The following is a 57,671-nucleotide window of genomic DNA, read 5'->3' on the forward strand; positions in this document are numbered from 1 at the left end:
CGCGCGGTGAGTGCCGAGGTGGACGGGCTCGGAAGCCCGACCGGATTGTGGCTGGGTCCGCCGGCCGGCCGCCTGGATCCCGACGCGCTCGCCGCTCTGATCGTGGAAACCGCGCAGGCCGCGGCCAAGGTGGCGGCGGAGCGCTACAACTTCCTGCTGAGAGAGTTCATGACCCGCATGCAGGAGCTGCAGCAAGCGCCGTTGACCCGCTCGGACGGCACCGTTATCGAACCGAGATAGACAACTTTCGTCCTTATTACACATATGTAGAGCATGGCGTTCTGCGTTATTGCACACATGTGAACTGCGGTCTTTCGGAAAGTCTGCTTAAATTTCGTGCAATTTATTGGTGGAGACGGCGCTTAAGGTTGAGAGACCAGCGCTAGCGGCAGCTCAGCGGGAATCCTGGGGGAAAGAAGCCGACGATGACATTTGAATTGCAGCCCGAGTTCATGGAGGCGCTGACCGACGCTCAGGAGGCCGCCGGCACCGCGATCACCACCGCGTTCAGCGCCGTCACGCCTGCGCAGCTGAGCTCGTTCTCGATGGCGCTCGGCCCGATCGCCGCGGCGAACATGATCCCGGCGATGTTCGAATCCACGGCGAACAATGTCGCCAGCGGGATGATGACGGCCGCCAAGCACGGCATGCTCGGTGTCGCTACCCACATCGTGGGCGCGACCCACACCGCCGTCGACGCCACCGACGTCTAAGCACCCCGTCGTGGTCAACACCGACGCGGCGCCGCAGCCGATTCCCGACTTCGATCACACGCCGGTCGTCAACCAGATGGAAAACGACCTGCAAGCGTGGCTAAACCGGCCTGTTCAGGACATCCTCAACCAGTTCAATATGGGGCAGCTGCCCGCCGGTGGCCCGGAGTTTCCGGGCTTACCCGGCGAAGACATTCCGGCCGAACTCACCGGCGCTGCGGCGCCTGGGGGGATGGGTAACAGCTTTGCCAGCGGGCTGCTCAAACCCGTCACCGACATGCTCGGCACGCTGGGACCGGGCCTGTTCCAGGGTCTGAATCCCACGCAGATGTTCAGCGGGATCAGTCAGGCGTTCCAGCAGGCAGCCGGCGGTGTGCAGCAGGCCATGAGCCAGATGATGGGCGGCATGGGCGGCCAGGGCTGGTCCGGCGCCGGCGCCGGCGCGGCCGCCGCCAAAACCGGCGAGACGCTGGCGAACGGCGCCGCCGTCGCCGCACAAGGCACCGCGCTGGGTGGCGAATACAGCGCGGCCGCGGCCAACGTGGCGCAGGGCCAGGCACGACTGCTGGAGATCCTGCAGCAGTGCCAGCACGAGCTCGAGGGCCTCGCCGCCGGGCTGCCGTGGACCGCGGCCAACATGGTCGAGTCCGCGTCGCGAGCCAGCGCGCTGGCCACAGAGTGCATCACCGAGCTGGAAAGCACCCTGACCAGCCAGGCTGCCACCACCACGGCCACCGGCGCTCCGGTTGCAGTCGCACAGGGCCCCCAGATGGCCATGGGCATGCTCGGCCCGATGATGTCGGTGGGGATGAGCATGATCGGCCCCGCGATGCAGATGGGCATGATGCCGCTGACGATGGGGGTGCAGGCAGGCACCCAGGCGCTCCAAGCGGGGATGCAAGCGGGCACCGGCCTGATTTCGAGTTTGGGCCAGGCCGGACAGGGCGCCGCGGCGCCCGCATCCGCTCTGGGCCACACCGGCCGGATGGTCAGCGCAACCCATCCGAGCGGTGGCGGTCACGGTGGTGGCGGCGGTGGGATCGGGGCGACGACACCGGCCCGCAACCCGGCCTCCTCGCCGATGCTGCAGAACGAGAACAGCGGAGCCGCCGCGGCACGATCGATCGGCGCCGCACGTGCCTCGGTCGGTTCTGGCGGCACCGGAATGGGCATGGGCGGCGCGGGCATGATGGGCGGCGCGGCCGGCGCGCACGGCGGGAAGGCGGGTGCCGGCGGCAATCACACCGCCGCCTCGTTCCTGCACACGACGGATCAGGGCGGCGAGATCGTAGGCGACCTCGGCCATGCCAGCCCCGCCGTAATCGGCGACACCACAATCGATCCCGACGACAGCCCCGACATCAAACTGCGAATCTAGGAGCCCTCACATGACCGACTACAACCACCTCTCGATCCGGCCCGACGAGGTCACCGAGGTCACCCGGCAGCTCGACGAACTGGCAAACCGGATGCAGCATGTGCTGGACACCGAGCGGCCCAACCTGACCACCATCGCCTCCGGTCAGGACGAGGTGTCGCAGCGCGTCGCACACACCCTCAACGAGGTGCACGGCTCGTTCACCAAGTCATCCGAGCAGGGCGCCAACGAGATTCGCGAGGTCTCGGCGACGATGCGCTCACACGCGGGACGCATCTCCGAGACCGATCTCGCTGACTGATCCGGCTGACTGACCTATCACGACTGACACCGAAAGGGGGGTACGGCAATGGGATTCACCAACGTGGTGTGGGAATCGCGCAGCACCGAGCAGCTGGCGCGCGACCTGACCGAGGGCCCGGGCCCCTCCTCGGTCGGTGAAGCGGGTGCGGCATGGATCCGGGTGGCCAACGAGTTCGCCAAGATCTCGGCCGACTACGACCGGCTGGTCGAAAGTGTCCGGGGCTCATGGGACAGCAACGCCTCCGAAGCGGTCGTCCGCAAACTGGAGACGTTCGGGAAGTGGCTGCAAGCGGCCAGCCTGAGTGCGGCCGCCAACGGCCGGCGGGCCGAGGAGGCTGCCGTCGCCAATACCGTCGCCATCCTCTCCATGCCCAGCGTGTCCGAAGCTGTTGAAGCCAAAGCGGCACAGGACATGATGGCGTCCTTGTCGGCGTACAACGGCGCGATCGTGCAGGGCAGCTTCGCCGAGTTCGAGGAGGCCGCGTCCGCGCAGCAGGCGGATGCCGCCGCGGTGATGCACCGCTACGAGGACGCCGTCGCCGAACTCGCCGAGCCGTGGGAACAGCCGGTTCCGCCGCAGGTCACCAATTCCGCTGCGCTGAAAGGCGAGAAGGAGGGCAAGTCGGGCGGTGGATCGCGGGGCGGTGGCGGCGGTGGCGGTGCGGCGCGGCAGCTTTCGCCGATGCTGGCCACACCGGTAGCCGCCAGCGCCGAGGCCAAGGAACTGAAGAAGACCAACTTCACCTCCGATGGTTCCGGGGGGGCTAACGGGATGGGCCGCGGCGGTGCCGGTTACGCCCCGATGGGCGGGCACCGGCGCGACGGCAGCGGCCAGTCCTACGAGTCATTCCGCGAGGCCGGGACTCTGGAAGGAGCCGGTGAGGCCGGCGCCAGCCTGTCCGACGGTGGCCAGAACTGGTTGCCCGCCGCGCAGCAGAGCGACGCACCCTTTGAGGTCTCGCACGTCAGCTGGGGCCCCAACACCGCGATCTTCGACGATCTGGCCGCGCCCGATCCGCAGCAACCGGAGGGCTTCGCCGAGGAACCCGAGCGCACGCTGCAACAGGTGTCGGACCGGTGGGTCTCCCCGCCGGTGATCGGCGCCGAGCAGGAGGTGAGCCTGTGACCACCGCCCTGCGTTCCGGTTTCACGCTGACCGACGACGAACTACAGGTCGCCGGCAAGCGGGTCGGCGTACAGGAGTTCCCTACCGTGCTGGGTGTGCGGCCCCGGTACGAGCACGTCGACGCCCTCGAGGCGGCCTTCGACACCGCAACCCGGAGCCTCATCGCGCGTGGCCTGATTGCCGACGGTGAGATCGACGCGGAACTGGTGCCGCTGTTGCGGGCGCTGCGCCGGCCGGAGCGTGAGTTCGCGATGCGCCTGGTCACTCCCGACGGCATTGCCCGGGTGAGCGTAATTCGTTGCGGTGCATCAGGTGTGGTGGCACGACGGGTGGGCAACAACATCAGCCTGCAGGCGGCAGACGATGCCGCGAGTCTCCCCCGGGCCACGCACGCGCTGATCGGTGCGCTGCCGCGGGCGGAGGCCGCGCAGATCACGCCGGTGGGAGCGCCGACGGATATCGTCGCCCGCAACCTCATCGGCACTCACGACGCACGGTTACTGGCCGATCGGGTGCGCGCGCTGGGAGCCGAACCTCGTGCGGCATTGACTCTCGGGTCTGCGTTGGCGTCACGAATGGCGTTCGCCGAGATCGTGTTCTACGCGCTGTGCCACGAGCAGGACCGCATCACCCGCCGCCCCGCGGCGGTCGGGGTGTTCTACACCAAGAAGGGCCGCATCGTCGCCGCGCCGAGTGCCTCGCCGAGCGGCCAACTGTGGACCACGTTGAAGCCGGGCTCTGATCACACGATCGGCCAGGCGATCAATCAGCTTGTCGAGTTATCGACGGACCAGTGGGAGGCGTCATTGGTTTAGCACGGTATCTCGATGAGACCAGACCCGTCGTGTCCGACGATCCAGGGCACCCGACAAAGGAGTAATCATGGCAGTTCCCGGGCAATTTGAAGTCACCGAAGACGCACCGCCACAGGTCAAGCAAATTCACGAACACCTGGTCGAGACCGACCGCCTGCTGCGCAAGATGGAAGACGAAGTCAACCTCATGGTCGGTGCGAACTGGGCGGGCAACCAAGCCCAACTGTTCCACGGACGCATGGCCGAGCACCTCGACCACCTGACGCAAATCCAGCTGCGCACAAAGAATCTCGCGGAAAGCTCGATGCAATACATCCAGGCCCACCAGAACCTCGACGGCTAGGAATTCAGGAGAAGATCATGACGCACAGCATCAAGTACAACTTCGCGGCGAACTACGAATCGCTGGATCTGATCGGCAGCATCACCTCCGACGCCGAGCAGATGCGAAACGAAGTCGACCAACTGTTCAACGCACTCACCTCGGGGGCCTACACCGGCCATGCCCCGGAAGAGATCCATGCGCTGCGCACGCAGTTCTCCAACGAGATGGACGAGATCATCAACGATCTGCACACCACTCGGGCGCGTGCCGTCGACCAGAACCAGCAGGTTCAGGACCTCGACAACAGCCAGGCTGCCAACATCAGCTGCTGATCGTTCCGGCGATCTGACCTTGGCCCGGGCTCACTGGATGCGGTGAGTCCGGGCCGACGGGTCTCTCGATATGCGCCCGTGAATCGGGTGGCATCAGCGAATTCGTGAAGGAGGAGATGAGTGGCGCCACTGTTGGAGGTAAATTTCGACAATGTGCTGGCGGGAGCCAACGCGATCGGCGCAGCAAAGAGCACTGTTGCCGCCATCCAGTCGCCGGACGCCGGTGCCGCGGCCGGCGGGCTGGCCGGATTCGAAACCGCCGGGGCGTTGGCGGGGGTGCAGGAAGCGGTGGCTGATTCGTTGCGGGTCGTCGGTGGCCGCTACGAGAAAATGTCGGAGATGATCCGCGGCGCCGCAACCATTTTCCAGTTGGCTGACCAGGTGCTGCCACCACAAACGCGACAGCAGGCGTTGACGACGGCGGTCGGTAAATCGATGACGGCGCTGGGCGACATGAACCCGGCAACCTAGAGCCACAGCTACCCGTTAATCGACGACCAGAACTGATGTAGTGACACGTCCGCACAAGACGATGGTGTACAACGCGAACGCCAACGCGTTGGCTGATCTGGCTGCCCCGACCCGCGAGGTGGGCCGCAAAATGCTGGAAGCCGCCGAATCCGTCCGCCAAACCGTTCATGGACTCGATTGGAAAGGCGACACCGAGAACGCGTGCGACGGAAGGGCCGATCGGGAGCTGGCCCAAGACCGAAAAGTCGCCGCGGGCTATGACGCGCTGGCCGGCGCCTACGAGACCGGCGCGAAGGCAATGCAGCCGATGATCGACAGTCTGCGTTCGCAGGGCAAAGGTTTCGAAGGCGACGACTTCGACGTGTCCGAAGACTGGCAGGTCACCGACAGATACAACTACAAAATGGGCAAGATGGCGTTGATTCTGCTGGGCTCGGATGAGCAGGCCGCTCAGGACCAGATGGATAGCCTCAAGGCCCAGCGTGCGAACGAAGCGGCGACCGGAACCGCGACGTTGCAGCGGCTGGCCGACGAACTGGGCGTAGCGGACGCCAATACCAAGAATGCGATTGAGGCGGCCAAGGCCGAGCTCGGTGCGGCCGCTCCCATTGCGAGCGGGCTGGTGGGGGGCCAGCAGGCCCGTGATGACGCCGGCGCCATCCTGGGTGGCAATGCCACCCCCCAGCAGGTGGCTCGGGTGCGCGCGTCGTTGACACGCTGGACGCCAGAGGAGTTGGCGGCCTTGGCCAATGGCAAACCTGCGGACATGCCGCAGGGGCAGTACGACTACTTGACGTCGCTAATGCACGCGATGGACGGCAAATCGGTGGCGGACATTGACGCGGCGATGGGCAAGTACGGTCTGCAAGGGGCGATGGGCGACGGCATGCGGATGATGGGCAACCCCAACATCCACACCGCACTGGGGGCCCATGGTGGACTGCAAACGTTGCCCGCCAAGGTCAATGAGTTGCTGACGAAGGATCCGGCGGCTTTGATGGGCGACGCCTATTTTGGCTCTCGGTCCATTCCGGTAACACAGTTCAATGCGCTCAACGACATGCTGAGCAAGGGCAATAAGGGCCTGGCGCTGGGTTCCGACGTCGACCGGGCGCTGCTCAACCAGGCATCGCGGATTGCCGACACCGAACGGTCGCGGATCGCCGTCATCGCCGATCCCGATCAGCCGAAGGGCGACATTCAGCGTGAGTACATCTCGTTGAGCAAGGTGAACGAGACGGTCAGCGCGATCATGTCGAACGCTTCCGTCGACCATCAGGCTGTCGCCGATTTCCTGCACGCGGGCCCGGCGATGGACCGAGTCGCCGGCGGTCATTTCGACAACGGTCACGCATTCGAGGCACTGGCGACCGTGCACTTCGGCCCGAATGACCATGGCTGGAAAGACATGCTGGACTGGATCGGCCCCAACGCCCACACGCCCGGGTTTGAGGGCCATCAGGCAGCGGTAGCCGCCGACTCGCTGGCGCATCTGGCTTCGACTCACCACGAGCTGCTGGGCGGAAAGATTCCGATCCTCAATGACGCCGGGGATCCGTCCGGTCAGTTCGAAAGTCTGGGACAACGCGATCCGGAACTGGTCAAAGCGATGACCCGCAACCTCACTCCGTATTTCGGGAACCTCGGGGGCATCGAGGTGCCGGGTATCGATTCCGCCGGAATCCCGGGCTACGGGAACTCTGAAGAAATGCAGAACCTGTTCAAAGTGCTGTCTTCCGATCCGTCCTCAGCCGAAGGGCTCCAAGCGGCAGTGGCGTCGTGGGAGAACTACTATGCCCATCAGTATGGAGAGACCGGACTAGTTAAGTATGCGCACGCGGGCGGCCAACTCGATACCGCACTGCACGGGGGCTACAACGCGGAACTTGACGCAATAAAGGCGAACCACGACACCGCGCGCATCCTGGAATATAACCAGCGTTCGGCGGACTGGGATAGCAAGAAAGGCATGATCAGTGACGTCTTTGGGGCGCTGCCGCTCAGCAAGTTACCTGGCGGCGATGCGTTATCATTACTGGGTAAAATGGTAATCGACGGATACAATCCCTACCTCAAACTCGATGAACTTCATCCGCCGACACCGTCAAACGACATAGACCAGCTGGCAACGACTGCACTGAATAACCTTGATAAGAATTTCAAGATCCTCAACGACAGCATCTACCATGACTACAGCATAGTTTCAGGGTATGAAATTCGGGATCCGTCGATTGTCGGCGCATTCCAGAATGTGCCGACTGCGGACGGACCTAAAGATTTCTTTGTTCCCGATGGCAACAACGGATGGAAGCTCGACTGGAACACAGTCTCGAAATACGGTCAACGATTTCTTCAGGCTTACCGCGACCTGGAAGGCAGCGGTCGATTACACGTGGGAATGTGGGACGAAGATTACGCGGAAGGCTTACGGGACACTCAAATCAAGTACGAACGATTGCCAGACCCTGGAAACGTTTCTCAACCGCCGACCGGGCGGAGATAGGCATGAGCAACCGATGAACCGCGGCGCCGGCGCAATTGTGGCTTGGTGTGTGGTCAGCTGCGTCGTGGCGGTCATTAGCGGATGCTCGACGTCGAAACCTCCTGCGACACCGCCGGTTTCGGCCACCACGACGCGGGCTCCGGCGGGCTATCAGGTGCCGCGCAATGTGAAGTTCTCCGAGCACTGGGTGTCGACCCCGGCAGTGGACTTGATGAGCCCTGAAGGCACCTACCTACGCGCCTACACCGAAGCCGACCACATCGCTGACTTCAATGTCGACGGCGCCGACGGCTCCTACCCCGGCTTCGCCAAAGCCGCCCGCGATAGCGGCTATCACTGGTTACACACCGGGCTTCCAGCCACGGGCTTTCAGACAAATTGGGTGCACGACCTCACGCTGTCTCCCGACGGCTCGGCGACCGCTGTCGTCTGCTACGCAGGTGAAGTATCGCTGGACGGTTCGTTCCCGGACAATTACACCATCTTCAAGCGCACGATCACGTTCCAACGGGTCGGGGTGGCACCACCAGCCAACCAGAAAGGACCGGGGCGGGCACCTTTGGTCTCGGTGTTCGGCGATTGGTACACAAGCAAATTCGATACGTTATACCCCGTGATGGATCCTGATTGTGCGACCAACCCGCCGCCGATTGACAAGGGCCCGGTGTCCACACCGGGGTGGCCCAATACGCCGGGGGTTTAGCGGTGGCCGATACATCTCATCTGCCACCGGAGGTCCTCTACGCACTGCGGACCGGAAAACTTCCTCCGCACCTGCACGATTCCAATCCTGAGGTCGCTGCCGAACCCGATGAATCTTCCGAGCAGGACGCCGAGCGGTTTCGTCGTCGATATCACGCCATGGTCGACGAACGCATCGCGGACTGGCTCGATGAGAACCCCGGCTACGGCAAAAGCATCCCCGAGCAGGAACGCGCGCGGATCGAGGAATATTGCGAGCGCCAAATCCAACACCAGTGGCGCATGTTCGTCCGGGAACGCGATGGGCTTGACGACGACGGTGATTAGCGACATTCGTGTAGCTTGACGTTCGTCTGAGATTTCCGATTGGCGACTAAGTGGCCTTCTGCACCAGGCCGACTAGTGTCGTGAGTCGTTAATTCGCGTTCAGAAGTTAGAATGGGGTGTGCCGAACTGTCCGAACACTCCCTGAGTGCCGGCCGGATCGACGCACGAAAAGGTTTTGCGCCAACGTATCTCGCCGGTGGCAAGCGCCGTTCGGGCGTCCGCCTGCCGGCGGCCAAAGGTAGTGATCAAGCTTAAGACCGCGGCTGCTGCGGCGGCGATCATTGCAGCCGCAGCAATGACGTTGGCGCCAGATGAGTCAGCCACCAGGGGAAGCACAGCACGGGATGTGAAACATCCCCTGACTTCCCAGAGGCCCCATGCACCCGCGCCCACGGCGGCTAGACCAAAGAAGTTGGCGAGCGCGCCCCTGCCCGAACGACGTGTCGCCGCAGCTAGCAACAGCGACGACGCATATAGCGACGAATCCCGCAACACCGGCTGCGGAAGATTGGGGTGAAATGTTGTCGCCCAACAGAACGAACAATGGTGAGACGACAGCAATGCTGACCGCCGCCCACACAGCACCCACGCCAACGCTCGTCAGAAACCCTTGCAGGCCTCGGAGCCGCGACGTCACTGGCGGTCATTCCGAAGAGAGCGCCGTGGCCGGACAAGCCGGGCCATGTGCTCGGCGAAAGTGACCGAGACTGTCACGAAATATCCCGCTAGACAACCCACCCGTTCACGGCCCACGTCATGCCTGTTCGCGCGGCGCCCGCAACCGCCCGAAGTTCTCCGCCACCGCGCCCGCCAATTCGAGATAGGCCTGCCTCGTCGCAGGGTTCAACCGGCCGAAATCGACGTCGGCGCCCTCGGCCAGATGCGGATCGAATGGGATGAGATGGATTGAGCGGCAACGTGATTGGAAGTGCTCGTACACCTTGTCCAGCTTGAGTGCCGCCGAGCCCGGACGCGAGGCACTCAGCACCACGTGCGCCTCCCGCACCAGACCCGAATGCCCATGCTGCATCAGCCAATCCAGCGTGGCCGACGCGCTGCGCGCCGCGTCGATCGCGGGCGAGCTGACCAGCACAATGGTGTGAGCCAGGTCCAAAACGGCTGACATCGCCGAATGCATGATGCCGGTACCGCAGTCGGTCAGGATGATGTTGTAGTAGTGCCGCAAGATATCGACCGTGCGGCGGTAATCGTCCGCGCCGAAGACCTCGGACACCGCCGGGTCCTGTTCGCTGGCAAGCACTTCCAGTCGGCTGGTCGCCATCAGGGTGTGATTGCGAACGTCGGCATAGCGGTTGATGTTGGGATCCGATAACAGGTCACGCACGGTCGATCGGGTCGACAGGTCGCCGACCCGCTCCCCCAGCGTGCCGCGGTCGGGATTCGCGTCGACTGCGATCACCCGGTCATGTCGCACCGTCGCCAGTGCCGAGCCCAACCCGAACGTGGTGGTGGTTTTTCCGACCCCACCCTTGATCGAAAGCACCGCGATACGGAAGTCACCGACGATAGGCTGCCGGATCTCGGCCAGCAGATGATCCTGCTGGCGTTCCTTCCGGGACGCTCCCGGATTGACATGGCCGCCGGTGGCTTTGTGCACCGCACGGCGCCAACCCGACGGCGGAGCAAAGCGATCCGGGTTGGCGATCTCCGCCTCGTCGATCGACGGCGGCATCCGGAAAGGCTGGTATCCCGGCGGCGGACCGCCGACAGGCGGCTGGGGCCGGCCCGGCGGCGGAGTCGGCTGGGGTGCCCGCGGCGGCTTCGGCTGCGCGGCCCGCGGCGGTTGGGCTGATGCCGCCGGCCTGGGTGCGGGCGAAACACGCTGCCCCGGCGGCGGTCCCGGCCACCAGGGCGGCGGGGGGAACGGTCCCGGCGGTGGCGGTGGCGGCCAGGGAGGCCGGGAGCCCGCGCGGGGCCGTCTTCTGGTCTGCGCCGGTGGCAGCGGCGGTTGCGGGCCGGGAATCAACGGCCCCTGTTGCGTTGGAGGCTCAGGCGACTCGGGCGCCGGCTCAGGTTGCGCCACAGCAGCGTCCATCACCACTTCTTCGATCTCCGCTGCCATGGCGGAGCTCGGCGTCTGCCATGGCGGTGGTGCCGGCCGGCGAAGCGCTTTCGTTCGCTCCTCGGCGGCGGGAGCGGCCTCCTGGACGTCCTGCATCGCAGGCGCAGACTCGAAAGATTCGGTGGGCGCGACGACCGCGTCCTCAAGTGATTCTTTGCCAGGTTCCGGCTCGGCGTCGGGCTCCGGCTCGGGCACAGGCTGCTGGACGTCACTCACCAGATCGGCCGGCAGCCATTGCGTCGGCACCGCCTCGTCGGCGTCTTCCTCTTCTGCCGGCGCCTGGAATTCTTCCGTGGGCTCGGCAGGCAACTGGTCGGGTTCTTCCATGTCCGGTGTGTCGTCAGCGATGAGGTCAACCTCCGGTTCCTGCGGGGTGGCCGCGGCTTGAGCCCTCTTGGCAGCCATCCGTTCAAGCAAAGCCGCTGCTCTCAACTCGATCTCGTCGAGCTCCCCGGATTCGGACTCCTGCGTCGATTCCTCGACAGGCTCGGGTTCCGTCGGCGCAATCTCGACCTCAGACTCAGGCGTCCATTCCTGCTCCGTCGAAACCTCAACTACCGACTCGGGTTCCATCAGCGGCGGTGGCTCCCACTGCGGTTCCGACGCGACCGACAGGGGCTCAGATTCCACCACCGGTTCGGTCACCGTCAGCTCGGGCTCCTCCCGGAGTTCAAAGTCCGGCTCGGTATCGAGATCATCCTCCGGAACAAGTACTGGCGCAACGGGTTCGACCGCATACTCGACGTCCGGTTCCGCCATCTGTTCCACCGAAACCATCGCCTCGGGTTCCGTCAGCGTCGCGGGTAATTCGGGCTCGTCCCGAAGTTTAAAGTCCGGCTCAGCCTCAAAAGCATCCGCGGAAACGGAATCCGGTGGTGCAGCGAGTTCGACTCGATACTCGATGTCCGATTCGTGTTCCGCCGAATGCTCCGCCTCCTCCGAAAGCTCCGTCGAAGGTTCGGTTTGAGACAGCACCTCGGCCTTCGCGGGCTCGAGATCCACATCAGCGGCCCCGGCGAATTCACTCGGCGCTTCGATTACGGGCTGGTGATCTGGTTCCGCCGAAAAATCTTCAGCCTCCTCGAATTCGGAGTCGCCCGCCGGCTCGGACGGCGGCTCCGGTTTTACCAACGACTCGGCAAGCAGCGAGTCATATTGCCATTCCAAACGCGCCAGCGCCTCGGACACCCACTCCACCGATTCCGGCGACGCCTCGGATGGCGGCGCGGGCTCCGGCGGGGGCGCCACCTCGTCCGGCGCCAGCGGCGGCTCCGGTTCCTCGACATGCGGTACGTCGGCGCTGGCGGCCGGCTTTTCCGGAATCGGGGCGGAAACCTCTATGGACGCCGGCGGCTCTGGCTCCGGCGGTGACGGCGGCTCGCGGGGCGGCGGTTCTGGCTTCGGCGGCAGTTCCGCGGTGGGCGGGGGCGGCTCGGGGTGCACCTGCTGAAGACGCCGGACTCGGTCGAATGGCACGGCGACCCGCTTGGGCCGAGCCTCCGGGAGATCGTCCCCCGGCGCCGCCTGGGACTCAGGATCGGCGTCCGGTGTGCGCCGCGACACCGCGACGCGGTCCCGCTTGGGCGGCACATCCTCGAACTCGGCACGCTGCGGCCCGGCTTGATCGGTCTTCTCCTCCGGCTTGGCCGGCCGATCGCGACGCTCGTCGGCCTCGTCGTGCCGTTTTCCCCGGCCGAGGTGGACCCGTCGGCGCTTCTTCTCACCGGGCAGCCAGGGAGGACGCGCCAATGCTCCGCGCTCGTCTTCGTCCGGCGTTTGCTTCGACTCGGGCGATTGCTTCGACTCGGGCGATTGCTTCGACTCGGGCGTTTGTTTCGACAATGTCGTCCCCCCTTTCGCAATTCCTCGTTATTCGCCGTATTCAATTCTACGTAGCGCAAAACGCATAATTATTAGCTCGCCGGGTCCGAATCCCGTCGTCGCCGGGCCACCGCGAACGCCCACGCCACTCCCGCCAGAGCCACGGCACCCGCGGTGACCGACAGCACGATGATGCGGGCCCGTTGACTGCTGGGGTCGCGGTGGGGCCGGCCGGCGATCGGCTTCGCGGCCTCCGGGTTAGGCATCTGGTTCGCGGCCGGCAGGCGGTACGTGAGCGCGGCGATCGGGTCGACGACGCCGTAGCCGGTGGCCTCGTTGGGGCCGGCACCTGGCGTGTGGGCGGTGCGCTTGACCAAGTCGATGACCTGACCGGCGTTCAATTCCGGGAATCGGGATCGGATCAAGGCCACCACGCCGGACACGAACGGAGCCGCGAAACTGGTGCCGTTGATCGGCGCCAATCCCTGCTGGCTCATCACGGCATTGATCAGTCCGGGACCGCCGGAGTCCAGCGAGATGATCCGTTCGCCCGGAGCCGCCACGCCCACCCAGGGCCCGTGCAGACTGAAATCGGCGGGTTCACCCGACGTCGTCAGCGCACCGACGGTCAACACGTAGTCGCTGAACCACGCCGGGCTGGCGATGGTGCGCACCGAATCCCATCCACTCTTGAGCGGCATGTTCGGATCGGGCATCGCATTCTGGACCTTGCACAGGCCCTGATTGTTGAAGTTGCCCGCCGCGGCCACCACCACCACGTTGCGTTCGTAGGCGTAGCGCACCGCGCGCCCGAGTTGGGCGTCGTCCAGACCGCCGCCGACCGGGCTGCAGGCCACCTCGGACAGGTTGATGACGGTGGCGCCCAGGCTGACCGCGCGGGTGATGGCATACGCCAGCGTCACGGTGTTCCCATAACCGGGCGACGTGGCGTTCGGGTCATTGGCCTGGCCGGACCCGCCTTCTTTGACGCCGTACACGGTGCTGTTCTGCCGGATCGAGAGGATCGTCGCCTCGGGTGCCACCCCGGCGAAGCCGTCGGCCGGGCTGGGTGCAGCGGCGATCAGCCCCGCCACCAAGGTTCCGTGGGCGTCACAGTCCTGCAGACCGTCGGTGTTGGACACATAGTCGCCGCCGCCCTCCAGCAGCGGCAGCCGCGGGTGCCGATTGACGCCGGTGTCGATCACCGCCACCTTCTGCCCCGCGCCGCGGGAGAAGCGCCAGGCAGCGGTGTAGTTGAGCATGGCTTCGGCGCTGGTCTGCAGACTGAAGTCGGTTTGCGGCAGTACCCCGGTCGGGACTCCACAGATCGCTTTGAGGTCGGTCGGCTCGGGGGGACCCAGCGGCCCGTTGGGCGGCGGTCCGGGTTCGACGACCGGTGGTTGGATCGCCGACGCCGGCGCGGGATCCAGCAGCGCCGTCAGCATGACCGCGGCCAGCACTGCGCCGACCCGCCTCATCAGAGGCCTAGGCGCTGGTAGACACCCACCACCCAGAGCGCCAACGGGATCAGCGAACCGACCGCCAGGTACTCCGCATAGGACAGCAGCGTGGCCACTCGGTGCGGCACGCCTCCACTCGGCATCATCAGGCCGGCGCACGCGGCACCCACCGCCACGGCGAGCAGCACGCCCAGCGACACCAACGGCATGGGCATGGGCCCGTTCTGCGCCGCGACACAGGTGACCACCAGAATCACCACGGCAGGCGTCGCCACCGACGCACGTTCGAACCAGCTGTCGAATGTCCGGCTCCGCAACGCCAGCACCGCGGCAACCGACAGCGCCAGGGTAAACACCGACCAGTCCGCGACACTGCCGCTACGGAGCAGCAGAGTCACGTGAACCACTGCGGCGGCAGCCAACCCGGTCAGCAGCCCGGCGCGAATGACGGCGGCCGATTTCGCACGGTTCCATACGGTTTCCGCGGTCGGCATCGCCGCACCCGAGTCGTCGTCGCGCTTGGCCGTCAAGGCCGACTGATCGAATGGGTTCTCGAAATCCCAGTCCTCGCGGTTGGTTTCGACAGTGACCGTAGGGGTCTTGAATCGCCCCAGCCGCGACGTCAACCGCCGCACCACCAGACATCCGAGTGTCGCCGCCACTGCGGCGGTCACCGACACGATGTCGGCTCGTGCGTGCAGGGCCCGAGCCACCAGCGCGATGCCCACCATCCCGAACGTCAGCGCGCTGGCCAGATACGCCCAGTGCCCGGTTCCGATCACCCGGTCGTACAGCACGCACAACGCCAGCACCGACCCGCAGGCGCCGGCCAGCCCGACGTAGCCCCCGAAACTGCCGTAGTGGCCCAGCAACGCGAAGGCAATTCCGGCCGTGATCGGGATCGCCGCCCACCCCAGCGCCGCGGCGACACTGTCCAGGCCGTAGAAACGGTGCGCCATCGTCGCCCCGCCGACCAACGCCAAGACGGCCGCTGCGGCCAGGGCGACGATCACGTAATGATTCGGCGCGCCGACCCCACCGATCAGGCAGTACACGATCGCCAACGCGGCGAGATGCACCCCGGCAAACGCCATCCAGCGCGCCGACACCGAATCCCAAGCGGCATAGGCGGATTTGTTCAAGCGGCCGACCGCGTCCACCACATCGTCGTAGAGGCTGGGCGGCGTCAGCGCCCGTCGCGGCGTAAGCCGCAGCAGCTCCCCGCTGACCACCCCGGCATCACGCAGCGTCTGCTCGGGTCGCAGCTCGGCAGCGCTGTGGAAACGGCTGAGCACCCAGAACGTCCGGCACTCATCCTTCGAGTCCTCTTCTGCGTCGCGGGAACTGATCAGGCGCGCCACTTCGGGGACGAAACCGGACACCGGAACATCAAGTGGCAGTGCGATATCCAGCTGCGTCCGACCTCCGAAAACCGACACGCGGATGTGATCGGGTGCGGCCGAGACCACCCGGATTCGCCTCAGTTCGCTGACGCCGGTCACAGGTCGACCATTCTGGAGAGCTGGATCACTCCGCTCTTGGCGGTGCGAGAGATCAACATTCCGCGACCGGGCGGCATTTCGCTGGCTTTGTAGCCGAACAGCGCCCCTTCGTCCTTGGTTCCGCTCATCACCAGAGCGTTACAGGACAGATCCTTGAGCCGGCCGACGAAGGGGTCCATCATCGCGCGTCCGGCTCCGCCGATCCGCCTGGCGACGACGATGCGCAGACCGATGTCACGCGCCTGCGGCAGGAATTCGACCAGCGGGCTCAACGGGCTGCTGATGGATCCCGTCGCCACGAGGTCGTAGTCGTCGACCATCACGAAGATGTCCGGACCCGACCACCACGATCGCTCCTTGAGTTGCTGCTGGGTGATGTCGCTGGGCGGGATCCGCTCCCGCAACGTCTCGGCCAGGGCGCCCATCAGTTCCGTGCAGGACTGGGACGCGGTGGCGTAGCCGCCCAGATAGTCGTTCGCGACGACGCCGAGCATCGAGCGGCGGTAGTCGACGAGCACGATCTTGCACTGCTCCGGGCTCGCGTTCTCCATCACGCCGGTGGCGATGTTGCGCAGCAGTCCGGTCTTGCCGCATTCCGCTTCCCCGAACACGACCAGATGCGGTTGCGCGTCGAAGTCGAGTACGACGGGCATCAATTCGGCCTCGTTGATGCCGATGGCGAAGCGGGCCTTGCCGAGCATTCGGGCCGATCCTGCCACCCGGACCACCGCCGCACGGTCCACCTTGTGCGGCAGCATCCGCACGCGCGGCGCCTGCCGTTTGCCGTAGTGCGCCCGCATCGCCTTGACCGCGGCCGACACTCCGTCGGGCAGATCCTCGACCCCCGAACTGGAGTCCAGGCGTGGCAGTGCGATCAGGATGTGCAGCCGTTCGTGACTCATCCCCCGGCCCGGCCGGCCGACCGGGATCAGCTCGTTGAACCTGCGGCCCACGTCGCTGTCGAGTGCATCACCCAGCTTCAGCTCGATGCGGGTGCCGAGCATGTCCTTGACGGCAGCACGCATCTCCATCCAGCGCGTCGCCGAGATCACCAGGTGGATGCCGTACGAAAGACCCTGGACAGCAAGCGAGTTGAGCGTCGGCTCCAGCATCTCGAAGTCGCTGCGGATCGATGCCCAGCCGTCGATCACCAGGAAGAGGTCACCGAACTTGTCCTGGCTCAACGGATCCCGTGCCGCCACCTCGGGCGGCAGCGTCGCCAGGTGCGCTTTGCGCTGGCGGAAGTCGCGCATCGACTCGATGCCCAAATCGCGGAACCGCACCTCGCGGGCACGCAACACCCCAGCCACTTCGGCCACGGTCCGCCGGATCCCGTCGGCGTCCATCCGGCCGGCGACCCCGCCCACGTGCGGCAAGTTGACCAGGCTCGTCAGCGTGCCGCCACCGAAATCCAGGCAGAAGAACTGCACCTGCTCGGGCGTGTGGGTGGCCGCGGCCGACATGATCAAGGTGCGCAACGCCGTCGACTTACCCGACTGCGGCCCACCGACCACCGCCACGTTGCCTTGGGCGCCGGACAGGTCGACCATCAACACGTCGCGACGCTGATCGTAGGGCCGGTCCACGACCCCCATCGGTAGCCACAGCCGTCCGTCGAGGTTCTCCGGGGCGGACCAGTTCGCATCGGGCAGGAGCTGATTCACCGCGGGGCTTTCGTCCAGCGGCGGCAGCCACACCTCGTGGGCCGGGCGGCCGTGGCCTCGCAGCCGCGATACCACGACGTCGAGCAGAGTCGTCCGCACCGGGGACGACGAGATGCTGGGTGCATCAGGCTCGACCACCGGGGCCGCCGGCACCGCATCCTTCTTGACCGGCGTCGCGGTGAACAGCTTGGGTGCCAGCGCGCCCAATTGCCTGCCGCGGCCGGACTGCGCCCGGCGTGGCCGGACGTACTCACCGGAGACGTAGCAGGTGTTGAACCGAACCGGTTCGGAGGCATCGCATTTCAGGAACGCCGACCCGGGGACGCTGGGCAGGTGGTAGGCGTCCGGCACGCCGAGGACGCTGCGCGACTCCCCGGCCGAGAAGGTCTTGAGCCCGATCCGGTAGGACAGGTGGGAATCCAGCCCGCGCAGCTTGCCTTCCTCGAGGCGCTGCGATGCGAGCAGCAGGTGGACGTGCAGGGACCGGCCCAGTCGGCCGATCATCACGAAAAGCTCGGCGAAATCCGGTTTCTGCGAGAGCAGTTCGGAGAACTCGTCGACGATTACGAACAGCGCCGGCAGCGGATCGAGCTCGGCGCCGTTGGCCCGGGCGCGCTCGTATTCGTTGACGTTGGGAAAGTTGCCGGCCGCCCGCAACAGCTCCTGGCGGCGGTTCAACTCACCGGCCAGTGCGTCGCGCATGCGGTCGACCAGGATCAGCTCGTCCTCCAGGTTGGTAATGATCGCCGCGATATGCGGCACCCCCTCCAATCCGAGAAACGTTGCGCCACCCTTGAAGTCGACCAGCACCATGTTCAGCACCTCAGGCGAATGCGAGGTGACCATGGACAGGACCAGCGTGCGCAGAAATTCCGACTTCCCCGAACCGGTGGCGCCGATGCACAGGCCGTGCGGGCCCATGCCGGATTCCGCGGACTCCTTGATATCCAGTTCCAGCGGCTGGCCGTTGGGCGTGTAGCCGATCGGCACGCGTAACCGCTCACGGGGAGACCGCTTGCGCCAGACTTGCTCGGGAACGATCTCGGCGGCATCGGGGATCTTCAGCAGGGCCATCAGCCCCGGGTCGGTGGCCCGTGCGTCGGCCTCCAGGTTCACGATGTGCGCGGCACTGGCCAGCCGGTAGCGGCCGATGCGGCGGGCCGTCGCCTCGGCTTCGGCGACAGTGATCGTGTCGGGCGTGGCGAACCGTTCGACTCCGACCGCGGTGCGCGCACCGACGTCATCTCCTTCGACCACGAGTTGCAACCCGCGCCGGTTGGCGGGGGCGTCGGCGCCATTGAGGTCCAGCAGCGTGACACTGTCCAGGCCGGCGTCGGTGACCAGCCGCTCCGTTCCGGTGATGTAGCCGTCGTCGATCACCACCACGAGGTGCTTGAGGCCCTTGGTTGGCTCGGCGTTGCGGCTGAAGCGCCCCCGCTCCCCCAAATCCGTTGCCAGCGAGCGCTCCAGCAGCTCCAGACCGGGGAAAAGCAATCGCATCGAACCCATGCCGTCACGGGCGGTGGCGTGCTGGGCATGCGGCAACCACTTGACCCAGCTCCAGTTCTCGCCGTCCGGGTTCGCCGTCACCACCGCGACCTGCACGTGGTCGGGCCCGTGAAATGCGCACAGCTCCAAGATCATCGACCGCACCAACTGGCGCGCCAGCTTGCGGTCGCCCTCGAAGGTGATGGCCGGAAACGCGCGCAGGGACACCGCGGTCGGCAGCGCGTGCACCACTGAGTGCGTCTTGACGAAGCGGCGCAACGCGACCGTGGACACCGGCTCGAGATCCTCGGGCGGACCCGTCTCCGGCGCCAGCAGCCGGGTGGCCAGCCGGTGGGTGCCGATGCCTACCCGGACATGGCAGAAGTCGTTGTCGGTGGTGCGGCGTTCCCACATCCGGCGGGTGCCCACCACGTCGGACAGTGCGCGCGGATCGGGGTGGCTCCACTCCAGCGCCGCCCGCTGACCCGCGCCGGTCATATCGGCGTCGTCACGCAGATTGGCCAGGTAGCTGAAGTAGTCCTTGCGCTCCTCGTTGAGTTCGGCGGCGGCCTTCCCCGAGCGGCCACCACCACCGATGAACATGCCGGCCATCGACATGACCATCATCATCGGGAAGATCAGGAACATCGGGTTCTTCATCAGGTCCCGGCCCCCGACGGTCACCATCAGCGCGATCATCCCGATGACGGCGACGATCATCACGAAGGGCAACAGCCTCATCAAGAGGTTCCCGGGAATGACCCGCGGCACCTCCGGGGGCGGTTGCAGGTTCACCTCGCCGCCCGGCATCCGCGGCGGCGAAACCCGCAGGCGGCGCACGAAACCCTGCGTACTCAACGCCGCCTCACCCTGAAATCACCCCAAATTCCCCGAAACTCCAAAATTGGCTCAGATTTGGCCCTCGGCGCCTAGGTAATGTCACCAGCAAATGACACAACCCGCGGGAGGCCGACAGCGATGACTCTACCGCCGTCGCTGTCGGAATTAGACGCAGAATCCGAGGCCGAGCCCACGCTCAGTCGCGCCACCCTCGTGGTCGGCGATTTGCGGCTTGACGTCGGCTTACCGTCCAACACCAGCATCGCGGGCTTCATCGACGACGTCATCGACATCGCCAACGAGCAACTGGCTGCGCACCCCCGCGGTGAGGACCTCATGTTCGACACCACCGAGGGCAAATGGACGCTGGCCCGTCTCGGTGACGACCCGATCGACCCCGGCCGCTCATTGAGCGAGGCCAACGTCTACGACGGCGAGCTGCTGGTCATCCGGGAGCTGGATCAGCCGGCCCGCCCGATGCTGTTCGACGATGTCGAAGACGAGGCCGGCCCGCCGCAGAATCCCACCCTGAGCTGGCTGAACCGCGACGCTCGCCTGATCACCTGCTTCGGTGTCGGACTGGCAGCAACTCTCACCGCGGCTTTCCTGCTGCCACGCCACGCCGCCCGGTTCTACGTGCCGGCGACCGCGCTCGGTGTCGGCGTCCTGGCGGTGATCGTGGCGTGCGTGATCGCCCACCGTTCGGCAGGCGCCCGGCGCTCGGAGTGGACGGCCGCGGTGGCCACACCGCTGTTGTTCGGCGGCGCGCTGTACGTGGTTCCTGACGGCTTCGGCACCAAGTCACTACCCATGGCGTTCGGCCTGACGGGGCTCGCGTCGCTGCTGGTGTTGCTGATCACGGGCCGCGGACGCGCGCTGCACACCGCGGTGATCTCACTGGCCGTCATCGGCGGCGCAGCGGGTGTGGCCGACCTGCTGTGGGACCCGTCGCCGCGGGCCGTCGGCGCGGTGCTGGCGACGGTGTCGGTGATCGTCGTCTACCTGTCGCCCCGGGTGACCATCCTGCTGGCCAAGCTTCCGGTACCGCGGGTGCCGACGGCCGGTGAGCCGCTGGACGACATCGAGACGCAGGGCGGCACCACCGTCGAAGGCGTCAACGCCGTCGGCAAGCAGGTGATCCCGACTGAGGAAGGCATGATCGTGCGGGTCCGGCGGGCCAGCCAGTACCTGACCGGCATCCTGGCCGCGGCCGCGGTCACAGCGACCGCAGGCTGCTACCTGGCTCTCGACCTGAGCGACGGATTCTATTGGCAAGGAACGGTATTCGCGACCGCAGTGGCAACGGTGCTGTGCCTGCGCGGACGCAGCCACCACGATCTGGTGCAGTCCGCGACGCTGATCGCCGCCGGGATGACCATTGCGCTGCTGTGCATCCTCAAGACGGCGGCGGTCCTCGACGGCTGGGAGTTCTACGCCACCCTCGCGCTGGTGGCGCTGATGGTGTTGATGGTCGGCTGCGGTGTCATCGCGCCGCGGCTGGAGTTCTCACCGGTGATGCGCCGCCAGGTGGAGATCCTGGAATACCTCGCGATCGTGCTGGTATTCCCGCTGTGTTTCTGGATCGTGCGGCTCTACGCGGTGTTCCGCGAGCTGCGGTTGTAGAGCCCCTCAGGACTTCGGCGGTTCCACCTTCGAGCCGCGCGGGTCGGCGCCCATCCCGTCGTGGGCGACCAACGCCGCCTCCTGGGACAGATCGGGACCGGCCGGCAACAGGGACACCACCGGCCAGGGCGCCAACTGGGGAACGTCGGCGTCGACCCGGGGGTCGTGGACCCCGGTGACACCGAGCGCGGCCGCCGTCGGCAGGTCCTTGATGTGATAGCGCACCCCGGCGTCGGAGACGTAGAACAGTTGCCCCAGGGCGCGGCTGTCCGCCTCGGCACCGGTCGCCTGTACGTATTCGCCGGTGCCGGGCTTGACATATGCCGCGTCGACGCCGGGTCCGTTGCCGTCACCGGTGGCCAATCCGACGGGCTGGGCGTCGTCCGGAATGGGCAACCGATGACCGACCAGCAAGCCGACGGTCGCTCGCGCGGCGGAGTTCGCCCGCTCCCATGCCATGCACACCACCCGGTCGGGCTCGACGTTGACGATCTGCGGCGACACGCTCGGGTAGTGGTCGATTGCCAACGAATGCACGACGGGGACACGACTGAGCAGAGAAGGCGGAACTTCGCGCGCGCCCTGCGAGGCGGCCTCGCTGGGGTTGCTGTACCGGATGATGTCGGCGGCGGCCGATGACACCGGCTGCAGTCCGTCGGACAGCACGACGTAGAGCTGCTCACCGCGGGAATCCACTGTCTTGACGATCGAGCCCACCGGATATCCGGCGGGCAGCCCGGGAATCGCACTGCCGGCGCCCGGAATCGTCACCGGCCGGATGGGCGGCACCAGCGCGAAGGCGTTGAGCAGTGCGCCGGAGATGGGGCGGATCTGGGCGTTCTGCAGGTGCAAGGCGTTCACCACGACCGGGTCATTGGTGTCAATCATCGCCCGCACACCGTCGAAGATCAGATAAGCGGTGTCCCCGGAGCGGACCAGCAGCATCTGTGCCGGTGACGCCCTGCGGATGTCCTCGCCCAGCGTGAGATCCCCGGCGATCACCGTCGTCTGCACGCTGGCGACGCCGACGCTCTTGGCGACGTCCGGAGTCTGCACCGAGTCACACGCCGTCCACGCCGACGTGCCCATGTCCGCGCCACCGTGAATGCTGTTGGGAGCGCCGATGATTCCCACCATGGGCCCGCGCGCCAGCTGGTTGAGCCATTTGTCGCTGACCGACTTCGGGGCGTCGGGCTTCCCGGTGATCAGGCGCGCGGACGCGAGGTTGAGTACCGGATGCAAACGGTCACCGATGCGGACATAGAGGCCGCCGTTGGACGTACTGAGCAGGATCTGCGCGTTGCCGATGTTGGGCGAGGGCTTGAAGAAGGCCAGCACCCCGGCCGCGCCCGTGATCAGGACGGCGATCACCAGGCCGACCAACAGCGACCGGATCTGGCCGCGCATCGGGTCGTGGATCATCCGGGAATCCGCGCGAATCAGCGCATGTTCCAGCCGGCGGATCAAGAACCGATAGCCGTTGACCTGCGCGCGCGTAGTCACTTGCGCGGGCATACACACACCCCCATCAGCGTCGGGCAAGCACCGAGCCTCGGTAGCGTATAACAGCGTCAACCGGCAAATGCGCGCGAATTTTCCCCTGCCGCTCTGGATAAGATCCGACTGTGCCGCGTCGTCCCGCTCCCGGAGCGGCGTCGCCCCCGAGTCGGGGCGCGCCCCCGGAACACAACGAACTGCGGTCGACGACCGACATTGGCGCCGCGCGGCTGCTGCCCCTGCCTGACCTGCTGGTCCTGCAGCTGATCGTCGCCGCCGGGACGGTGACGGCACCGCTGCTCGGCTTCCCCGGTTGGCAGGGCAGCCTCGCCGGATTCGTACTGGCCCTGATCCTGGTGGTCCGGTTGCGGGGCACGACGCTGCCGCGCCTGATCGCGCTGCGAACCGGGTTCTGGTGGCAGCGCCGCAAGCGGTCCACGAAGACGGCGCCGGCCGAGCCCTTCGACGTGCCGATGGCCGATGGTGCCCTGATCGGGTTCCGTTGGGACGGAAGCACATTGATGTCGCTGCTGCAGATCGAAGAGAATCCGCAGGCGATGACGATCATGGAGCCGGGCATGACGGTATCCGGGGAGACGGTGCCGGTGCAGGCTCTGGTGGACTGCCTCCGGCAGTTCGACATCACCCTGGATTCGATCGACGTGATCAGCCAGGGCGCGCGGTCGCAGGGGCACAGCCAGGTGGCCGCGGTGTACGACGCGGTCCTGGGTCCGCTGCCGGCCATCGCGCAGCGCAACGTGTGGATCGCCGTCCGGCTCGACCCCTCCCGGTGCGCGGCCGCGGTGCGGCGGCGCGGCGGCGGCGGCCGCGACGGCATCATCCGTGCCGCCACCACCGCCACCCGCCGGGTCGCCAACAGGCTCACCGAGGGCGGCCTGCGGACCCGCGTGCTGACCGCCGGCGAAATCGGTCAGGCCACCAACCAACTGACCGACGGCGTGGATCTGACCACCGTCGAGGAGACCTGGCGCACCTGCCGCGAAGGCCGGTTCCGGTTACGCAGCTTCGCGATCAAGCCGCGCATGCTCACCACGGCCGGCCTCGGCCTGCTGTGGACCATCCCCAGCTACTCGACCACCATGTCGCTGTCACTGCGCCGCGATGATCCGCGCGGGCCGATCCAGGTCCGGGGCCTGGCCCGGTTTGACACGCACGGCCGCGCCCGCATTCACCTGCGCGGCCTGACCCACCTACGCGGCCAGCAGTACTCCGCCCTGGCCGCCAGCCTGCCGGTCCCTCCGCCGCCCCGGCCGGTCGAAAAGTGGTCGTATTCCAGCCTTTCGGCGACCAGCGCGGGTGCCCCGGACCGCGACTTCGCGCACCTGCACGTACCGGCCTCAGGCTGCGGGCAGGTAATCGGCGCTGACGATCACGGCCGCGCGGTGGCGCTGTCACTGTTCGGGCCGCAGATCCGGCGGGTGGAGATCGCCGGCACCCTGCACCTGGCGCAACAGGTGGTGCTACGGTCGCTCGCGCTGGGCGCACACGTGCTGGTGCACAGTCGGCGTCCGACGAAGTGGCGCACCATGGTTGACGAGGTGGACGACCACGATCTGTTGTGGGTGTCGGACTTCAACCGCGGGTCCATGCAGGCCGGCGCCGATCGCAACTACTCGGTGGAGATGTTCGACGGAGTCGCAGAGCAATCCGTGCGGGTGGGGGTGACCGCGATCGTGGTGGTCCCACCCCACACCCCGGTGACCGCCAACGCCGACGTCGCTCTGGAATCGCTCAGCACCGACACCGATACCGTCAAAGTGAGCACCCGTACCGGATCATCAGTGGTCACCATGGTCGCCACCGACGAAGAGATGCGCTACCTCAAAGCGTCGTTCGCCGCGGAAGACTGACCCTCTTTGAAGGAGTAAGCATGGCCTACCCCGGCAGCCAGGGTTATTACCCGGCCGAGCAGACCCACGATCACCACGGCTACCCCACGTGGTCGCCCGAGCCGCAGACCGGCGGCAAGGTCTCGCACCGCCAATTGTGCTGGGCCGTCGTGGTGTTGGCGTTGTGTTCCTACCTGGTGAGTTTCGGGCCGATGCTCAACGGCTTCGGAATCGACTGGGACGTGCGGTTCGCCGTGCTGGCCGGGCTGCTCGCCGGGTTCGGTCTTCTGCCCCGCCAGACACCCACCGGCAAGGTCGTCGCCGTGCTGGCGGCCGCCGGATTCCTCGACGCACTGTCGCGTGTCGCGGTGCTCCCGGAGGGGGTTCAACCCGGGTGGGCCATGTGGGTGGTGTTGGTGCTCAACGGTTTACAGGCCGGTGCCGCCGTCGGAGCCCTGCTGACGCAGCCGAACGCAGCCGACGAACAGCAGGCCTGGTACGCGGCGTACGCCGAGCAATATGCGCAAGCCGCGGCGCAGTACTACGGCGAGTATGCGGACGGCGACGAGCCCGACGTCGCATACGAAAGCGGCACGGCACAGGCTCAGCAAGTGCACCAGGTATCGGCCCCGGAACCCAGGCGGGCCAGCGCGCCCCAGGGTGCGAGTTACGACGAATTCGTCGCGCATTCCCAGCCGACGCAGGAGTCCGCCCCGCAGGCGGTCCCCCCGACGCCGAGCCTGCCCAACGTCGGGCACTCAGCGGCACCCGCCCAGCAGATTGCCGGCGAGCAGCCGGAGTACCGAACGTCTAACTGACCGAAAGCTGCCCGATCAGCGTCGTGATCGCGGCGGCGACGTCGCCGGGAATGGGGCGCTCGGCCTCGGCGTCGGCCAGAACATCAGTCGGCAGACCCGCCGCGGCGGCGGCCTCGTCGACGCTGAGTTCGGCACGGTGGCGAGCCTCGTACAACCGCTGCCCCAGGGTTGCGTTCGGCGACTGCGCCGCCTTGGCCATCACGTCGTTGTAGGTGCGGCGCACGGTGCTCAACGCCAGCACCACCGAGGGAGTGCCTTTCGCGTTGCGGGCCGCACTGGCCGCCACATTCTCAAGTTTGCGCAGGTCAGCGAGGATCTTGGTGACCTTCGGGGTGAACGCCGGGTCTGCCGGCTCGGGCAGCTCCGAGGTGGCCGTGCTGATGGTGTGCATCGCCAGTTCGACGGCCTCGGCCATCAGCGGCGCCCGAACGGTGTCGGTAAGCGCCTCGGTCGCCTCCTCGGTGGCGCCTGGCATTTCGGCCGGTGCCGTGGCGGGTCCCGGCAGGGGGATGACGGCAGATCCGCTGCGGATGCGGGCGATGGTGCCCGGGGACCACTGCAGCGCTTTCTCGAGCTTGGCCAGCGTGCCGCGCCGCGGCCAACTGCGTCCCTTTTCGAAGGCGATCAGCGTGCCGGCATTGATGATCTTGTCCTTGGCCAGGCCGCGCTGGGTGATCTCGAGCTCGTTTCGGCGCGCGGCCACGGCCTGTCCGGCACGCGCCACGCCGGGGTCGAGGTCGGCATCCCACCACTCGTCCTCGTCCGGCTCGGGCAGATCGATCACGCCGGTGACGTCGTCGGCCTCCGGGGTCAACGTGACCGGGAAGCCCTCCGGATTGGCCAGGTGCAGGGTCGTCGCGCCGGAGACCAGCACCGAACTGCGCCGCACGCCGTCCACGAACATGCCGTTGGTGCTGGTGTCGATCGCCTGCCAACCCTCGCGGTGCGGTTCCAGACGCACGTGCCAGCGGGATATCCGGTCGTCGGAAAGCCGGACGGTGGCGGAGTTGTCCCGGCCGATGATGGCGATACCCGACCGCGGGTCCAGCGTATGGACCTCGTCGCCGAGCCGCACCACCAGCGCGGGTGGCCACTTGTACACCGCCTGGTCAGATGTCACTGCACTTCTCCCCCGGCTCGGACCCCGACGTCTCGGGCACGTCTCGTACAGCCTTCCTCCGGCACTACGTTTGTAGATGCTACATCTTTCCCGCTACGGGCTTACAGCCGACACGACCCGCTCGAAAATCCGTTGACCGGCTTCTATGTCGTTTTCGTCCGCGAAGCGTGCCCGCCAGGTCATAATCCGGACAAGACAAGTGCCACAGCTCTGTTGTAGTACATATGTCTAATTGAGGCAAGATTGACCTTAAGTCGTAGCTGCTACGTTTTAGATGTTGCGCTAATGCTAGATTTGTGGTTATGTCGTGGCATCGACGGCGCTCGCGCGCCCGAACTGGGAGGAAAGCGATGACTGCTGCGGCAATTCCGTTGTCCACACCGCTCAACGAGTACGTCCCGGCGTGCACCAGTGAGCCCGAGCGGTGGACGACCACTGAACCCGACGAGGATGCCAAGGCGCTCTGCCTGGCGTGCCCGCGACGGTGGCTGTGCGCCAGCGAGGCGTATCAAGTCACCGGCGTCGAGGGTTTGTGGGCGGGAGTCGTGATCCCCGAATCGGGGCGGGCGCGCGACTTTGCGCTGCGCCGGTTGCGGGCCCTGGCGGAACGCGGCGGCTATCACGTCCGCCCGCGCCGGCGCGGGCGCCCCCGCGGTTCGCGCAATTGACACCGGCAGAATTCGTGCGCTTTTGTCCGGCGGCGGCACCGTAAACTAACCGCACAGCCCACGCTGATTGTTATGGGGGAATTCGTGAGCGGTCTCGACGACCTGTTTCGGGGGGTCAAGCCCGACGGACTCGACGTCGAAAGCCTGCTGTCCAATCTGCAACAGTTCACCGGCGCGGCCGCACAATCCGCCCAGCGGATGGCGATCGAAACCGCCGACGGCTGGTCGAAGGACGACCTGGCGCACGTCTGGGTGAATGCGCAGGGTGTCGTCGTTCAGGTCGAGTTCGACGAGCGACTGTTCGGCGGGGCAACCAGCGCCGAGGCAGGTGCCGCCGTCGTGCAGGCCACGCAAGCGGCTGCGGCCGCGATGCGGGCCAGAACCGACGAATACCAGGCTGCACTCTGGCAGCAGGTGGCTCAGTTCGGGGTCCAGCCGATCAATCAGATCGACGAGTTCAAGGCGCTGCAACCGCAGGTGCCGCTGTCGGCGCCGGGCTCGCGGGAACGACGCGCGGTCGCCGACGAACTCCGTCGCCCACCCGGCGAGCGCGAGCCCGAAGCGCAGGACCGGTGGCCGGCCATTCGCGACACGGACTGATTCGGCAGAGCCGGGCGCCGAGCGGGTGAGGAGAGGCCAGGAGAGGCGAGAACGATGGCAGAACAATTCGAATACGACGAGGGCACAGCGCGAGCGGGAATCAAGAAGTTCGACGCACTGGCGAACGAAGTCGGCTCCCTGGTGGACGGTTTGCGCGCAGAACTCGCCGGGGACTCGCCCTGGTCGCAAGACAAAATCGGTTCGAGTTTCGCTGCAAAGTTCGACCCGGATCGGTCGACGGTGATCGGGCACGCCGACGATCTCAAGAAGGCGGTCGGAAGCGTCGCACCCGTACTCACCGAGACCGCCAATGCCATCCTCGCGCAGGACGGCGGCGTCGCCGGCTAGCCGCGCCGCGATTCGCCGGGACGTATTGCCGTGACACGCTGGCAGCCGCCGCCTCGAGTAAGGCTGACGCGACTGCAGGTGGACGCGTGATTCGTGGGTATTGAACTTCCCGGCTGGCTGCGATGGGTCGGCGACATGATCGGCGAGCCTTTTCCCGAGGGAGACGAGACCGCGTGCCGGCGGCAGCGTGATCGGTGGCGCCATTTCGCCGAGCAGTTGGAAGGTCTCAAAGACGAGCTGGATTCCGCGACCCAAACCACGCTGTCCGGATTCACTTCCGGCGAGATTCACAACAAGCTGGACGAACGACTCAGACCGTTCGCGTCGTCAGTCGACCAGATCGCCGGGCAGTTGCGCCAATTGGCGGATGCGGTCGACGGCGTGGCGACCGAGATCGAGTTCGCGAAGGAAATGTTCATCGCGAACCTCGTGGCACTGGCAGCCGCAGTCACGGCGTTGATCGCGACCGCGTGGATCAACTGGACGGCGCCGGCAGAGATCGCCGGGGCGGTGGCACTGGCCGAAGCTGCGATATCTCAGGTCATTCGCGCCGCCGTCTCGAAAGTGGCTTCCGAAGCCGTGGCACGGGTGATCGCCCAGGTTGCGCTGCGCGCGCTCGAGGGCGCGGCCGCAAACGCGCTCATGTCCGGAGCGCTCAACGCCGGCATTCAGGGCCAGCAGGCGCTGCAAGGCAACCGGCACGAGTTCGATTCCCGCTCGTTCTGGGACGACGTGGAATCCGGCGCGATCTCCGGGGCGGTGATGGGCCCGATCCTCAAGGGCGCGCACGATTTCGACGCAGGTTCGGCACTGGGCAACCGTGCCAAGAATTTCGGTGCTTCGTTCGTCGGCAACGCCGGTGGCGCCCTGGCGGCTCAACAGGCCATGACGGGGCATCTCAACCTCGGCGATGCCCTCGGCGCCGGTGCCGTTTTCGGCGCGGTCGACGGCGTGCGCAGTCCGGGTGGGCACGCCGGCGGCGGTCCGGAGACCACCGCCCTGGCAGGCGATCGGACCGGTTCGTTGACAGTGGAACCTCTTCCTGCCGAACAACATTCACAAACGCCACCGGTTGACGCCGGCCCGACCGTCGCCGGCCGCTCCCCCGGGGACGTCGCCACCCCGGCCGGCAATGTCGATGTGCCGCTGAACCTCGAGAGCCGCGGGCACGATGTCGCCACTATGGCACCCGTCGGCATTGCCGGGCCCGACACCGCCACCACACCCCATACCTCCGCGCCACCGACCGGTAGCCACCCCAGCGTCACCGACGCGGCGGGTTCGCCGCCGTCTGCCGCGTCACCTGTCGCGAACGCCCCGGCAGCCGCCCACACCGGCGCACCCCCGGCGAGTCATGCGTCGCCGTCGTCAGGCACTCCGCACGTCCCGTCTGCGCGAGCCGGCGTGGCGGACGCCGCCGCGTCTGCAGCGGGCGCCGACGCGATGCGGGCGTCCCCTGGCACCGAACCGTCGACACATCCGATGCGCGACGCCGAATCTGTTCCGCGAGAAGGCGTCCCACCGCGTGACCCGCCACCCCGAGATATCCCGCCGCCCCGAGATGTCCCGCCGTCCCGCGACCTGCTGACATCGCCACGCGATCCCGCCCCGCCGCCGCATGACGCCCCGCCGCCACGCGAGGTTCAACCCGCCCGCGACACCCGCCGCGACGGGATACCGCAGCGCGAGGACCAGCCCGCCCGCGACGGGCAGCCGTCACGAGACGCCGCACCCGCCCGCGACGCTCAGTCACCGCGAGACGCTCAACCGTCCCGCGACGGCACCGGACGCACCGACCGCCATCCCGAAACCGAACGGGCGGGCGCTACCGAAGCGACCGACCGCGCACGGCCGACCGGCCACGACGGCCGGCCCGGCAGGCACCCACACGCCGAACGCGCCGGCCACCCGGAAGCGTCGTCGACGCATCGCAAAGATACTGCCGGACATGATGATTCGCAACAGCGGTCGAATCCGGACACAGCGCACGACACCGACGCCGCACCGCTCGGCGTCATTTCCCCCGTGTCACCCCAACCGGCACACGGCGCGGAAAAGACCGGCGGCCAGCACGCTTCGCTTCGTGAACCCGCGGGCTCCCGGCGCGACCCCGACGATCCATCCGGTGCCGCGCACGCGCAGGACCACGGACCAACCGACGCCACCGGCTTCGACAACCCAGCGAACCACCGGATCTACGGACCGCACGAACTCCGCCCGGTCGAGGACCCTGCCCATCAGGCAGCGGTTCGCCAGGCATGCGAAGACCCCGCCGGGGGATACACCACTTGGGCCGACCCCCGCACAAATCCGTACGGGAGCCTCGTCAACGACGGTGGACCGAGTGTCCCCGGGCGGAGGAACAACTGCACCGACTGCGCGCTGGCCGCATTGGCATCGTTCTACGGGCACCCGACCGTCTCCGCCCCACGATTCCTCGACAGGTTGCCCGGCGGCAGGATCGACTCCGCGAGCGGCGAGGCCAGCGGATTCTCACGAGCGAAGGCCTGGCTCGGCGAGGGCCTGCGCCCGGCAGACCTGAAACTCTCAGTGCCCGAGCGGTTCGACGCATTACACCAGCAGATCAAGCAGATGGGTCCGGGCGCTTCGGCGCTGGTGATCAACGAGTGGCACGCCATGGACGCCAACGGCAGGCCGATGTTCAACAGATACGGCGCACCGATAACCGACGGCGCTCATGCGACGGTCATCGTCTACCCGCGCGACGCCGCCGGACCCGTGTGGTGGGATCCGCAACGAAGCCTCACATCAGACCATCCGCCGTCATGGTTGGTCGACGATTCGGCTTCACTGTGGTTCACGCCCGTCGCGCCGGATCACTTCGGGCCGATACCACCCCAGCAAGGAGCCCACCATGGTGGAACTGGACACCCAGCAGCAAGCACTGGCCTACCTGGCGCGGATCTTCCCCGGGAGCACTTTCCGGGTGGTCCCGTTCGAGATGGGCTGGGTGGGTTCGCCGATCCTGCCGCAGGAGAACCCCACCGGACCGGCAGTGGGTTCGACGAAACTCGTGATCGATTCGCAGACCGGAGTCGTCACGGAATATCCGAGTTGGTCGACCAACATGGTGGCCGAGGACTACCTGGAAGCCAGCCGCACCGGCCGCCCACCGACGGGGGGCCAGATCTATCCGTACCAGTGGAGGATCGCCATCCGGCGCCTGCGGGAGGACCCCGAGACCATCACGTATCAGATGACCGCGGTGTCTCTGAACGACCCGCCCGAACCCACCCGGGAACACCCGCTGACCATCAACAAACACACGCTCCTGAGCGAGCCCCCGGACACCCTGTCGAACGTGGCGACGTCGCACGCGGAGTGGATGAGCCGGCAGAACCACGGGGTCTGGCCCGCGGAGACCACGACGGAGTTCTGACCGACGGGTCGGTGCCGCATGAACCCGCTGATGCGGCCGACGACATCGAAGCCGGCGATCGCGGGCGTTACGTTGCCTCGCACGCAGATACCGCGCACGCGGCGGAGATCGCGAATCAGGCTCTGTGGAACCGCATTCCGCCGGTCCACCCCAGCGAGATCCAGCATCACCCGACCGACAATGTGTTCGGCGATCAGCGAGCCAGGGACAACGCGACGTGGTGGCGCGAACTCAGCGGCGAGGAACAGCGCGCACTGGTCGACGCCTACCCTCGCGAAATCGGCAACGCCGAAGGGATTCCGGCGTGGGCCAGGACGGCCGCCAGCGAGCACGAACTCACTCGTCTGCAACACCGATTGCAGGCGCGCATGGAATCTGGCGAGCACCTCAGCCGCAGTGAGAAAGCAGAGCTCAAGCGCTACAACGAGATTCGCAGAGCACTTGACGAGGCGCGGGAGCAGGCCGGGCGCCTTGGCGGCGAGGTGCACATTCTGGCCTTCGACCCGCACGCTTTCCACGGTGACGGCCGGATGGTGGTCAGCGTCGGCCACGATCCCTATCGTGCGGAATCGGTGTCCTGGCATGTGCCGGGGCTCGGGAACGACATCGGCAAGCTTGCAGGGAACCTCAGAAACGCACTGAATCATCTGGATTCGATCCAGGCGGCGAAACCAGGCAGCAAGGCTTCCTCCATCGCCTGGATCGGTTACGACGCACCCAGCGGCCGGGCATCTTTCCGTGTCATGTTCCCGGGCCTGGCGCGAGAAGGCGGCGCCATCCTGCAGAACGACATCTCGGCTTTCAACGCCGCGCGTGATGGCGGTGGTGGCAGCCACTTCGCCGACAACCACGTGTTCGGTCATTCCTACGGGTCGACCACCACGAGTCACGCAGGGCACGGCGGCCGGATGGCCGACGACGTCCGCACTGTCACACTGCTCGGTTCACCGGGCGCCGGACCGCTGCGCCACGCAAGCGCGTTCGGGATCGGCGACAATGTGTTCGTCGCGTCGTCCTCGCGTGACCCAGTGACAATGCTCGGGGGACGCACAGCCGGTTCCGCCGGACGATTCTTCGGTATTGGGCTCGGGATGGACCCGGCGATGCGCGGGTTCGGGGCGCACCGCATCAACGCCGAGTTCCCTCGCCATATGGACGATCTGGTTGGCACCGCCGCCACCCACAGCGCGTACTACGCATTCGACCCGCGATCCGGTGTGCGCAGCGAGTCGCTCGCCAATTTCGGCCGTATCGCCGCGGGCGAGTCCGACCAGGTACACACCGAGGCGCACCGCTTCGTCGACGATCGACCCCGGGTGATACCGGGATGGCGCACCCACGAACCGGCCATGAGCCGTCCATTGGAGCATGACACCGGCGACCTCGACTCGTTGCGACGCCAATTCTGGGACCCTCATTGGCTGTCCGGTACCCCGGATCCCGTGCACTCGGCCGAACCGTCGGGTCCCGGGTGGCACCGCGTCGCGGACACCGACAACATCGATCCGCACTACGGTGAACCGCTGCCGCGGCACTGGGATTATCCGGGCAACCCCGTCGACCCGGGCCAAACGACCCCGGCCGTCGCGAGCCTGATCGCCGATCCCACCGCACCGTTTGGCCGCGACCAAGACGGAAATGCCTATACGCAAGCCGAATACGCGGAACGCTTCAACACGCTAGGCCCGAACGGGCAGGAGTGGAACAACTTCCCCGGCAACGACGGCGCCGTGCCGGGGACCAGAATCCGGTACACCGACATCGACCAGTTCTTCGCGGACTACGGCCGCCACTTCGATCGGATCGGCGGAGAAGACGGCAAGTACCTGGGGCTGGCGCCGAACGGTGAGCGGGCAAGTTGGGAAGAGCGGGCGTTGCACGTCAAATCCTTGCGCGATCCGTTGTTTGATTACACCTTGGAGTACCTGCCTCCCGGTTGGGAGATCGAGATATCGGAGATCGCCCCAGGACTCGGACAACCGGGCGGCGGACTGCAGGTCCTCATTTTCGACAGCAACGGCCGCGTCCAGAAGGTTCAGACCCTGACCAACCCCGCCGCCGGACTACTGAAGAGAGGCTGGCTGTGATGGGACACGACATCGAGATCTCCTCCACGTTGCAACGATGGGCGCGGTTGGCCGGTTACACGCTGACGCCGGGACCGGTCACCGACGACGGTCGCGCGATCTTCTACAACAGCGGCGGCGAGGTGCGCTACTTCGTCGGATTACGTTCGGACGGGTGGTTCACCGTCACGGAGTCCGATCGCATGAGCGCGGAGTACTTTGTCCTCGCCGCACGGACATTGGACGTCATCGAGAAGTACTTCTTCGGCGTGTTCGGATCGACATGGAGAGGTATCCGGGGTTTACCCGATGTGCGGTTACCGGCGTCCGCCGACGACATCGGTGACGGGTTCACGCTCGCCGACGTCGAATTCGACGGTCGACAGTGTCGCGGGTTGGTCGATCCCGCGGGCGGTGTGGTCGCCATCAGTTCTGGCGATGCCTTTTCGGGGACATGGGAACTGGCGCCGCTGTGGCTGTATCTGAAGGCCTCTGCCGACGAGATAATGCGGTCCTTCGAAGATCCGGCCGGACGGCCCCTGTTCGCCGAAGACGGCGAGCGGGGGTTCCTGGCAGGGGTTGCCCAGGCATTCGAAGACGCCGGAGGATCCTCTTTGGCAAGCGGATTCACCATCGTCGACGACGCGCCGGGTGACCCGGACGTGGCCCGCCGTGACGAACAGATTCGCGCTCAAGCCTCGACGATGCTGGATCCGGTCGCGCAGGAACTGGCCTACCTGGGCCCGCCGGGCTGGCAGCAATACCGTGCGGCATTCGCGCTGACCGTGCGTGCCGGTGTCGCCCAATTGGAGTTCACCACCCCCGATGGCGTCCAGCCCAGCCGGATACCAGAGCCGATCGTCGAAATGGTGCGTCGCCAAAGGGAATTCACTGCCCGGATGTCGGCGGGGCCATGGTGGCGGTTGATCATGACCGTCACCAGTCAGGGCCGAATGTCGGTGAGCTACGACTACGGTGACGAACCGTTCCCCGCGGACCAGTTGCAGCCCGCGCAGAACTACCGCGACGACATCGCCGCCTTCCCACGGCCCAGGTTGCCCGTATGGCTCGCGGGCTATCTCGCCGGGCCGACCGCGCAGGGACGTACACCGCAACAAGCGGCCGAGGCCGCTGCCGCCGATGAGACCGCCGGGCGAATCGCCACCAAGACCGACGACATCGAACCGTTGCAGGACACCTGGACACGGTGGGCGGTTTTGGCCGCTGTCCATGTCGGGGCGCGCTCTGCCTGGGGACCACGCATCTTCCCCGGCCTGGCCTGGTATGAGTCCGATGCGCGCAGCGGGTCGACGTTGTACGTACTGCCCGGAGACCGTGCGGTGCTTTCCGGTGGACGGTGGGATTCCCGACTGCTGGCCGATGCGTACGAGAACCGTCGACCACTGCCCGATCTTTATGCCGGGGCCCCGGCCTGGGTCAACGACTCGGTGTTGAACACCCGCAACCAGAACGGACTACTCAGCTTCTGCTACTGGCACTTCGACCGGCAGTGGTACCGCGGCGCCGCCGACACCTTCGACGAACTCGACGCCCCGCTGCCCCCGATATGGACCCCGCAAGAAACCGTCATGGCGATGCTCGATTTCACCGGCCCCGATACCCAGAACGCCTGTCACGAACTGTTGCATGCGGCGGCCGGGCACAGCGCCACCCGGCGGCACCTCGCCGCGGTGTTCTCCAATGTCGCCGACGCCGATCTCGATGCAGCATTCAACCAGCTCAGCCTCGCCGGACTCACCACTTCATGAGCCCCGGGCTGGACACCACCTTGACGGTCGTCGGGTTCGTCCTGCTGCTGCCTGGCGTGATCTTCGTCGTCGGCACCGCACCGACGTGGTTCATGTTCGGCGATTCAGCAGATCGGCGATCGCCGCGCACCCACCATAACCTGATCCTCGCGGCGATTGCCCTACCACCGGTCGTGGTCATCGGCCTGTACTTCGCTGCGATCGTATTGGCTTGTCAGGCTTCTGGATTGACGTTCTACTACCCGCTCGTTGCACTTGCGCTCGGCGCCGCGGCCTGGTTCGGCATCATCGGTGGCGTCGGGCAGTGGATCAAAAATCTCTAGCCGGGCGACGCGCGGTCAGGCCGGTGGGCGCAGCCACGTCATGACATTGCTGCCTTTTTCGATCTGCAGGAGCCCGGTTCCGACTTTCCAGATCTGCAGTTTGGCGTCGGCGGGGGTTTGCCACAGGACCTGACACGTGGCGGCGTCGGTGACCTCGAATTGTCCGGAGAGTTCCTCGGTCTCGGTCAGGATGTTCGCGCCGTCGGAGGCGACGTACGTGCCACCACCGGAAGGACCCGTGCCCTTGAGTTGCCAGCCTGTGCAGGTTGGCCCGGGTTGCCCGGTCATCAAATCGAATTGTTGCCAACGCTTTTGACTCGGCTCGCCGATGTTCACGTAGAGCTTGGTGCCGATGGTGCGCAGATCCGGGGCGACCTCCGGGGCGGCGAACTGGCTGAGTTGTCTGCCGTCGGCGGTGTAGACCTGAAAGGTGCCATCGGCTGCGACGATCGGCATGGCCGGGTTGTTCAGCAACTTCACGAACGACGTACCGAATGGGCGATCACTGATGAACGTGCCCTTGGTGTCGTAGAACCGCACGCCGGTGGCCCGGGTGCCAGGGTTCTGGTACGCGTAGGCGAAACCGCCGTTGTACACGACGGCCCGGCTCAAGGCGGCTCCCGCCGGAGGCGCGGGAGTCAGGTCGGTGCCGTCGATGACCGAGAACACCCGGTCGGAATCATTGCCGCCGCCCGTCGAGACGGCGATCGGGGTCGCCGGTATATCGTCGGCCACCTCATTGTCGCCCGGCGACAGGAAGCCGTTTCCGGGGACGAACCACGTGCGTTCGGTGTGCGAACCCATGCCGTAGACACCTTTGCCCCGGACGGTCGAGACCAGGCGACTCTGCCCGACGCTGGTGCCGACCGGATGAGCCTCGGGTTGTCCCGCGTATGCGCTGTAAGCAACATCGGTGGGTCCGGTGAAGGTCAGCTTGCCGTGGTCCAGATCGATCACCCACGCCGTCAGCGGCGGGTCAGCCTTCAGACACACGGCCGTCGTCGGCCCGTTGCCGAAACACGTCACCGCGAACTGGTAGTTCGGTAACTGCACGGGATTGAACAACCGGGCGCCCGTTCGGGTGTCGACGCCGTACACCCAGGCTGCCTGCGGCCGGCACCGACCCGAACAGTGCAGATCCACGAACTGGGACAGGAAGTACGCCTTGTCCCCCGTGCTGGCGAACAGATCGCCCAGCGGCGCATCGGCCGGCAACCCCAGTTCGGCGGCTTTGGACTGCCAGACCGTTGTCAGCGGACGGTTCAACGGGAACCCGATCAGCAGCTCTTTCGGGGTGCCGAGTGGCGGCGCAGACGGCCCGGCCATTGCCTGCCCGCCGTGGCCCTCTCCAGTCCCGGGGCGCCACATCCACCACGCGACCACGACAATCAGCAAGGCCACAACGACGGCGGCGCCAACCCACCACCGACGGCGACGGCGCTGTGCCACCGGACCGCTCGATCCGGATGAGTCGACCCAGCGATACCCTCCCGGCGGTGCACCCGCACCCGACACCCGACACCTCCCGCCCCGTCAACGACACCACGGTCAGGCTAACCACACCACGCCGCCACCCGGCAACGGCTCGGATTTGCCGGTTAATTGCCGTTGGCGATCCCTTAGGCTGAGAAGACCGAGTGCCGGGATCCGCGTACACGTGGCCGCAAACCAGCGGCGGCCAGTTGGTCGGAGGCGCCCAACAGGTCTGAATCAGGCGGTTGGACGAGGGAGGACGTATGGGGCAGGACGATCGCGGTCTTGGAGACCTGACCAGGGAGATGACCAGATTCGGATCGGCCAACGCCGATCAGCTCTACCTGAACGACGCGCTGGTGAACGCATTTCTGGGTGAGGTCGGCAGGGCCAAGGATGACCTGAAGAGTCAGCTTGCCGGAGCCAGCGGCCTGCACGACTGGCTTTCAGCTGCAAGCGTCGGAACGTTCGAGTCGGCTGTGGCGACGCGCGGACATCTTCAGGACGATGTCCGCGAGTTCATCACCGCGCTGCACGAGTTCAACAGATATCTCAACGCGGTCGAGGCCACCACCGATGCTGCCCGCAAGAACTTTCTGGCTCTAGACACACCCGCGGGCTAGCAGGCACGCGACCCGAGCCGCCGATTCATGGCTACCTACGAAGACCTGCTGGCCGCCGTCGACGCGATCCGCAAGGCCTACCCGGACTGGGACCCACGACACGTCCCGCTCCCGGGTACGAATGCAATCGTTGACAATTTCAACGACGCACTGAGCCAGCCTCACGGGCTGCAGCAGGAGGCGCCAAACGAGCTGTTCGCCACGCTTCGACAATTGGCCCCGAGTGGCGCGTTCAGCCCAAGCGGGCAACTCGCCGGCGCACCGAAAGGCGCGCCCAATCTGCCTCCGCCGGGCGCACCCCCGGGGGCGCCTCCAATCATTCCCGGCCCGGCGCCCGGAACACCTGTCGACCGGACCATCAATGCGCCGCAGAATCAACTGGACCAATTCCGGGGAATGCTGGGCCACAAGAACAAAACCGCCGAAGCGGTTCCCTTCGATCCCATCCCGACGTATGTCGACGGTTACAAGGCCGTCCAGGACGTAACCGAACACGGACCCGGAAACACCGGCTGGAATGCGACCATCGACGGTCTGCGCGGGCGCCTGAAAAAGGCGCTCTCCACCATCAACAGTGGAATCGAGGGTCAATTCGGAAACGCACTCCGGGCAAACCTGGAGCGATCATTCGGCGTGCTCGATGATCTGAGCAATCATGCGCGCACCATGGAGACGCTCATCGACGCATTCTTCAACGATCTGCAGACCACCAAGGACAACTTCGCGAGGAACTGGGAGCTGTACAGACAGGCCATCCAGGACCCGCAAGACCCGACCAACAAAGAGACCCTCAATCAGCTGAATGCGTTGGTAGGCCCGATCATGGCTCAGTACCGTCCGCCGATCGACACGATCGCGCAGAGTCATCCCAGCATCACGAGCGCCCTACCCAGCGTGGGCTTACCGGGGTCGGTGGGAAGTGGTGGAGGCGGTGGATCGCCGGGTAGTCCGGGCGGCGGACCGGTCGGACTACCCCGGGGCGGACTCAACACCGGGAGCATGGCAAACCTCGCGACGCCGGACCGGGCGCAGCCCGATCAAGCGAAGGCGGCGTCGCCGCCTCAGATTCCGACAGACGCCGCCAACGGTGCCGCCGACGCCGCCAAACAGGCCGGCGAACAGGCGCAGAAGGCCGCGGGGCAGGGCGCCGACGCGGCCCAGAAGGCGCTGGGTGCGCTCAGCGGCGCCCCCAACGGGGCCGGGCTTCCCGAGGGTGTGCTGGGACTCGGTCCGAAAGGCTTGCAGGGTGCCGCGAAGACGGGCGGCGGAGGGGGTGGGCGCGGTGGTGTCGGGCGGGAACCGGTGGTCGCCAAGACTCCGGCGAAGTTGGCGTCGTCGCCGAATGTTGCGGGCACCCCGACTCCGGCCTCTCGCGCCGGAGTGAGTGGCAGCGGGGCACCCGGAGCGGCCGGTGCCCCGGCGGCAGGTCATCGTGGCGCCGCCGGTGACAAAACACACAAAGCGGGCAAGGCGCTACGGCTGACCAAGAACGGCGAGGAGGTGATCGGTGAAGCCGACGCCGTCAACTCAGTGATCGGCGACGAACCGCGAAAGGTCTCACCCGATCCCGAGACGTAGCGTCAGGAAATCCGCGCCGAAAGGGCATACGCGACGTAATGCAGACGGACACAGTCGATTTGAAGCGGCTCGGCCGCATCGATATTCAAGATCTCGCTATCATCAACGAGTACCTGGGGCGTGAATTCCTGCCCTTCCCGTTGATTCCAACGCTGCCGAACCGCTTCACCTACTTCGACGAGTACGCAGCCCACGCCAGGTCCATTCCGGACCGGTTCAACCACGGGGATCTGGTGGTCTTCAAAAAGTGGTTCGCGAGCCTGGCCGAAGCTGACCTCAGGGTGGAATGTCGCGTGCAGTACTACGCCGCCGATACCCCCGCGCAGCGGATGCTCGCCCACCGGACAGGCCAACTCGGGTTTCTGGCGCTGCAAGGGACAGACGATGTCGTCGATATCTTCACCCTGTCGCCGTACGACCTGGGCCCGGCGATCGCGGGATCGGTGTACATGACCCGACCAGGTGCCCGACCGGCTGTCGTAATTTCCGAATATGTGCCGCAGACATTCCTTGAAGTGGCCGGCGGAAGCCGCGCCGATCAGCCCTGGGCCGCCGCGTCACCAGTCACGGTGTCCAGTGCCGAGGTGAGGGCCTACGCGACGGTGCAAAGTCATCGGCTTCCGGCCCGGGAATGGGGCGTCGACCAAGAGCGAAATGCGGTGGTCTTCGTACGCCTGGTTGACGACGGAGACTACGCCTACGTCCCCGACTACAGCTGCGCCAAGCCGGTGACCCGTCAGGATCTCAGGCAACGGATCGATCAGCTGATCGCCGACGACGTCGCCGTGCTGCGGCAATCGCGGGATTGATGAGACGCGGGCACTACGGAATCGGAGCCGAATCTGCTTGGCACACCAGGAGTTCGCCGTGTCGAACCTGAAAGGTGAACATCTCGCCGCCGCCTTCGGCGTGGAAGACGTCGAGTGTCCAGACCGGTCCGTCGCGGGTGAATCTCGCGACGGCGGACAGTTCGAACTTCTCAAACGGTTCGCCATTTCGGACGAAGCCAATCTCGCGCGCCAGCGCCCCATCGTGAGTTTCGCTGCACGACAGCGCTTCCAGGTTAGCCAGGTGACGTTCGTTGCGCTCTCGCATCCACACCCGCGCGGTGTTGGCGGCGACCGCGCGGGCCTCATCATCGGACATCGATTCACTCGCGGCCATCGGTCGTAGGGTCGGCCCGCCGTGCGCACGACCCAGGACGGCGACTACTAACAGTGCTGACGACGCCACCGCTGCAACCGCCCAGATAACGATCCAGACCCGATCGCGCCGGCGGTCCCGCGTCCCGTTCGCGCTCCTCATCGCCACCCCGAGCAGCCCGTCACCATGTCAGAGGCGGCGTGTCCGCGTCGCACAGTTTCCAGCCACCGCTTTCCTGCACGAACGTGTACGAATCTATGAAAAAACCACCTAGCTTCAGGTTCTCTTCGACCGCGTGCCGCTCCCGGTCGCTCAGTGGGTGCACACGCATGGCGACCGTGGCCCAGACATGCGCGCCCTCGTCGCGGAAGCTGGTGATCGCTTCCGGGTAGGTGAGGCTGTCGGTGTTCCCGTTCTGCTCAACGCCTCTGATCTCGGCCTCGACATTCTTGCCGGGGTGGACGCACGCCAGCGCGCGCATGGCCGCGCCGTCACCGCGATCCTCCGCCTCATACCAGCGCTTGAGCACCTCAAACACCGTCGCCTCATGGGGCGAAGGGGCGGGCACCGCGATCATCGACGCCCGCGGCGGCGGAGACCACCGCCATCCCACAGCGAACACCACCGCGGCGGCGGACAGACACCCCAGCGTGAGTGCCGCCAGCACGCGCTGCGGCCAAGGGCGCGAACCTGTCGGCGTGGACGCATCTGTGCGAGTCGAGAGCGTGCCGTCGGATGCGCAATCGATCCACAGCCACCGCCACGTAGACCCGCTTGCCGAGGACTGACGGTGGTATTCGTGCAGCGCCGCAACGGCTTCGGGGGACGCGGCCAAGTGCGTCGGTCCAGCGTCCGCCGTCACCGTAGCCGTGACCGTGGACGACCCCGCGTCAAATTCGACACGCAGGTGCTTCCATCCGGGCGGCGCCTCGCCCAGAATCACCGTGACAGCATCCTCGACCAGATGACGGTCATCAGCCGCTCCCCCACCAGCGGCGCCGACGTTCACGATCTGACTCTATCGGAGCGGGCACCGCGCCTGTTCGGCCTCGGCGGTGCCGGCGCAAGCACCGGGCCGTGAAGCACGGACGACATCGGCACCAATTCGCCCCCGGTCCGATAAGTCTCAAGAAGTACGTTGCGCTCGTCCCCTGATATCACTCAGGGTTCAAGCAGCGAAGTGACCGTGTCCCGGTCATGGTCCACTTCTATCAGGCCCGTGCCTATCTTGTGGATCCAGACCTTGCCGGGAACCTCCCATAGCGCCTGGCAATTGGTGGTGTCGATGGCCACGTAGTGGGACACATCGCCGGCACGGCTTCGGGTGACTACGACCGTCCCATCGGAGCCGGCATAGTCAGGACCCAGGGCCATGGTGCAGGTGGCACCGGGCGCTGCGGTGCGCAGGTCCCATTGCTGCCAGGCAGATTCCATGCCGTCACCACTGCCCGCGGTCCTGATGTACACCTTGGCGCCGATTGTTTCGAAATCGGCAGCGAGACCGCGCGATGGGATCGTTGCGACAAGTTTGCCTATCGCATCGCAAATCTGGAAGTTTGCTTCCGACTACGAGTGTGACAGCCTCGCGTAAGTCCTCGACCGGTTACTGTCAAGCCCACCAGAAATTACTATTGCAAACAAACCGAAAATCCATTCGCCGCGTCGTCACAGCCAGTGCACACATGGCGCAGTAAGTGCACACTCGCCGAACAAACGTAGATTACTCGTCTAATGGCGTTGTTCGAACGCTGGGGCCACAAAATTCTGCACGATCCGTCGTTCGGCCGCGTCGTTCTCGGCAGGCCAATACATCAGCGACAGCACGACACGTATGACCCATCTGGGCGCCAGCGGATCGCCGTCTGCAATCCCGGCCAGTTCGGTTGCGAATTGTGCCGTGAGCGCCGACTCGGCAAGCCAGACCACTTGATGGGTGCCGCCCCGGATGGAGCTCACCATCAGCGCGCACAACGGGTCGGACCGGATCTGTTGCAGGGTCAACAGGATCGACTCGACGAGTCGCTCTGATCCGCTCAGCGGCGCGACTGCCGAGCGTACGGAGGCGACAATGCGTTCGGCCGTCCGCTGCACGACTGCGTTGCGGATTTCGGCTTTGCCGCCGACGTAGCGGTAGATGGTGGCGCGGGAGCAGTGAACTTTGATCGACAGCTTGTCAATGTCGAGTCCGTCTAGCCCGTCGTGGGCGATTAGTTCGGCGGCGGTGTCGTAGATGCGCTGGACTGCCGCTGCGCGGCGTTCGCCGCCCACGAGCCAATCGTCAGCAGGCACTGCTTGCTTCCGTCCTGTAGCGGGTCGATTTCTTAGGTTGAGACGAAGCTAACACCTTTTCGCAATATCGTCGCAGGTCACATTTCCGCGCTGAGACAAACTCACCTCATCCGCCTCAGCATGCCGTTTCAACTTACTCCAACGTCGTTGACCAGCACGTTTATGACAGTCAAGGTGATTCGGCAAGCGCTTGTGGGACTGGACCCCGGTTGTTGTGAACTGTTTCACCGCGGGGATCCATTCGGTACAAGCCGACCGGGGTAACCGCGGTTCCCCAACCGCCGTGTGTGCTGCCGCCCGTGGGAGCGCCTAAACGAGAGAAGGTCGCGATGAGTTTTACGGTGTTGCCCCCGGAGATCACGTCAGCGCTCGTACTCGGCGGAGCCGGTTCCGAGCCGTTGCGGGCGGCAGCGGCCGCTTGGGCCGGACTCGCGGAAGAATTGGACTCCGCTGGTGAGTCGTTTCGGGCGATCACGACAGACCTGATCGGCGCGGCGTGGCAGGGACCATCGTCGGCCGCGATGGCGGCGACCGCGGCCCCTTATTCGGCCTGGCTGTCGGCCTCGGCGAGCGGGGCGCAGCAAGCGGCTACTCAGGCTGGCGCGCTGGCGGCTCAGTTCGAATCTGTCCGGGCAGCGGTGGTGCAACCACTTGCGGTAGCGGCCAATCGTAGCGACTTGCTATCCCTAGTCATGTCCAACGTGTTTGGGCAGAACGCACCGGTGATCGCATCGGTTGAAGCGGCATACGAGGCGATGTGGGCCCAGGACGTGTCTGCTATGGCCGCCTATCACGCGGGTGCTTCCGCGGTTGCGGCGGCATTGACGCCCTTTGCTCAGTCGCTGCAGGCCATGGCTGGTGCGCCGGGCGCTTTGGTGCAGGCAACGCCGCTGAGTTTGGGTGCCGGCAATGTAGGTGGCGCTAATTTAGGAACCAGCAATCTTGGCCTCGGAAATGTCGGCAGCGGCAATACGGGTTTGGCGAACCTGGGCAGCCTCAACATCGGATTGGCAAACACCGGCGTTAGCAATTTCGGCTTCGGCAACACTGGCAGTAACAACTTCGGTTTCGGTCTGACCGGCAACGGTCAGATCGGTTTCGGCTCGATGACTTTGGGTTTCGGCCGTCTTGACTTGTTCAACTCGGGCACTGGTAATGTGGGTTTGTTCAATTCGGGTACCGGGAATGTGGGAATCGGAAACACCGGCTCGGGCAACTTAGGATTCTTCAACTCTGGCTTGGGTAACTTCGGTATCGGTAACGCCGGAGACTTTAACACCGGCGTGCTTAACCCCGGATCTTTCAACTCCGGCTTCTTGAACCTCGGAGATGCCAACACCGGAAACTTCAATGCCGGCAGCTTCAATACCGGCAACTTCAATTCCGGCGACGTCAACACCGGCAGCTTCAACAGTGGCAACATCAACACCGGGTATTTCAACTCTGGCGACATCAACACCGGCCTGTTCAACACCGGTGACATGAACAACGGCGTTGCGTTCCGAGGCACCGGACAAGGTGGGCTGCGCTTTGCTATAACCACGCCCGATCTGACGTTGCCTCCAATCAACACCCCCAGCATCGAGATTCCAGCGCTGACCTTGCCCGCTATCACCACCGGGGACCTGACCATCCCGGGCTTTGATCTGCCCAGGGCCGTGACGCCGGCGATCACCGTGCCCGGTCTGGATCTGCCGGCCTTATCAGTGCCAGTTTTCACCCTCGACAGTGCCGGGGTGAGTGGCTTTACCCTGCCGAGGCTGAGCATTCCGCCGATAACGGCCCCCTCGATCACGGTGCCGGGTCTACAGCTGCCGGCCTTATCGGTGCCGGGTTTCACCCTCGACAGTGCCGGGGTGGGTGGTTTTATCCTGCCGAGGCTGGGTGTTCCGGCGATAACCACCCCGCCGATCACGGTGCCGGGTCTGGAGCTGCCGGCCCTCTCGGTGCCCGGTTTCACCGTCAACAGCGTCGGGGTGGGCGGCTTCCCGCTGCCCAAACTCGGCATCCCCGCACTAAACCTGCCCACCATCACCCTGCCCGATCTAGAGCTGCCCAGGATCGTCACCCCGGACATCACGGTGCCGGCCCTCAACCTGCCCGCGCTGACCGTGCCCAGCTTCACCCTCAACAGCATCGGGGTGGGCGGCTTCCCGCTGCCCAAACTCGGCATCCCCGCACTAAACCTGCCCACCATCACCCTGCCCGATCTAGAGCTGCCCAGGATCGTCACCCCGGACATCACGGTGCCGGCCCTCAACCTGCCCGCGCTGACCGTGCCCAGCTTCACCCTCAACAGCATCGGGGTGGGCGGCTTCCCGCTGCCCAAACTCGGCATCCCCGCACTAAACCTGCCCACCATCACCCTGCCCGATCTAGAGCTGCCCAGGATCGTCACCCCGGACATCACGGTGCCGGCCCTCAACCTGCCCGCGCTGACCGTGCCCAGCTTCACCCTCAACAGCATCGGGGTGGGCGGCTTCCCGCTGCCCAAACTCGGCATCCCCGCACTAAACCTGCCCACCATTACCCTGCCCGATCTAGAGCTGCCCAGGATCGTCACCCCGGACATCACGGTGCCGGCCCTCAACCTGCCCGCGCTGACCGTGCCCAGCTTCACCCTCAACAGCATCGGGGTGGGCGGCTTCCCGCTGCCCAAACTCGGCATCCCCGCCGTGAACCTGCCCACGATTAGTGTCCCTGGAATCGCCATGCCCGAGATCACAATCCCCGGCTTCAAAATTGATTCCGCAGCCTTGGGCGGATTTTCGATGCCCAAGATCGTGGTGCCGGAAATCAATACGCCGCGCATTTACATCGGCGGTTTTGATCTCAGACCAGACTTTTATGTGACATGGAACAGCAACGTTTTTGCCTTGAAGGGCGTGAACTTCATTCCTGGTACCGCTATTGTAGATCCGTTTAACGGAGAAGCTTTCTTCCACCTCACGAGGATCGATACTCCTGGATTTGAAGTACCGAGTGTCAAAATAGGGTCATTTTCGATCAACCCGATTGGGATTGACACTTTCGGTCTTCCACCAATCACCCTGCCGGACACGAAAATTCCTCCCATTACGCTCGGCGCCTTCACCATCCCGGGCATCAGCACCGCGGCGTTCACCATCGACCCAATCGGCGTGGACCGCTTCGCCCTGCCACCAATCACCACGCCAGAGATCCAGATCCCGGCCATCGGGCTAAATAGCTTCACCATTCCAGGACTCAACATCAACCCCATCCAGCTGGACGGCTTCACCATCCCCGGCATCAGCACCGCGGCGTTCACCATCGACCCAATCGGCGTGGACCGCTTTGCCCTGCCACCAATCACCACGCCAGAGATCCAGATCCCGGCCATCGGGCTAAACAGCTTCACCATTCCAGGACTCAACATCAACCCCATCCAGCTGGACGGCTTCACCATCCCCGGCATCAGCACCGCGCCGTTCACCATCGACCCAATCGGCGTAGACCGCTTCGCCCTGCCACCAATCACCACGCCAGAGATCCAGATCCCGGCCATCGGGCTAAACAGCTTCACCATTCCAGGACTCAACATCAACCCCATCCAGCTGGACGGCTTCACCATCCCCGGCATCAGCACCGCGCCGTTCACCATCGACCCAATCGGCGTAGACCGCTTCGCCCTGCCACCAATCACCACGCCAGAGATCCAGATCCCGGCCATCGGGCTAAACAGCTTCACCATTCCAGGACTCAACATCAACCCCATCCAGCTGGACGGCTTCACCATCCCCGGCATCAGCACCGCGCCGTTCACCATCGACCCAATCGTCGTGGACCGCTTCGGCCTGCCACCAATCACGCTGCCCGACATCAGCATTCCCCCGATCCGCGTGGGTGCCTTCACCATCCCCGGAGTGACCACCGCGGCGTTCACCATCGACCCAATCGGCGTGGACCGCTTCGGCCTGCCACCAATCACGCTGCCCGACATCAGCATTCCCCCGATCCGCGTGGGTGCCTTCACCATCCCCGGAGTGACCACCGCGGCGTTCACCATCGACCCAATCGGTGTAGACAGCTTCGGCCTGCCGCGCATCACTCTGCCTAGCACCACGATTCCCTCCATCGGGCTAAGCACTTTCACCCTCCCCGGACTCAATCTCGACCCAATTCGCCTCGACACCTTCATTTTTCCGGGCCTGAAAATCCCGCCGTTCGCGCTGTCCGGCTTCACCCTGCCGAGCCTGAGCATCCCAAGCATCACCTTGCCGGGCACCACCATCGCCAGCTTCGACCTGCCGCCCGCACCGGGCTTCGGAACCACCAGCACCACACCCTCGTCAGGATTCTTCAACACCGGCACCGGCGGCAACTCCGGCTTCGGCAACCGCGGGTCAAGCCTCTCCGGGATCTTCAACGTCAACCCAACTGGCTTCTTCGGCGGCTCGGGCTACCAAAACGTCGGCACCGCCATCTCCGGCTTACTCAATCTGGGCAATCTGCTGTCCGGTGTCGCCCGCACCGGCGATTTCTAACAGAACGGCCACGTCGGCGGGCTCGTGAATGCCGTCATCAGACGATGCCGGCCGCCTCGCTCACTGCTTGGCTGCCCCGCATAGAACTCGCATTCGAGTTTTCACTCTATGGAAGGAAAGTGCCATGTCGTACGTACTCACTGGCCCGGAAGCACTCGCGGCGGCTGCCACTGACCTAGCCCGAGTCGGCTCGACAATAGCGGAGGCCAATGCCGCCGCGGCGGCCAACACAACTCGAATGTTGGCTCCGGCAGCCGATAAAGTTTCGACGATGGCCTCGGCGATTCTGCAGGGTCATGCGCGGGCTTATCAACGGCTCAGCGCGCAGGCCAACGCTTTTCACGAACAGTTTGCACGCACCCTGCTCGCCAACGCCGGGCTGTATCAGCTCGCCGAGTCCGCGAACACCGCCGCAGCGGCGAACCCGCTCGGCGCGGTGAACGCCGCGGCGCAGAACTTGCTTGCCCCCGCCCAAGCGGTGAGCGCCGCGGCGAACGCGCAATCACTGGCACTGACCGGACGCCCGCTGGTGGGCAACGGCGTAGACGGCGCTCCCGGCCGACCCGGCAAGCCGGGTGGGTGGCTGAGCGGCAACGGCGGTCGCGGCGGTGACGGGCTGCCCGGTCAAGCCGGCGGGCGCGGTGGCGACGCCACCTTCGGAAACGGCGGCGCGGGCGGACGCGGCGGCATCGGAGGCGGCGCCGGGGGCCACGGCGGCAACGTTGCGACGCTCGGCAACGGTGGGGCAGGAGGCGCCGGTGGCGCCGGTGCGCCTGGCACCGCAGGCGTTAATCCGACGCAGTCCGTCACACAGCCCGCCGCGGCGGGCAGTTCCGGTGGACCCAGCCTGCCGGGGGGCATCGGAGCTGACGGCATTACCGGGCAGGCGGGCGGTGCCGGCGGCCGAGGCGGCAACGCCCTCGCCGGGCAGCCCGGCGGTGCCGGCGGCAATGGTGGTGACGGGGGTACCGGTGCGCCTGGCGGTGCGGGCGGGAGCGGTGGCGCCGGAATCGGCGCTATCGGCGGTGGCAACGGCGGCGACGGCGGTGATGGCGGTATCGGCGCCGCTGGCGGCCGGGGTGGTGCCGGCGGGGCAGGTGCGGCTGGCGGTGACGGCGGTGCCGGTGGTGACGCCGCTGGTGCCCGAAGCATCGGTGGCTCAGGGAGCGCCGGCGGGGTGGGCGGAAATGGGGGACACGGCGGGTCGATGGGGGGCAATGGCGGCGCAGGCGGCATCGGCGGTGCGGGCGGTGCCGGCGGTGTGGGCGCCAACGGAGCCAGTGGCGGTATGGGCGGACCCAGTGGTTCGGTTGGCACCTTTGGGGGCGACGGAGGTGACGGTGGAGATGGCGCATCGGGCGGTGTCGGCGGCGTTGGTGGCGCGGGCGGCAACGGCGGGGCCGGTGGCATGTACGGCCATGGCGGCGCCGCGGGCGCCGGCGGTGTCGGGGGTGTCGGTGGCACTGGAGGGATCGGTGGCACGGGCGGCACCGGCGGCGGCGCTACGCTGACCGGCATTGGCGGTACCGGCGGAGCCGGCGGAAACAGTGGCGCCGGTGGTGCCGGCGGAATGGGCGGTGCTGCCGGGCTCCCCGGAGCCGGGGGCTCGGGCGGCCCCAACGGTCCGGCCGGACCCATGGGTGCGGCGGCACCCGGCGGTGCCGGCGGACGCGGCGGAGCCGGCGGGGTCGGCGGCAGAGGCGGTACCGGCGGCACGTCGCTCTATGGGGCCACCCCGGGCGCCGGTGGCACCGGCGGGACCGGCGGTGCCGGCGCGGCTGGTGGGCTCGGCGGACCAGGCAGTCCCGCAGGAAGCAGTGGCGGAGCTGGCAGCGGCGGTGCTATTGGCAGCAAGGGATTGACCGGCCCGAAGGTGCCACTACCGGGATTCTGAGCTTCACGACTCGGCCGGTGTAGGGGGCTAGATTGAGCGCACAGCGCCAAGCGCAGCAGCGTCGACGCTGACCACGATTACGTTGGCCACCAATACCGCAGCGTCCCGAGCCGAATTTGCGCTGGGCGATCAGCTCCTGCGCAAGGCCACGATGCGAAACCGATCATTGGCAAAGATTGCGGAAACGTCGATCCCGAGAAAGATCTTGACCTGCTCGTGCTGCACAAATTTAACAATGGTGGTTTTTGGAGGCCTGCCGCAACATTTCACCAGGTTCTGGAGGTTGTGTTGTCGTCGTCGCGTCGTGTAGAGAGCGCGCCGTCGGCCGCAGTCGGCCAGGCGTGAACGTTTCATGGAATTGCGAGCGCGGGACTGGTCGATTGTGGCGGCGGGTCGCGAAGTGGGGGTTTCTCTAACTTCAGCACGTCGCCGAGGACATAGCCGAGCTGCGCGAGTCACGTCGGTGAAGTGGGCTACTTCGGGGGTTCCCGCAGCGAGGAGACCGTGTCCCGGTCATGGTCCACTTCTATCAGGCCCGTGCCTATCTTGTGGATCCAGACCTTGCCGGGAATATCCCATAGCGCTTGGCAATTGGTGGTGTCGATGGCCACGTAGTGGGACACATCGTCGGCACGGCTTCGGGTGACCACGACGGTGCCGTCGGAGCCGGCGTAGTCGGGCCACAGGGCCATGGTGCAGGTGGCACCGGGCGCTGCGGTGCGCAGGTCCCATTGCTGCCAGGCAGATTCCATGCCGTCACCACTGCCCGCGGTCCTGATGTACACCTTGGTGCCGATAATTTCGAAATCGGCAGCGAGACCGCGCGACGGGATCGTTGCGACAAGTTTGCCTGTCGCATCGTAAATCTGGAAGTTGCTTCCGACCGCGAGTGTGAGCATCGCGGCGTTCTGCTGTGGGTAACTGCGCTCGGGCTCCTGCCGGCCGACTTCACGGCCGGCGGTGTCATACATCCGCGTGCCCGCGTCCACCTGATAGGCAAACCCGCCGTTGTATACGACGGCCTCCTCCAGTCGCGTGCCCGAAGTCGGTGAGGGGGTCAGGTCTTTGCCGTCGACTACCGAGAAGACCCGATCTCCCCGGTTATCGCCGGGAGACTTCAACGGTTGCACGGCGAGGGTCAGTGGCGGAATGTCGGGATTCCAGGCTCCCGGATCCTGGATCTCCCCGCTGCCGGGCAGGAACCAGGTCAACTCGGCGTGTGCGCCGACACCGTGCAGGCCCTCTCCGCGGTGAGCGGCTACCAGGTAGGCCGGGCCGTCGTGGTAGCCCACCGACTCGAGTTCAATTCCGCTGCCAATGATCTTGGGATTGAGAGTGTTTGATCCGTGATACGTCAGGGCGCCGCGATCGAGGTCGATCACCCATGCTCCCGGTGGTGGGAGATGAGCTTCCTGCCCTTCGGTGCGGCTCGTGCAGAGGGCCACCGCTGGACCATTGCTATGACAGTCCGAGTTGGTTCCGAAGAAACCCGGCAGCGCCAGCGGCGGAAAAAGCCTTGCACCAGTGGTTGTTTCAAGACCGTACAGCCAACCGGTCGGATTGTGGCAGGACTTCTCGCAGCCCTCCAGGGTGATGAAGTAGGCCTTGGTGCCGTTGCGGGAGAACAGGTCGCCAACCTTGACGCCGGGCGGCAATCCGATATCCGCGCCGCTGACCTGCCAACCCGGCACCGGTTGACGATTCAACGGAAACGACACGAGCAGGTCCTGCGGTGTCCCGATGGGTGGGCGTCCGGCGGGTGCGTCGGCGCCCTGACTTGGCGCGTGACGGCGCAGCACCACGACAACTCCTGCGGCGACAACCGCAATCACGAGGAAAACCGCCGCGCCGATCCACCAGAATCGCCGCGCGCGACGCTGCGGTGACGGCGGCTGCTCAACCCACCGAAAACCGTCCGGCGGCAACGACGAACCCGGCACCGTCACCACCCTTCCTTCGAAAGCATCACGCCAATCACGCTAGTCACGGCACCGGGGCCGAAGCGATCCGGCAGACCTGCAACTGGCCGCCGCGCACCCCCAACACGAACTGAACGCTGACGTCGTTGTCGAAGTGCGTGCTCAAGGTCCACAGCGAATCGTGGCGGCCGAGCGCCCCAGTGGAGACCACATGCATCGGCTTGCCGACCGGCTTCTTCTTCCGGACCGCATCGACCTCGGCAGTCACGGTGCCCTCGTTGTCCAGACAGGTCAGCGCCTCGAGGTTCGCCAGGTTTCGTGCATTGCGTTCGCGTACCCACGCCCGCACCGTGGAATCGGCAGCCTCGTAAGCCTGCGCTTGACTCATCGAGTCGCCGACCTCTCTAGGCCGCAACGTCGGCCCGTCGCCAGGGTCTCGACCGACGACCGCGACCACCAACAGCGCGATCGAGGATGCGGCCGCGAAAGAGCAGAGCCACAACATGATTCGCGCCCGGTGCCGGGACCTATCCGATTCAGCGCTGTCCATCGCACACCTTGAGCGCGCCGCCTTCGTCGGCGAGGGTCACGGTCTCGAAGAAGAAGCCGCCGCGGGTCTGCGCCTCCTCGACTTCGCGCTTCATCCGGTCGTCGATCGGCCTGATCCGCACCGCCACTTTCACCCAGACAGTCGAACCGTTGTCTCGGAATTGGGTCAACGCATCGGGAAAGATCAGGCCCTGGTCCTGCCCGTAATACGCGATCGTGTTGATCCAGTCGACGAGCGACTGCGTGGGATGAGCGCATGCCAATTGACGCATCAGTGCGGCGTCGCCCTGGTCTTCGGCGGCATACCACTGCTCGAGCACCGCGAACGCCGCCTTGGCACGCGGCGGGGGCGGCACGGCGAGCACGCCGATGCGCGGTGGCTCTGACCGCCGCCAACCAACGGCGAACACCACGGCGGCAGCCACCAGGCACGCCAGCGTGATCGCCGCCAGCACGCGCTGCGGCCACCTGCGCGAAACACCCGGCGTGGCCGCATCTTTGCGCATCGACAGCGTTCCGTCTGACCCGCAGTCGATCGACAGGCGCCGCCACAACGACCCACTGGAAACAGCCTCGCGGTGGTATTCACTTAGCGCTTCGACCGCCTGGGATGGCACCGCCAGCGGCACCGCCCCCCCGTCCGCCCCTCCATCCGCAACTGCCGTCACCTCCGATGACGCCGCGTCGAACGCGATATTCAGGCGCGTCCAGCCCGGCGGTGCTTCGCCGAGCACCAAGGCAACCGCCTGCTCCACCAGGCGACGATGATCGACCGCTCCCCCACCAGCGGTGCCGACGTTCACGGCTCGACCCTAATCGAACCGCCGCACGGTAACCTCATTCTCACAGCGTGCGCCACGTTGCCCGAAGAGGAGACCACCGATGACCGGACCCGTCGACGAAGCCGAAGTCACCCGCGCCGACCGCTTCATCAAGACCGCGGTCGAAATCCTCGGCGAGACCGGGCGCACCGATTTCACCGTGCAGGAAGTCGTCGCCCGCTCCAAGACGTCGCTGCGCGCCTTCTACCAACACTTCTCCAGCAAGGACGAACTGCTGCTGGCGCTCTTCGAGCGGACGATGGCCCAGGCGGCGCAGACCTGGCGTGCCGAGACCGCGGGCCTGGACAGCACCGCGGCGCTGAAGCTGATCATCGACCGCGTCGGCGCCCAACCGGAGTCGACGACGCAGGACAGCTTGAACCGGGCGCTGAGCCTGTACAACCAGAACCTGGCCGAGACCCGGCCCCGCGAATACGCCAGGGTCCTCTCGCCCCTGCACCGCCTGATGCGCGACATCATCGGCCAGGGCATCACCGAGGGCGTCTTCAACCCGGGCCTGGACGTCGGCGCCGCCGCCGCGATCGTCATGCAGACCATGGTCGGCGCGCTTCGATTGCATTGGCTCGGAACCGAATTGAACGGGACGCCGATCGATTCCGGCCAACTGTACGACTTCTGCAGCCGCGCGCTCGGCATCCGCGAGACGGGTGACGAGACGCCAGATCCCACCCTGGCCGAACTGTTCGCCCAGATTGGCCTGCGCCCGGCCAGTTTTCATGACGACGGCTTCGCGATGACCATGCCGGTCAGCCCTCAGGTGGTGAACACTTCGGGTGCGTTACAGGGCGGCCTGATCGCCACCCTGGCCGACGTGGCGGGCGGTCAGCTCGGTCTGCAGTACCTGCAACCGGGCACCGCGATGACGACCTCCGATCTCGTCATCCGCTATCTGCGGCCGATCAGGCAGGGCTCGGCCCTGGCAGTCCCGAAAGTGCTGCGGGCCGGCCGCCGGTCGCTGGTCATGCAGATCGACATCTACGGCGACAGCGACAGCGAGCTGGCGGCTACGGCGACAGTGAATTTCGCCATCGTGGGCAGTCCGGACCCGGCCGGCGGCTCCACCCAAAGCTGACCCCCAGCATCATCCCTCGCGAAAAGTGGTAACGTCATTACCACCCAGAGAGATCAAGACTTCTACAGGAGATCGCCATGCCGTCCCGCGAACTTCCCTTCCCCGTCTTCGACGCTGACAACCACATGTACGAGCCGCAGGAGGCGCTGACCAAGTTCCTGCCGGAGAACCGCAAGCGCGTCATCGACTACGTGCAGGTACGCGGCCGCACCAAGATCGTGGTGCGTGGCCACATCAGTGAGTACATCCCCAATCCGACGTTCGAGGTAGTGGCCCGCCCGGGCGCGCAGGAGGACTACTTCCGCAACGGCGCGCAGGGTAAGAGCTACCGCGAGATACTCGGCGAGCCGATGAAGGCGATTCCCGCCTTCCGGGAACCGGGTGCGCGACTGGAGGTCATGGACGAGCTCGGCATCGACTACGCGCTGATGTTCCCGACCCTGGCCAGCCTGGTCGAGGAGCGGATGAAGGACGACCCGGAGATGACCCACGATGTCATCCACGCGCTCAACCAGTGGATGTATGAGCAGTGGTCGTTCAACTACCAGGACCGCATCTTCGCCACCCCGGTGATCACCCTGCCCATCGTCGACCGCGCTCTGGAAGAACTGCAGTGGTGCCTGGATCGCGGCGCCCGCACCGTGCTGGTCCGGCCGGCCCCGGTGCCCGGCTACAAAGGCAGCCGGTCGTTCGGCCTCGAGGAATTCGACCCGTTCTGGCAGGCCTGCATCAAGGCCGAGATCCCGGTCTCGATGCACGCCTCGGACAGCGGTTACTCCGAGTTCGCGAACGTGTGGGAGCCCGGCGACGAGTTCCTGCCGTTCAAGCCCACCGCCTTCCGCAGTTTCGCCATGGGCCACCGGCCCATCCTGGATGCGATGGGCGCTCTGGTGTGCCACGGTGCGTTGTCCCGCAACCCGGAGCTGCGGATCCTGTCCATCGAGAACGGCGCCGACTGGGTGCCGGACCTGTTCAAAGGCCTCAAGGGCGTCTACAAGAAGATGCCGCAGTCGTTCAGCGAAGACCCGGTCGAAGCCTTCAAGCGCTGCGTGTACATCACTCCGTTCTGGGAGGACAGGTTCACCGAGATCGTAAAGATGGTGGGTACCGACCGGGTGTTGTTCGGCTCGGACTGGCCGCACCCCGAAGGCCTCAAGGACCCCATCTCCTTCGTCGACGAGCTCACCGATTTCGACGAGGCCGACGTCGCCAAGATCATGGGCGGCAACCTGATGAAGCTGATGAAGGTGTCGGCCCCGGCCAAAAAACCGGTCTCCGCCTGACTGCCCGCGGGTCGGTAGACAGCCGGGTCTATCGGGCTGCTACCGATCTCGCCATTCGCCCTAATCGGGCAACAGTTTCTGCTATACACAAGGCATCAGTTCGTCTTACGGGCGCGCAGTGGACATTCCATCGGGGGGATTTTTCCGCGCGGCCCTCAATGGGGGTGCACGATGAACCTGGGTCCATCCGACTCTTTCTCCATTCCGGTGCCGTTGAGCGACCGGTTGTCGCTGGAGCTGGGTGAACCGGACAGCACGCTGCGGGCCACCACGGTGCGCAGCGGCTCGGCCGTGGTCATCCGCGCCGGCGGCGAAGTCGACGCCGCCAACGAGCACACCTGGCGGGGACTGCTGTCGGAAGCGTCCGCGGTTGCCGTCCGGCCCGGACCGCTGATCGTGGATGTCGCGGGCCTGGACTTCATGGGCGCCTGCGCGTTCGCCGTGCTCGCCGACGAAGCCGAGCGGTGCCGCCGACGCGGTGTCACATTGCGGCTGGTCAGTAGCAACCCCGGCATTGCCCGCATCGTGGAAGCCTGCGCCTTCGGCCACGTGTTGCCCGTTCACCCCACGACCGAATCGGCGCTCGCCGCGGCTTAGCTTGAGCGGCACGCCCGCTGCTCAAAAATTTTGGTGCGTGGTGGATGTCCTGCGCATTGCTAGTCTGGTTGTTGTTGCTTGACGCTGTCGTCAGCGCACCCGACTAGTTTGCTACATCGGTCCGCGGGAGGTACGGCCATATGTCGGCCGAAAAGGACTGGGATAACACCGTGGGCGCCGCTGAAGACGTGCGGCGCATCTTCGAGAACATCCCGGCCATGGTGGTTGGCCTGCACGGGCCTGACCACCGCTTCATCGCGGTCAATGCGGCTTTCCGCGCCTTCAATCCAGAGCTGAACACGGTGGGGAAGACGGCCAAAGAGGTCTATCCCGAGCTGGAGAACCAGCAGATCTACGACATGTTCGACCGGGTTTATCGCACCGGTGAGTCTCAATCGGGATCCGAGTGGCGCCTCCAGGTCGACCTGCAGGGTTCCGGACTCGAGGAGCGTTTTTTCGACTTCCTCGTCACGCCCCGGCGCGGGCCCGACGGATCCATCGAGGGCGTGCAACTGGTCTTCGACGATGTCACCGCACGCGTGCAGGCACGGCTGGCAGCCGAGGCCCGGGTGGAGGAGCTCTCGCAGCGCTACCGCAACGTCCGCGATTCGGCGATCCTCATGCAGCAGACACTGCTGGCCCCCTCCGTTCCGGTGGTTCCCGGGGCCGACATCGCGGCCGAGTACCTCGTCGCAGCCGAAGACACTGCAGCGGGCGGAGACTGGTTCGACGCGCTGGCCCTCGGTGACCGGCTGGTGGTCGTCGTCGGTGACGTTGTAGGCCATGGCGTCGAGGCCGCGGCGGTGATGTCGCAGCTGCGCACCGCACTGCGGATGCAGCTCACCGCGGGCCGTCCGATCGGCGAAGCGCTCGAGGCGCTCGACGCCTTCCACGAGCACGTGCCGGGGGCCAAGTCGGCCACCGTCTGCGTCGGCTCGCTGGACCTGGCGACGGGTGAATTCCAATACTGCACGGCCGGGCACCCGCCCCCGCTGATCGTCGCGGGCGATGCCAGCGCGCGGTACGTGCAACCGTCGGGCGGTGGGCCGCTGGGCAGTGGCACAGGCTTTCCGGTGCGCACCGAGACCCTCGACGTCGGCGACGCTGTGCTGCTGTACAGCGACGGCCTGATCGAGCGCCCGGGCCGCCCGCTGGTGGCCAGCACCGCCGAATTCGCCGACCTGGCCGGCAGTGTCGCCGCCGGCACCCGGGGCTTCATCCTCGACTCGCCCGCTCGCCCCATCGACCGGCTCTGCTCGGAAACGCTTGAATTGCTTTTGCGTTCAACGGGTTACAGCGACGACGTCACATTGCTCGCGGTGCAGCGCCGGACGCCGACACCGCCGTTGTACATCATGTCGGATGCCACGATCCACGCCGCCCGGGGCATCCGCGGCAAGCTGCGGGAATGGCTCTCCGAGATCGGGGCCGATTCCGCGGACATCTCCGATGTGGTGCACGCGATCTCGGAATTCGTCGAGAACGCGGTCGAACACGGTTACGGCGCCGATGTTCCCGACGGCCTGATCGTTGAGGCGTCGCTGGGCGGCGACGGCCGGTTGCGAGCCTCGGTGATCGACCGCGGCGAATGGAAGGACCATCGCGAAGGCGAGAAAGGGCGCGGCCGCGGCCTGGCGATGGCCGAGGCGCTGGTGACCGAATCGCATGTCACGCACAGCCTCGACGGCACGACCGCAACGCTGACCCACCGGCTCACCCGGCCGGTGAACTTCGTCAGCGACCCGGTGCCCAGCCGGGTCACCCATCCGCGCGAGATCGACAGCGAGTTCGTCTCACTGGTCGCCGACGGTGGCCGGATCATCGTGCGCGGCGAGGTGGACTCCAACACCGCGTCCACCCTGGATCGTCAGCTTGCAGTCGAAAGTCGTTCGGGCATAGCGTCTTTGACGATCGACCTGAGCGCAGTCACGCACCTCGGGTCAGCGGGCGTCAGCGCCTTGGCCGCGGC

General features: G+C 66.1%; 45 protein-coding genes (2 of these 45 only partly in view). 30 read left to right on the top strand and 15 right to left on the bottom strand.

Annotated elements, in window-relative coordinates:
- The 12 genes from QXK92_RS21215 to QXK92_RS21270 form a co-directional block, all read left to right on the top strand.
- Nucleotides 1-240, top strand: the 3' portion of a protein-coding gene (locus tag QXK92_RS21215; RefSeq protein ID WP_306244937.1) for a YbaB/EbfC family nucleoid-associated protein. It extends 111 nt beyond the left edge of the window; 240 of the gene's 351 nt are visible here — the last part of the coding sequence; its start codon lies beyond the left edge, outside the window; the stop codon is at nucleotides 238-240.
- A gap of 185 nt (nucleotides 241-425) precedes the next feature.
- Nucleotides 426-713, top strand: coding sequence for a hypothetical protein (locus tag QXK92_RS21220; protein ID WP_306244939.1), 288 nt, complete (start codon nucleotides 426-428; stop codon nucleotides 711-713).
- 10 nt (nucleotides 714-723) lie between these two features.
- Nucleotides 724-2,091 (top strand): hypothetical protein, encoded by a 1,368-nt coding sequence (locus QXK92_RS21225; RefSeq protein WP_306244940.1) that lies wholly within the window; start codon nucleotides 724-726, stop codon nucleotides 2,089-2,091.
- 10 nt (nucleotides 2,092-2,101) lie between these two features.
- Nucleotides 2,102-2,392, top strand: coding sequence for a PE family protein (locus QXK92_RS21230; protein WP_306244942.1), 291 nt, complete (start codon nucleotides 2,102-2,104; stop codon nucleotides 2,390-2,392).
- A gap of 48 nt (nucleotides 2,393-2,440) precedes the next feature.
- Nucleotides 2,441-3,520 carry a PPE domain-containing protein gene (locus QXK92_RS21235; RefSeq protein ID WP_306244944.1) on the top strand — a complete coding sequence of 360 codons (1,080 nt, stop codon included), beginning with the start codon at nucleotides 2,441-2,443 and terminating at the stop codon, nucleotides 3,518-3,520.
- Nucleotides 3,517-4,335 carry an ESX secretion-associated protein EspG gene (locus QXK92_RS21240; RefSeq protein ID WP_306244946.1) on the top strand — a complete coding sequence of 273 codons (819 nt, stop codon included), beginning with the start codon at nucleotides 3,517-3,519 and terminating at the stop codon, nucleotides 4,333-4,335. The genes QXK92_RS21235 and QXK92_RS21240 overlap by 4 nt, the downstream gene beginning before the upstream one ends.
- Nucleotides 4,336-4,402: 67 nt before the next feature.
- Nucleotides 4,403-4,678, top strand: coding sequence for a hypothetical protein (locus QXK92_RS21245; protein WP_306244948.1), 276 nt, complete (start codon nucleotides 4,403-4,405; stop codon nucleotides 4,676-4,678).
- A 17-nt stretch (nucleotides 4,679-4,695) separates the two neighbouring features.
- A complete protein-coding gene (locus tag QXK92_RS21250; RefSeq protein ID WP_065043942.1) occupies nucleotides 4,696-4,992 on the top strand; it encodes a hypothetical protein in 297 nt (98 codons plus the stop codon).
- A gap of 120 nt (nucleotides 4,993-5,112) precedes the next feature.
- Nucleotides 5,113-5,463, top strand: coding sequence for a hypothetical protein (locus QXK92_RS21255; protein WP_306244950.1), 351 nt, complete (start codon nucleotides 5,113-5,115; stop codon nucleotides 5,461-5,463).
- A gap of 40 nt (nucleotides 5,464-5,503) precedes the next feature.
- Nucleotides 5,504-7,966, top strand: coding sequence for a hypothetical protein (locus tag QXK92_RS21260; protein WP_306244952.1), 2,463 nt, complete (start codon nucleotides 5,504-5,506; stop codon nucleotides 7,964-7,966).
- Between the two features lie 64 nt (nucleotides 7,967-8,030).
- Nucleotides 8,031-8,669 (top strand): hypothetical protein, encoded by a 639-nt coding sequence (locus tag QXK92_RS21265; RefSeq protein WP_306244954.1) that lies wholly within the window; start codon nucleotides 8,031-8,033, stop codon nucleotides 8,667-8,669.
- A 2-nt stretch (nucleotides 8,670-8,671) separates the two neighbouring features.
- The gene (locus QXK92_RS21270; protein ID WP_306244955.1) at nucleotides 8,672-8,995 is read left to right on the top strand and encodes a hypothetical protein; all 324 of its coding nucleotides are present in this window, start codon (nucleotides 8,672-8,674) and stop codon (nucleotides 8,993-8,995) included.
- A 99-nt stretch (nucleotides 8,996-9,094) separates the two neighbouring features.
- Here the strand turns inward: QXK92_RS21270 and QXK92_RS21275 are convergent, their stop codons facing one another.
- The 5 genes from QXK92_RS21275 to eccCa form a co-directional block, all read right to left on the bottom strand.
- Nucleotides 9,095-9,319 (bottom strand): hypothetical protein, encoded by a 225-nt coding sequence (locus QXK92_RS21275; protein WP_306244957.1) that lies wholly within the window; start codon nucleotides 9,317-9,319, stop codon nucleotides 9,095-9,097.
- Between the two features lie 430 nt (nucleotides 9,320-9,749).
- Complete coding sequence (locus QXK92_RS21280) at nucleotides 9,750-12,920, bottom strand: AAA family ATPase (protein WP_306244959.1); 3,171 nt, start codon at nucleotides 12,918-12,920, stop codon at nucleotides 9,750-9,752.
- A gap of 71 nt (nucleotides 12,921-12,991) precedes the next feature.
- On the bottom strand, nucleotides 12,992-14,377 hold the full coding sequence (mycP, locus tag QXK92_RS21285; protein WP_306244961.1) for a type VII secretion-associated serine protease mycosin: 1,386 nt from the start codon (nucleotides 14,375-14,377) through the stop codon (nucleotides 12,992-12,994).
- On the bottom strand, nucleotides 14,377-15,861 hold the full coding sequence (gene eccD / locus QXK92_RS21290) for a type VII secretion integral membrane protein EccD (RefSeq protein WP_306244962.1): 1,485 nt from the start codon (nucleotides 15,859-15,861) through the stop codon (nucleotides 14,377-14,379). Before eccD (QXK92_RS21290) ends, mycP begins: the two co-directional genes overlap by 1 nt.
- The gene (gene eccCa / locus QXK92_RS21295) at nucleotides 15,858-19,871 is read right to left on the bottom strand and encodes a type VII secretion protein EccCa (RefSeq protein ID WP_306244964.1); all 4,014 of its coding nucleotides are present in this window, start codon (nucleotides 19,869-19,871) and stop codon (nucleotides 15,858-15,860) included. The genes eccD (QXK92_RS21290) and eccCa overlap by 4 nt, the downstream gene beginning before the upstream one ends.
- 120 nt (nucleotides 19,872-19,991) lie before the next feature.
- On the opposite strand from eccCa, the gene eccD (QXK92_RS21300) reads away from it, so the two are divergent.
- Complete coding sequence (eccD, locus tag QXK92_RS21300) at nucleotides 19,992-21,476, top strand: type VII secretion integral membrane protein EccD (RefSeq protein WP_306244965.1); 1,485 nt, start codon at nucleotides 19,992-19,994, stop codon at nucleotides 21,474-21,476.
- 6 nt (nucleotides 21,477-21,482) lie between these two features.
- Here eccD (QXK92_RS21300) and eccB read toward each other — a convergent pair whose 3' ends face one another.
- Nucleotides 21,483-22,991 (bottom strand): type VII secretion protein EccB, encoded by a 1,509-nt coding sequence (eccB, locus tag QXK92_RS21305; RefSeq protein WP_306244966.1) that lies wholly within the window; start codon nucleotides 22,989-22,991, stop codon nucleotides 21,483-21,485.
- Nucleotides 22,992-23,101: 110 nt separating this feature from the next.
- Between eccB and eccE the strand changes: the two genes are divergently transcribed.
- Both eccE and QXK92_RS21315 read left to right on the top strand, forming a co-directional pair.
- The gene (gene eccE, locus QXK92_RS21310; RefSeq protein WP_306244968.1) at nucleotides 23,102-24,844 is read left to right on the top strand and encodes a type VII secretion protein EccE; all 1,743 of its coding nucleotides are present in this window, start codon (nucleotides 23,102-23,104) and stop codon (nucleotides 24,842-24,844) included.
- A 20-nt stretch (nucleotides 24,845-24,864) separates the two neighbouring features.
- A complete protein-coding gene (locus QXK92_RS21315; protein WP_306244970.1) occupies nucleotides 24,865-25,641 on the top strand; it encodes a DUF5336 domain-containing protein in 777 nt (258 codons plus the stop codon).
- Here QXK92_RS21315 and QXK92_RS21320 read toward each other — a convergent pair.
- The gene (locus tag QXK92_RS21320; protein ID WP_306244972.1) at nucleotides 25,634-26,761 is read right to left on the bottom strand and encodes an FHA domain-containing protein; all 1,128 of its coding nucleotides are present in this window, start codon (nucleotides 26,759-26,761) and stop codon (nucleotides 25,634-25,636) included. The genes QXK92_RS21315 and QXK92_RS21320 overlap by 8 nt on opposite strands.
- Nucleotides 26,762-27,111: 350 nt before the next feature.
- On the opposite strand from QXK92_RS21320, the gene QXK92_RS21325 reads away from it, so the two are divergent.
- The 6 genes from QXK92_RS21325 to QXK92_RS21350 all read left to right on the top strand — a co-directional run bounded on the left by QXK92_RS21325 (nucleotide 27,112) and on the right by QXK92_RS21350 (nucleotide 35,935).
- Nucleotides 27,112-27,429 carry a WhiB family transcriptional regulator gene (locus QXK92_RS21325; protein WP_055577762.1) on the top strand — a complete coding sequence of 106 codons (318 nt, stop codon included), beginning with the start codon at nucleotides 27,112-27,114 and terminating at the stop codon, nucleotides 27,427-27,429.
- 72 nt (nucleotides 27,430-27,501) lie between these two features.
- Nucleotides 27,502-28,029 carry a YbaB/EbfC family nucleoid-associated protein gene (locus tag QXK92_RS21330; RefSeq protein WP_306244973.1) on the top strand — a complete coding sequence of 176 codons (528 nt, stop codon included), beginning with the start codon at nucleotides 27,502-27,504 and terminating at the stop codon, nucleotides 28,027-28,029.
- A 54-nt stretch (nucleotides 28,030-28,083) separates the two neighbouring features.
- Nucleotides 28,084-28,377: a hypothetical protein gene (locus tag QXK92_RS21335; protein ID WP_306244975.1), complete on the top strand. Its 294-nt coding sequence runs from the start codon at nucleotides 28,084-28,086 to the stop codon at nucleotides 28,375-28,377.
- A 93-nt stretch (nucleotides 28,378-28,470) separates the two neighbouring features.
- On the top strand, nucleotides 28,471-33,864 hold the full coding sequence (locus QXK92_RS21340) for a toxin glutamine deamidase domain-containing protein (protein WP_306244977.1): 5,394 nt from the start codon (nucleotides 28,471-28,473) through the stop codon (nucleotides 33,862-33,864).
- Nucleotides 33,864-35,612 carry an Imm61 family immunity protein gene (locus QXK92_RS21345; protein WP_306244980.1) on the top strand — a complete coding sequence of 583 codons (1,749 nt, stop codon included), beginning with the start codon at nucleotides 33,864-33,866 and terminating at the stop codon, nucleotides 35,610-35,612. The genes QXK92_RS21340 and QXK92_RS21345 overlap by 1 nt, the downstream gene beginning before the upstream one ends.
- Nucleotides 35,609-35,935, top strand: a complete 327-nt coding sequence (locus tag QXK92_RS21350) for a hypothetical protein (RefSeq protein ID WP_306244982.1) — start codon at nucleotides 35,609-35,611, stop codon at nucleotides 35,933-35,935. Before QXK92_RS21345 ends, QXK92_RS21350 begins: the two co-directional genes overlap by 4 nt.
- 15 nt (nucleotides 35,936-35,950) lie before the next feature.
- Here QXK92_RS21350 and QXK92_RS21355 read toward each other — a convergent pair whose 3' ends face one another.
- Nucleotides 35,951-37,384 carry a hypothetical protein gene (locus QXK92_RS21355; protein WP_306244985.1) on the bottom strand — a complete coding sequence of 478 codons (1,434 nt, stop codon included), beginning with the start codon at nucleotides 37,382-37,384 and terminating at the stop codon, nucleotides 35,951-35,953.
- Between the two features lie 287 nt (nucleotides 37,385-37,671).
- On the opposite strand from QXK92_RS21355, the gene QXK92_RS21360 reads away from it, so the two are divergent.
- The 3 genes from QXK92_RS21360 to QXK92_RS21370 are packed head-to-tail and all read left to right on the top strand — an operon-like array spanning nucleotide 37,672 to nucleotide 40,418.
- The gene (locus QXK92_RS21360; protein ID WP_306244987.1) at nucleotides 37,672-38,031 is read left to right on the top strand and encodes a hypothetical protein; all 360 of its coding nucleotides are present in this window, start codon (nucleotides 37,672-37,674) and stop codon (nucleotides 38,029-38,031) included.
- 27 nt (nucleotides 38,032-38,058) lie between these two features.
- On the top strand, nucleotides 38,059-39,609 hold the full coding sequence (locus tag QXK92_RS21365; protein WP_306244989.1) for a hypothetical protein: 1,551 nt from the start codon (nucleotides 38,059-38,061) through the stop codon (nucleotides 39,607-39,609).
- Nucleotides 39,610-39,647: 38 nt separating this feature from the next.
- Entirely contained in the window at nucleotides 39,648-40,418 is a 771-nt protein-coding gene (locus QXK92_RS21370) for an ESX secretion-associated protein EspG (RefSeq protein WP_306244990.1), read from the top strand.
- 13 nt (nucleotides 40,419-40,431) lie between these two features.
- Here QXK92_RS21370 and QXK92_RS21375 read toward each other — a convergent pair whose 3' ends face one another.
- The 4 genes from QXK92_RS21375 to QXK92_RS21390 form a co-directional block, all read right to left on the bottom strand.
- The gene (locus QXK92_RS21375) at nucleotides 40,432-40,773 is read right to left on the bottom strand and encodes a hypothetical protein (RefSeq protein ID WP_306244993.1); all 342 of its coding nucleotides are present in this window, start codon (nucleotides 40,771-40,773) and stop codon (nucleotides 40,432-40,434) included.
- Nucleotides 40,774-40,933: 160 nt separating this feature from the next.
- Entirely contained in the window at nucleotides 40,934-41,761 is an 828-nt protein-coding gene (locus QXK92_RS21380) for a hypothetical protein (RefSeq protein ID WP_306244994.1), read from the bottom strand.
- Nucleotides 41,762-41,913: 152 nt separating this feature from the next.
- Complete coding sequence (locus QXK92_RS21385; RefSeq protein ID WP_306244995.1) at nucleotides 41,914-42,186, bottom strand: hypothetical protein; 273 nt, start codon at nucleotides 42,184-42,186, stop codon at nucleotides 41,914-41,916.
- 294 nt (nucleotides 42,187-42,480) lie between these two features.
- A complete protein-coding gene (locus tag QXK92_RS21390; protein WP_306244996.1) occupies nucleotides 42,481-43,041 on the bottom strand; it encodes a TetR/AcrR family transcriptional regulator in 561 nt (186 codons plus the stop codon).
- A gap of 329 nt (nucleotides 43,042-43,370) precedes the next feature.
- Between QXK92_RS21390 and QXK92_RS21395 the strand changes: the two genes are divergently transcribed.
- Together QXK92_RS21395 and QXK92_RS21400 are read left to right on the top strand one after the other, a co-directional pair.
- Entirely contained in the window at nucleotides 43,371-47,546 is a 4,176-nt protein-coding gene (locus tag QXK92_RS21395; RefSeq protein WP_306244998.1) for a PPE family protein, read from the top strand.
- Nucleotides 47,547-47,670: 124 nt separating this feature from the next.
- Nucleotides 47,671-49,440, top strand: a complete 1,770-nt coding sequence (locus tag QXK92_RS21400) for a PE family protein (protein WP_306245000.1) — start codon at nucleotides 47,671-47,673, stop codon at nucleotides 49,438-49,440.
- A gap of 473 nt (nucleotides 49,441-49,913) precedes the next feature.
- Here QXK92_RS21400 and QXK92_RS21405 read toward each other — a convergent pair whose 3' ends face one another.
- The 3 genes from QXK92_RS21405 to QXK92_RS21415 are packed head-to-tail and all read right to left on the bottom strand — an operon-like array spanning nucleotide 49,914 to nucleotide 52,711.
- The gene (locus tag QXK92_RS21405) at nucleotides 49,914-51,386 is read right to left on the bottom strand and encodes a hypothetical protein (protein ID WP_306245002.1); all 1,473 of its coding nucleotides are present in this window, start codon (nucleotides 51,384-51,386) and stop codon (nucleotides 49,914-49,916) included.
- A gap of 37 nt (nucleotides 51,387-51,423) precedes the next feature.
- On the bottom strand, nucleotides 51,424-51,909 hold the full coding sequence (locus tag QXK92_RS21410; protein WP_306245003.1) for a hypothetical protein: 486 nt from the start codon (nucleotides 51,907-51,909) through the stop codon (nucleotides 51,424-51,426).
- Complete coding sequence (locus QXK92_RS21415) at nucleotides 51,896-52,711, bottom strand: hypothetical protein (RefSeq protein WP_306245004.1); 816 nt, start codon at nucleotides 52,709-52,711, stop codon at nucleotides 51,896-51,898. Before QXK92_RS21415 ends, QXK92_RS21410 begins: the two co-directional genes overlap by 14 nt.
- Before the next feature lie 79 nt (nucleotides 52,712-52,790).
- On the opposite strand from QXK92_RS21415, the gene QXK92_RS21420 reads away from it, so the two are divergent.
- The 4 genes from QXK92_RS21420 to QXK92_RS21435 all read left to right on the top strand — a co-directional run.
- Nucleotides 52,791-53,822: a hotdog fold thioesterase gene (locus tag QXK92_RS21420; protein ID WP_306245006.1), complete on the top strand. Its 1,032-nt coding sequence runs from the start codon at nucleotides 52,791-52,793 to the stop codon at nucleotides 53,820-53,822.
- Nucleotides 53,823-53,899: 77 nt separating this feature from the next.
- Nucleotides 53,900-55,105 carry an amidohydrolase family protein gene (locus QXK92_RS21425; protein WP_306245008.1) on the top strand — a complete coding sequence of 402 codons (1,206 nt, stop codon included), beginning with the start codon at nucleotides 53,900-53,902 and terminating at the stop codon, nucleotides 55,103-55,105.
- Between the two features lie 171 nt (nucleotides 55,106-55,276).
- On the top strand, nucleotides 55,277-55,702 hold the full coding sequence (locus QXK92_RS21430; RefSeq protein WP_306245010.1) for an anti-sigma factor antagonist: 426 nt from the start codon (nucleotides 55,277-55,279) through the stop codon (nucleotides 55,700-55,702).
- Nucleotides 55,703-55,842: 140 nt separating this feature from the next.
- Nucleotides 55,843-57,671, top strand: partial view of a SpoIIE family protein phosphatase gene (locus QXK92_RS21435; RefSeq protein WP_306245012.1) — the 5' portion only. It continues 136 nt past the right edge of the window; only the first 1,829 of its 1,965 coding nucleotides appear in the window; its start codon is at nucleotides 55,843-55,845; the stop codon falls past the right edge of the window.

This window comes from Mycobacterium sp. TY815 (genome assembly GCF_030755135.1).
Lineage (GTDB): Bacteria > Actinomycetota > Actinomycetes > Mycobacteriales > Mycobacteriaceae > Mycobacterium.

What these genes read in the sequence shown, in the direction of transcription:
- QXK92_RS21325 (WP_055577762.1), top strand. Translation starts at nt 27,112, where the DNA reads ATGACTGCTGCGGCAATTCCGTTGTCCACACCGCTCAACGAGTACGTC.
- QXK92_RS21420 (WP_306245006.1), top strand. Translation starts at nt 52,791, where the DNA reads ATGACCGGACCCGTCGACGAAGCCGAAGTCACCCGCGCCGACCGCTTC.
- mycP (WP_306244961.1), bottom strand. Translation starts at nt 14,377, where the DNA reads ATGAGGCGGGTCGGCGCAGTGCTGGCCGCGGTCATGCTGACGGCGCTG.
- QXK92_RS21385 (WP_306244995.1), bottom strand. Translation starts at nt 42,186, where the DNA reads ATGGAATCTGCCTGGCAGCAATGGGACCTGCGCACCGCAGCGCCCGGT.
- QXK92_RS21395 (WP_306244998.1), top strand. Translation starts at nt 43,371, where the DNA reads ATGAGTTTTACGGTGTTGCCCCCGGAGATCACGTCAGCGCTCGTACTC.
- QXK92_RS21335 (WP_306244975.1), top strand. Translation starts at nt 28,084, where the DNA reads ATGGCAGAACAATTCGAATACGACGAGGGCACAGCGCGAGCGGGAATC.
- QXK92_RS21370 (WP_306244990.1), top strand. Translation starts at nt 39,648, where the DNA reads ATGCAGACGGACACAGTCGATTTGAAGCGGCTCGGCCGCATCGATATT.
- QXK92_RS21245 (WP_306244948.1), top strand. Translation starts at nt 4,403, where the DNA reads ATGGCAGTTCCCGGGCAATTTGAAGTCACCGAAGACGCACCGCCACAG.
- QXK92_RS21430 (WP_306245010.1), top strand. Translation starts at nt 55,277, where the DNA reads ATGAACCTGGGTCCATCCGACTCTTTCTCCATTCCGGTGCCGTTGAGC.
- QXK92_RS21235 (WP_306244944.1), top strand. Translation starts at nt 2,441, where the DNA reads ATGGGATTCACCAACGTGGTGTGGGAATCGCGCAGCACCGAGCAGCTG.
- QXK92_RS21350 (WP_306244982.1), top strand. Translation starts at nt 35,609, where the DNA reads ATGAGCCCCGGGCTGGACACCACCTTGACGGTCGTCGGGTTCGTCCTG.
- QXK92_RS21345 (WP_306244980.1), top strand. Translation starts at nt 33,864, where the DNA reads ATGGGACACGACATCGAGATCTCCTCCACGTTGCAACGATGGGCGCGG.
- QXK92_RS21360 (WP_306244987.1), top strand. Translation starts at nt 37,672, where the DNA reads ATGGGGCAGGACGATCGCGGTCTTGGAGACCTGACCAGGGAGATGACC.
- QXK92_RS21315 (WP_306244970.1), top strand. Translation starts at nt 24,865, where the DNA reads ATGGCCTACCCCGGCAGCCAGGGTTATTACCCGGCCGAGCAGACCCAC.
- QXK92_RS21220 (WP_306244939.1), top strand. Translation starts at nt 426, where the DNA reads ATGACATTTGAATTGCAGCCCGAGTTCATGGAGGCGCTGACCGACGCT.
- QXK92_RS21230 (WP_306244942.1), top strand. Translation starts at nt 2,102, where the DNA reads ATGACCGACTACAACCACCTCTCGATCCGGCCCGACGAGGTCACCGAG.
- QXK92_RS21330 (WP_306244973.1), top strand. Translation starts at nt 27,502, where the DNA reads ATGGGGGAATTCGTGAGCGGTCTCGACGACCTGTTTCGGGGGGTCAAG.
- QXK92_RS21375 (WP_306244993.1), bottom strand. Translation starts at nt 40,773, where the DNA reads ATGGCCGCGAGTGAATCGATGTCCGATGATGAGGCCCGCGCGGTCGCC.
- eccD (WP_306244965.1), top strand. Translation starts at nt 19,992, where the DNA reads ATGACTCTACCGCCGTCGCTGTCGGAATTAGACGCAGAATCCGAGGCC.
- eccB (WP_306244966.1), bottom strand. Translation starts at nt 22,991, where the DNA reads ATGCCCGCGCAAGTGACTACGCGCGCGCAGGTCAACGGCTATCGGTTC.
- QXK92_RS21250 (WP_065043942.1), top strand. Translation starts at nt 4,696, where the DNA reads ATGACGCACAGCATCAAGTACAACTTCGCGGCGAACTACGAATCGCTG.
- QXK92_RS21410 (WP_306245003.1), bottom strand. Translation starts at nt 51,909, where the DNA reads ATGGACAGCGCTGAATCGGATAGGTCCCGGCACCGGGCGCGAATCATG.
- QXK92_RS21425 (WP_306245008.1), top strand. Translation starts at nt 53,900, where the DNA reads ATGCCGTCCCGCGAACTTCCCTTCCCCGTCTTCGACGCTGACAACCAC.
- QXK92_RS21400 (WP_306245000.1), top strand. Translation starts at nt 47,671, where the DNA reads ATGTCGTACGTACTCACTGGCCCGGAAGCACTCGCGGCGGCTGCCACT.
- QXK92_RS21365 (WP_306244989.1), top strand. Translation starts at nt 38,059, where the DNA reads ATGGCTACCTACGAAGACCTGCTGGCCGCCGTCGACGCGATCCGCAAG.